General features: G+C 63.6%; 47 protein-coding genes, 1 tRNA gene and 1 pseudogene (1 of these 49 cut by a window edge). 34 read left to right on the top strand and 15 right to left on the bottom strand.

The genetic code is table 11. The annotated features are described in order from the left end of the window. From ugpC to IVB31_RS12345, 4 genes are all read right to left on the bottom strand, one after another. Positions 1 to 711, bottom strand: a 711-nt coding sequence (ugpC, locus tag IVB31_RS12360; protein WP_247322342.1) for a sn-glycerol-3-phosphate ABC transporter ATP-binding protein UgpC, incomplete at its 3' end; no start/stop codon positions are given. A gap of 20 nt (positions 712 to 731) precedes the next feature. Beyond that, positions 732 to 1,643, bottom strand: a complete 912-nt coding sequence (locus IVB31_RS12355) for a carbohydrate ABC transporter permease (RefSeq protein ID WP_247322341.1) — start codon at positions 1,641 to 1,643, stop codon at positions 732 to 734. Beyond that, positions 1,643 to 2,584, bottom strand: coding sequence for a sugar ABC transporter permease (locus tag IVB31_RS12350; RefSeq protein WP_247322340.1), 942 nt, complete (start codon positions 2,582 to 2,584; stop codon positions 1,643 to 1,645). The genes IVB31_RS12355 and IVB31_RS12350 overlap by 1 nt, the downstream gene beginning before the upstream one ends. A gap of 135 nt (positions 2,585 to 2,719) precedes the next feature. Continuing rightward, positions 2,720 to 4,060, bottom strand: a complete 1,341-nt coding sequence (locus IVB31_RS12345; protein ID WP_247322339.1) for an extracellular solute-binding protein — start codon at positions 4,058 to 4,060, stop codon at positions 2,720 to 2,722. Between the two features lie 462 nt (positions 4,061 to 4,522). Here IVB31_RS12345 and IVB31_RS12340 point away from each other — a divergent pair, with 462 nt between their 5' ends. Both IVB31_RS12340 and IVB31_RS12335 read left to right on the top strand, forming a co-directional pair. Further along, complete coding sequence (locus IVB31_RS12340) at positions 4,523 to 5,317, top strand: Spy/CpxP family protein refolding chaperone (protein ID WP_247322338.1); 795 nt, start codon at positions 4,523 to 4,525, stop codon at positions 5,315 to 5,317. 129 nt (positions 5,318 to 5,446) lie between these two features. Beyond that, complete coding sequence (locus tag IVB31_RS12335; RefSeq protein WP_247322337.1) at positions 5,447 to 5,824, top strand: response regulator; 378 nt, start codon at positions 5,447 to 5,449, stop codon at positions 5,822 to 5,824. Positions 5,825 to 5,905: 81 nt separating this feature from the next. On the opposite strand, the gene IVB31_RS12330 is transcribed toward IVB31_RS12335, so the two are convergent. From IVB31_RS12330 to glk, 3 genes are all read right to left on the bottom strand, one after another. Beyond that, positions 5,906 to 6,061, bottom strand: a complete 156-nt coding sequence (locus IVB31_RS12330; RefSeq protein WP_247322336.1) for a hypothetical protein — start codon at positions 6,059 to 6,061, stop codon at positions 5,906 to 5,908. Between the two features lie 143 nt (positions 6,062 to 6,204). Further along, complete coding sequence (locus IVB31_RS12325) at positions 6,205 to 6,408, bottom strand: hypothetical protein (RefSeq protein WP_247322335.1); 204 nt, start codon at positions 6,406 to 6,408, stop codon at positions 6,205 to 6,207. A 144-nt stretch (positions 6,409 to 6,552) separates the two neighbouring features. Continuing rightward, the gene (gene glk / locus IVB31_RS12320) at positions 6,553 to 7,524 is read right to left on the bottom strand and encodes a glucokinase (RefSeq protein ID WP_247322333.1); all 972 of its coding nucleotides are present in this window, start codon (positions 7,522 to 7,524) and stop codon (positions 6,553 to 6,555) included. 238 nt (positions 7,525 to 7,762) lie between these two features. Between glk and pncA the strand changes: the two genes are divergently transcribed. The 13 genes from pncA (at position 7,763) to IVB31_RS12255 (ending at position 22,990) form a co-directional block, all read left to right on the top strand. Beyond that, the gene (gene pncA, locus IVB31_RS12315) at positions 7,763 to 8,401 is read left to right on the top strand and encodes a bifunctional nicotinamidase/pyrazinamidase (RefSeq protein WP_247322331.1); all 639 of its coding nucleotides are present in this window, start codon (positions 7,763 to 7,765) and stop codon (positions 8,399 to 8,401) included. Between the two features lie 16 nt (positions 8,402 to 8,417). After that, positions 8,418 to 9,533, top strand: coding sequence for an alpha/beta fold hydrolase (locus IVB31_RS12310; protein WP_247322329.1), 1,116 nt, complete (start codon positions 8,418 to 8,420; stop codon positions 9,531 to 9,533). A gap of 146 nt (positions 9,534 to 9,679) precedes the next feature. Beyond that, positions 9,680 to 11,713 (top strand): NAD(+) synthase, encoded by a 2,034-nt coding sequence (locus IVB31_RS12305; RefSeq protein WP_247322327.1) that lies wholly within the window; start codon positions 9,680 to 9,682, stop codon positions 11,711 to 11,713. Positions 11,714 to 11,845: 132 nt separating this feature from the next. Continuing rightward, on the top strand, positions 11,846 to 13,114 hold the full coding sequence (locus IVB31_RS12300) for a DUF1236 domain-containing protein (RefSeq protein ID WP_247322324.1): 1,269 nt from the start codon (positions 11,846 to 11,848) through the stop codon (positions 13,112 to 13,114). A gap of 476 nt (positions 13,115 to 13,590) precedes the next feature. After that, complete coding sequence (locus tag IVB31_RS12295; RefSeq protein WP_247322322.1) at positions 13,591 to 14,406, top strand: sugar phosphate isomerase/epimerase family protein; 816 nt, start codon at positions 13,591 to 13,593, stop codon at positions 14,404 to 14,406. 31 nt (positions 14,407 to 14,437) lie between these two features. Continuing rightward, on the top strand, positions 14,438 to 16,075 hold the full coding sequence (locus IVB31_RS12290; protein WP_247322320.1) for an ABC transporter substrate-binding protein: 1,638 nt from the start codon (positions 14,438 to 14,440) through the stop codon (positions 16,073 to 16,075). A 3-nt stretch (positions 16,076 to 16,078) separates the two neighbouring features. Then, positions 16,079 to 17,062, top strand: coding sequence for an ABC transporter ATP-binding protein (locus tag IVB31_RS12285; RefSeq protein WP_247322318.1), 984 nt, complete (start codon positions 16,079 to 16,081; stop codon positions 17,060 to 17,062). Beyond that, positions 17,059 to 18,051 (top strand): ABC transporter ATP-binding protein, encoded by a 993-nt coding sequence (locus tag IVB31_RS12280; RefSeq protein WP_247322315.1) that lies wholly within the window; start codon positions 17,059 to 17,061, stop codon positions 18,049 to 18,051. The genes IVB31_RS12285 and IVB31_RS12280 overlap by 4 nt, the downstream gene beginning before the upstream one ends. Next, complete coding sequence (locus IVB31_RS12275) at positions 18,051 to 18,980, top strand: ABC transporter permease (protein WP_247322313.1); 930 nt, start codon at positions 18,051 to 18,053, stop codon at positions 18,978 to 18,980. The genes IVB31_RS12280 and IVB31_RS12275 overlap by 1 nt, the downstream gene beginning before the upstream one ends. After that, positions 18,977 to 19,900, top strand: a complete 924-nt coding sequence (locus IVB31_RS12270) for an ABC transporter permease (protein WP_247322312.1) — start codon at positions 18,977 to 18,979, stop codon at positions 19,898 to 19,900. Before IVB31_RS12275 ends, IVB31_RS12270 begins: the two co-directional genes overlap by 4 nt. Positions 19,901 to 20,228: 328 nt before the next feature. After that, positions 20,229 to 22,079, top strand: a complete 1,851-nt coding sequence (gene ilvD / locus IVB31_RS12265; protein WP_247322310.1) for a dihydroxy-acid dehydratase — start codon at positions 20,229 to 20,231, stop codon at positions 22,077 to 22,079. A 222-nt stretch (positions 22,080 to 22,301) separates the two neighbouring features. Next, a complete protein-coding gene (locus IVB31_RS12260) occupies positions 22,302 to 22,625 on the top strand; it encodes a hypothetical protein (protein WP_247322308.1) in 324 nt (107 codons plus the stop codon). A 275-nt stretch (positions 22,626 to 22,900) separates the two neighbouring features. Continuing rightward, a tRNA-Ser gene (locus tag IVB31_RS12255) sits at positions 22,901 to 22,990 on the top strand. 656 nt (positions 22,991 to 23,646) lie between these two features. Here IVB31_RS12255 and IVB31_RS12250 read toward each other — a convergent pair. The 4 genes from IVB31_RS12250 to fixL form a co-directional block, all read right to left on the bottom strand. Next, positions 23,647 to 24,345: a helix-turn-helix domain-containing protein gene (locus IVB31_RS12250; RefSeq protein WP_247322661.1), complete on the bottom strand. Its 699-nt coding sequence runs from the start codon at positions 24,343 to 24,345 to the stop codon at positions 23,647 to 23,649. An 84-nt stretch (positions 24,346 to 24,429) separates the two neighbouring features. After that, positions 24,430 to 24,897 carry a response regulator gene (locus tag IVB31_RS12245; protein ID WP_247322306.1) on the bottom strand — a complete coding sequence of 156 codons (468 nt, stop codon included), beginning with the start codon at positions 24,895 to 24,897 and terminating at the stop codon, positions 24,430 to 24,432. A 43-nt stretch (positions 24,898 to 24,940) separates the two neighbouring features. Continuing rightward, on the bottom strand, positions 24,941 to 25,558 hold the full coding sequence (gene fixJ, locus IVB31_RS12240; RefSeq protein WP_247322304.1) for a response regulator FixJ: 618 nt from the start codon (positions 25,556 to 25,558) through the stop codon (positions 24,941 to 24,943). Between the two features lie 3 nt (positions 25,559 to 25,561). Beyond that, positions 25,562 to 27,079, bottom strand: coding sequence for a sensor protein FixL (gene fixL, locus IVB31_RS12235; RefSeq protein WP_247322302.1), 1,518 nt, complete (start codon positions 27,077 to 27,079; stop codon positions 25,562 to 25,564). Positions 27,080 to 27,288: 209 nt separating this feature from the next. Between fixL and IVB31_RS12230 the strand changes: the two genes are divergently transcribed. From IVB31_RS12230 to IVB31_RS12180, 11 genes and pseudogenes are all read left to right on the top strand, one after another. Continuing rightward, entirely contained in the window at positions 27,289 to 28,122 is an 834-nt protein-coding gene (locus IVB31_RS12230) for a universal stress protein (protein ID WP_247322299.1), read from the top strand. A 38-nt stretch (positions 28,123 to 28,160) separates the two neighbouring features. Further along, positions 28,161 to 28,586: a CBS domain-containing protein gene (locus IVB31_RS12225; protein WP_247322297.1), complete on the top strand. Its 426-nt coding sequence runs from the start codon at positions 28,161 to 28,163 to the stop codon at positions 28,584 to 28,586. A 281-nt stretch (positions 28,587 to 28,867) separates the two neighbouring features. Further along, positions 28,868 to 30,517, top strand: a complete 1,650-nt coding sequence (ccoN, locus tag IVB31_RS12220; RefSeq protein ID WP_247322295.1) for a cytochrome-c oxidase, cbb3-type subunit I — start codon at positions 28,868 to 28,870, stop codon at positions 30,515 to 30,517. A gap of 10 nt (positions 30,518 to 30,527) precedes the next feature. Then, a complete protein-coding gene (gene ccoO / locus IVB31_RS12215; protein WP_247322293.1) occupies positions 30,528 to 31,262 on the top strand; it encodes a cytochrome-c oxidase, cbb3-type subunit II in 735 nt (244 codons plus the stop codon). Between the two features lie 13 nt (positions 31,263 to 31,275). Beyond that, positions 31,276 to 31,440 (top strand): cbb3-type cytochrome c oxidase subunit 3, encoded by a 165-nt coding sequence (locus IVB31_RS12210; protein WP_247322291.1) that lies wholly within the window; start codon positions 31,276 to 31,278, stop codon positions 31,438 to 31,440. A gap of 6 nt (positions 31,441 to 31,446) precedes the next feature. After that, positions 31,447 to 32,319, top strand: coding sequence for a cytochrome-c oxidase, cbb3-type subunit III (ccoP, locus tag IVB31_RS12205; protein ID WP_247322287.1), 873 nt, complete (start codon positions 31,447 to 31,449; stop codon positions 32,317 to 32,319). Positions 32,320 to 32,429: 110 nt separating this feature from the next. Then, positions 32,430 to 33,893 (top strand): cytochrome c oxidase accessory protein CcoG, encoded by a 1,464-nt coding sequence (ccoG, locus tag IVB31_RS12200; protein WP_247322283.1) that lies wholly within the window; start codon positions 32,430 to 32,432, stop codon positions 33,891 to 33,893. Positions 33,894 to 33,908: 15 nt separating this feature from the next. After that, the gene (locus IVB31_RS12195) at positions 33,909 to 34,394 is read left to right on the top strand and encodes a FixH family protein (RefSeq protein ID WP_247322281.1); all 486 of its coding nucleotides are present in this window, start codon (positions 33,909 to 33,911) and stop codon (positions 34,392 to 34,394) included. A 9-nt stretch (positions 34,395 to 34,403) separates the two neighbouring features. Then, positions 34,404 to 36,593, top strand: a complete 2,190-nt coding sequence (locus tag IVB31_RS12190; RefSeq protein ID WP_247322278.1) for a cation-translocating P-type ATPase — start codon at positions 34,404 to 34,406, stop codon at positions 36,591 to 36,593. After that, a pseudogene (ccoS, locus tag IVB31_RS12185) lies at positions 36,593 to 36,730 on the top strand (cbb3-type cytochrome oxidase assembly protein CcoS); the annotation flags it as partial. The gene IVB31_RS12190 and the pseudogene ccoS, both read left to right, overlap by 1 nt. Before the next feature lie 411 nt (positions 36,731 to 37,141). Next, the gene (locus IVB31_RS12180) at positions 37,142 to 37,801 is read left to right on the top strand and encodes a hypothetical protein (protein WP_247322275.1); all 660 of its coding nucleotides are present in this window, start codon (positions 37,142 to 37,144) and stop codon (positions 37,799 to 37,801) included. Positions 37,802 to 37,988: 187 nt separating this feature from the next. On the opposite strand, the gene IVB31_RS12175 is transcribed toward IVB31_RS12180, so the two are convergent. Further along, positions 37,989 to 38,924 carry a LysR family transcriptional regulator gene (locus IVB31_RS12175; protein ID WP_247322273.1) on the bottom strand — a complete coding sequence of 312 codons (936 nt, stop codon included), beginning with the start codon at positions 38,922 to 38,924 and terminating at the stop codon, positions 37,989 to 37,991. A 98-nt stretch (positions 38,925 to 39,022) separates the two neighbouring features. Here IVB31_RS12175 and IVB31_RS12170 point away from each other — a divergent pair, with 98 nt between their 5' ends. The 5 genes from IVB31_RS12170 to IVB31_RS12150 all read left to right on the top strand — a co-directional run bounded on the left by IVB31_RS12170 (position 39,023) and on the right by IVB31_RS12150 (position 43,597). Continuing rightward, complete coding sequence (locus IVB31_RS12170) at positions 39,023 to 40,003, top strand: tripartite tricarboxylate transporter substrate binding protein (RefSeq protein ID WP_247322270.1); 981 nt, start codon at positions 39,023 to 39,025, stop codon at positions 40,001 to 40,003. Between the two features lie 24 nt (positions 40,004 to 40,027). Continuing rightward, a complete protein-coding gene (locus tag IVB31_RS12165) occupies positions 40,028 to 40,921 on the top strand; it encodes an ABC transporter substrate-binding protein (RefSeq protein ID WP_247322268.1) in 894 nt (297 codons plus the stop codon). Between the two features lie 238 nt (positions 40,922 to 41,159). Beyond that, positions 41,160 to 41,675 (top strand): lipocalin-like domain-containing protein, encoded by a 516-nt coding sequence (locus tag IVB31_RS12160; RefSeq protein ID WP_247322265.1) that lies wholly within the window; start codon positions 41,160 to 41,162, stop codon positions 41,673 to 41,675. Between the two features lie 731 nt (positions 41,676 to 42,406). After that, positions 42,407 to 43,138 carry a DUF2786 domain-containing protein gene (locus IVB31_RS12155; protein WP_247322262.1) on the top strand — a complete coding sequence of 244 codons (732 nt, stop codon included), beginning with the start codon at positions 42,407 to 42,409 and terminating at the stop codon, positions 43,136 to 43,138. Positions 43,139 to 43,399: 261 nt separating this feature from the next. Next, entirely contained in the window at positions 43,400 to 43,597 is a 198-nt protein-coding gene (locus IVB31_RS12150) for a hypothetical protein (RefSeq protein WP_247322657.1), read from the top strand. Between the two features lie 39 nt (positions 43,598 to 43,636). On the opposite strand, the gene IVB31_RS12145 is transcribed toward IVB31_RS12150, so the two are convergent. Continuing rightward, positions 43,637 to 43,861, bottom strand: a complete 225-nt coding sequence (locus tag IVB31_RS12145; protein ID WP_247322260.1) for a hypothetical protein — start codon at positions 43,859 to 43,861, stop codon at positions 43,637 to 43,639. Positions 43,862 to 44,116: 255 nt separating this feature from the next. Between IVB31_RS12145 and IVB31_RS12140 the strand changes: the two genes are divergently transcribed. Further along, entirely contained in the window at positions 44,117 to 44,425 is a 309-nt protein-coding gene (locus IVB31_RS12140) for a DUF1476 domain-containing protein (protein WP_247322259.1), read from the top strand. 21 nt (positions 44,426 to 44,446) lie between these two features. Here IVB31_RS12140 and IVB31_RS12135 read toward each other — a convergent pair whose 3' ends face one another. Further along, entirely contained in the window at positions 44,447 to 45,037 is a 591-nt protein-coding gene (locus IVB31_RS12135; RefSeq protein ID WP_247322257.1) for a TIGR00645 family protein, read from the bottom strand. Between the two features lie 171 nt (positions 45,038 to 45,208). On the opposite strand from IVB31_RS12135, the gene IVB31_RS12130 reads away from it, so the two are divergent. Then, positions 45,209 to 45,499, top strand: a complete 291-nt coding sequence (locus IVB31_RS12130; RefSeq protein WP_247322655.1) for a hypothetical protein — start codon at positions 45,209 to 45,211, stop codon at positions 45,497 to 45,499. A gap of 29 nt (positions 45,500 to 45,528) precedes the next feature. Here IVB31_RS12130 and IVB31_RS33535 read toward each other — a convergent pair whose 3' ends face one another. Beyond that, positions 45,529 to 45,657 (bottom strand): hypothetical protein, encoded by a 129-nt coding sequence (locus IVB31_RS33535; protein ID WP_256464313.1) that lies wholly within the window; start codon positions 45,655 to 45,657, stop codon positions 45,529 to 45,531. Between the two features lie 801 nt (positions 45,658 to 46,458). On the opposite strand from IVB31_RS33535, the gene IVB31_RS12125 reads away from it, so the two are divergent. Beyond that, positions 46,459 to 46,911, top strand: partial view of a septal ring lytic transglycosylase RlpA family protein gene (locus IVB31_RS12125; protein ID WP_247322254.1) — the 5' portion only. It continues 483 nt past the right edge of the window; the window shows 453 of its 936 coding nt (coding positions 1–453); it begins with the start codon at positions 46,459 to 46,461; its stop codon lies off the right edge, out of view.

The following is a 46,911-nucleotide window of genomic DNA, read 5'->3' as shown; positions in this document are numbered from 1 at the left end:
GGGGGAGCCGATGAAGCCCGCGACGAAGCGCGTCGCCGGCTTGTGGTAGAGCTCGTTCGGCGTGCCGATCTGCTCGATGCGGCCCTTGTTCATCACCACCACGCGATCGGCCAGCGTCATCGCCTCGACCTGGTCGTGAGTGACGTAGACGGTCGTGGTGCGCACCTTCTGGTGCACCTTCTTGATCTCGATGCGCATCTGCACGCGCAGCTTGGCGTCGAGATTGGACAGCGGCTCGTCGAACAGGAAGACCTTTGGATTGCGCACGATGGCGCGCCCCATGGCGACGCGCTGGCGCTGGCCGCCGGAGAGCTGTTTCGGCTTGCGATTGATCAAATCGGTGATGTCGAGGAGGCGGGCCGCTTCCGTCACCCGCGCATTGATCTCGGCCTTGGGAAAGTGCTTCAGGCGCAGCCCGAACGACATGTTCTCCGCGACCGTCATGTGCGGGTAGAGCGCGTAATTCTGGAACACCATGGCGATGTCGCGGTCCTTCGGCGGCACGTCGTTGACGACATCGCCACCGATCATGATGTCGCCGTCGGTGATGTCCTCCAGACCTGCGATCATGCGCAGCGTCGTCGACTTGCCGCAGCCGGAGGGGCCGACCAGCACGATGAACTCATGGTCGGAGATGTCGAGATCGATACCGCGTACCGCCTCGACATCGTCGTAACGCTTGATCACCTTGCGCAGGGTAACGTCAGCCATGAAACTTCAACCTCTCCAGATCAGCCCTTTGTCGCGCCGGCGGTCAGGCCGGCAATGTAATAGTCCATCAGGAAGGCATAGATCACGAGCGGCGGCGCCGCGCCGAGCAGCGCGCCGGTCATGATCTGACCCCAGTTGAAGACGTCGCCCTTGATCAGCGTGGTGGTGATGCCGACGGGAAGCACGAGCTGATCGATGGATGTCGTGAACACCAGCGGATAGAGGAACTGCGCCCAGGACACCGTAAAGGCGAAGATGGTTGCCGCGATCAGTCCGGGCAGGGCGACCGGGATGAAGATCCGCGTCAGCGTCTGGAGCCAGGAGGCGCCGTCGATCAGGGCAGCCTCGTCCAGCTCCTTCGGAATCGAGGCGAAATAGCCGATCATGATCCAGGTGCAGAACGGCACGGTCAGCGTCGGATAGATGAAGACAAGCACGTACCAGCGGTTGAGAAGGGTGATGCCGGTAACGTCCTGGACCACCGCGAGCATCTTGAACAAGGGAATGAACAGGAGGCTGTCCGGGATCAAGTAGGTGAGAAAGACGCCGGTCGCGAGCGTCGCCGAGCCCCAGAACTTCATCCGCGCCAATGCAAATGCCGCCGGAATGCTGATCAGCATCGTCACGATCACGACCACGATCGAGATCATCGACGAATTCCAGAAGAACCGCAGAAACTGGTTGGAGGTCAATAGCTCGACATAGTTGGACAGCGTCGGATGAAAGACCCACCACGGATTGGTTGCGGCCGAAATCTCCGCGCTGCTCTTGAGCGACGTGATCACCATGTAAATCGGCGGCACCAGGAAGAAGATCGCAAACAGCACCAGGAAGAAGTAGGACCAGCGCAGTGCCCAGGTGCGGTCGCGGCTCATGCTGCGAAGCTTGACCTTGCGGCTGGGTCCGGCCTTGTCGATTGCGAGCGTGCTCATCAGGCTTCGTTCCCACGTTTGTTGACATCGCGCAGGATGAAGATCGCCGCGACGGCCAGGATCGGCACCATGAACAGCGAGACGCAGGCGCCGAGCGGAATGTCGCTGCTCTGGATGCCGACCTGGAACGCCCAGGTGGCGAACAGATGCGTCGTATCCAGCGGCCCGCCCGAGGTCAGGATGCGCACGATGTCGAAATTGGCGAAGGTGACGATCAGCGAGAACAGCGTGGTGATGGCGATGATGTTGCGCATCATCGGCAAGGTGATGTGCCAGATCTTCTGCCACCAATTGGCGCCGTCGATCGAAGCGGCTTCATAGAGCTGGTCAGGCACGGATTTCAGCGCGGCCAGATACATGATCAGGAAGAATGGCGCGCCGTACCAGACGTTGACGAGGATGACTGAGAAGCGCGCCCAGAAGGTGTCACCGAGCCAGGGGATCGGACCGACGCCGAAGAACGAGAGCGTATAGTTGAAGGCGCTGTAGGAGGGATCGAACAGCCACAGCCAGGCCAGCGTGCTCATTGCCGGCGGAATCACCCAGGGCACCAGCAGCATGCCGCGCCATTTGCGTTGCTTTTTGCCCGGAATGTTGTGGACGAAATGCGCGACGATGAAGCCGATCAGCGCCTTGAAGAACACGGCAGTGATCGCAAAAATGCATGACTGCCTCACCACCATCCAGAACGTCTCGCGCTTGAACAGGAAGGTGAAATTGCTGAAGCCGACGAATTTCGTCATCGCCTTGTTCAGCGTCGCCAAATAGACCGAATAAAAGGCGGGATAGAGCACGAGCAGGGCGATCAGGAGGATCAACGGCAGCGTCAGGAAGAACGCCACGGTTGATTTCCGCCCCAGCATATTGCGCAGGCTCGCACGTTTTCCGCGCGCGCTCACGGAACGAGCGAGGCGACCATGCTCAACGACGACATCGGCCATGGGTCAAGCTTTCTTAGGACGGGTTCAATGAAAGGCCGGCCGCATCGATCGTCCTCAATCGGAGGGGGACGGCGAGAGACGGAATGTCCCCGCGGTTCACGCGCGAAGCGTGAACCGCCTGGCACACATCCGGCATCAACTCCGCATGAACCCTTCACACTCGTTTTCAGCCCAAGCGAGCGCGGTATCCAGCTTCTCGCCCTTCGCATAACGCAGCGCGAGCTTGGTCAGCGTCGCCTGGAAGTAGATCTGTTGTGCAATCTTGGGCGGTGCAGGTGAGGCCGCGATCGAAAGCGTCTGACGGTGGTGCGGATCTGGATACTGGTAGAGCGTGCCTTTCGGCGGCCCTTCCTCTGCCCAGGTCTTCAGATTCGTCATGTTCGCATAGGCCGGGAGATCGTAGCCGCCACTGGCTGCCACGAACTTCTCGATCGCGGATGGCTGCGACAGGTGCGTAAGCAGGCTCTTGGCGGCTTCCTTGTTCTTGCCAAAGCTCCAGACGCCCCAGAAGTACGGCAAAAATGGCGCGTAGCGGCCTTTCGGACCCGCCGGCATGCCGTGCGTCCAGCACTGTTCGGCAATTTGTGGTGCATCGCGCTTGGCGACCGCCCAGGCGCTCGGCGGATTCAGGATCATCGCGCCACGACCAGAGATCAGCCATTTGTTGTTGGACGCGTCGTCCCAGGAGGGCGCGTCCGTCGGAAGCACGGCGATCAGCCTCTTGTAGTATTCGAGGGCCTCGCGAACCGCGTCGGTCTTCACGGTAATGTCGCCCTTGGCATTGACGAGCTCGGCGCCGTACGATTGGAAGATCGCGCCGGCCGTGTCGACGCTGTCGGTGGTCTCGCCGAGGCCGATCCCGAACGGGACGCCGGCCTTGTGACAGGCTTCGGCGGCCTTGAGAAAGGTCTCCATCGTCCAATTCTCATCCTTCGGCACGCTGCCGGCCGGATACATCTCCTGCACGTCGATGCCCGCGTGCTTCTTCATCAGATCGATGCGGGAGCAGGGGCCCTTGATCTGGCTTCCCGGCGTCGCTGGCACCGCCAGCCATTTGCCGCCCGACTGCCCGAGATATTTGACGGTGCCGTTCACCTCGCCGTTCTGCTTGATGAGCGGCTCCATGACGTCGTTGAGCGGCTCGAGGTTCTCGGAATAGGCGTGCGGCCACCAGCTCGGCATCTGGAGAATGTCGTGACCGGACTTGGCCTGGGCTTCGGCCGCTGCAGTCAATTCGATCTTCTTGTTGTTGCTGGTGATGTAGTCGATCGAGACTTCGACCTTCTCCTTCTCGCCCCATTCCTTGACGAGGGCGGTGGAGGCATCGTTGGCGCCGGGTACCCAATGGTCCCAGAAGCCGATCGAGAGCTTGCCGGCGGCGTAAGCGCCCCGGACATAGGGCGCCGTGATCAGCGCCGCGGAGGACATTGCAGTGGCAGCCACAAATTGACGTCGCGTCAGTGCCTTGCGTGACATCTCGTTTCCTCGCCTGGGTGTTTTATTGTTCTGGTGTTTCCTCTGAACTCTTCCGAGTTTTGCTTTTAAGTTTCTTGTTGCGAGTTTCTTGTTGAACGCTTTTCGCAAATTGGTAGCGCGATCACATCATGATTGACTGCGTCTGTCGAGAACATCGATCGGCTCGCATCTAGAACTAACGTTGTGTCCGGAAAGGTTGCATTGCCTGCTGGGTCGCGCGCCGGCCGTGAACGGCGGCCGGTCGTTTTGCGACGCACACTTTGCGCCGGCCCGCCAGAGCGACACGTGCGCAATTACGCCGCAGTTTCCAATGAGCCTGTATAAACGCCTCGCGCCAAACGCTTTTCGGGCGTGGATAGCAATTGTCAGCGCCTAGACCTCGAAGCGGTGAAAACGATAGAGTTGCAACTGACGGGTGGCTTCCACCCCCACAGGCCAATCAGATCGACCATGGAGACCAGAATGATCAACCCGGCGCCGCCCGCGCGGCTTTACCTGCGACGATGGTTCGCGCTGGGGGCCGTTGTCGTGTTGCTGCTCGGCGCAGCCGCGGTGGCGAATGCTCAAGGTCTGGTCAAGGGCGTTCAGGAAGGAGCGGCGGCCGGGAACAAGGCGGCAGGTCCGGTCGGCGGCGTGCTCGGCGGCGCGATCGGCGGTGTGGTCGGCGTCTTCACTGGCGTGCTCGGCGTTGGCAACAATGGCAATCAGCCGCCGGCCGCCAAGGACGCAAGCAAGGATGCAAGCAAGGACGCCAAGCAGCAGGGCGCCGGCAAGGACAAGGATTCCAAGAGCGCCAAGGAGAATGCCAAGGCGGGCAAGGGCGCCAAGGCGACCAAGGAGGCGAAGAACGCGCCTCAGGACAAGGATGTCACGGTCCTCACCCAGACGGGCGCGCCGCAGCTGACAGCCGACCAGATCGTCACCAACAGCGATTCCTATATCGAGCGGATCAAGACCGAACTGAATCTCACGCCCGATCAGGAGAAGCACTGGTACGGCTTCTCTAGCGCCATGCACTACCTCGGGCATAATGGCGCGGAGCGGCTCAACCTGCGGGTTGCGCGCGCCAAGCGGGATCCACCCGACGACATCGTCGAGCAGATGCGCAACGAGGCGCAGTTCCTGATCGACCGCGCCGCCGACCAGCGCAATGTCGCCGACGCCGCCGAGCCGCTCTATTCGAGCCTTGATGACAAGCAGAAGCAGGTCTTCATCCAGGAGATGGTGCGCCTCAGCCACGAACGAGGCCTGGATTGATCAAGAGGACTGGATTGATCAAGTTGAATCGGATCGGGCGCGTCTGAATTAACGGCAGCCGCCACGAATACGTGAATCCTCACCGCAACTCGGTTATGATTAGCTTCATAAGCTGATTGCGGGGTTGGTATGGCGGACGGACTCTCCGTTTTCCTGGTCGAAGACGAGGCACTGATCCGGATGATGGTCGCTGACATGGTGGTGGAACTTGGCCACCACGTCATCGCGGAAGCGGACAACGTGCGGGACGCCAGCGCATTTGCGATGACCGCGCAGTACGATATGGCGATCCTCGACATCAATCTGAAGGGTGTTTACGTCGATCCTGTCGCCGACCTCATCGAGCGCCGCGGGAAGCCGTTTCTGTTTGCCACGGGCTACGGGCCGGAGCTGCTGCCTTCCTTGCTCCGGCGCCGGCCGATCCTGCGCAAGCCGATTTCGATCGATCAGCTCAAGGCGATGATCGATTCGATGTTTCCGGACGCGGCGGCGAAGACGCCGCACTGAGCGAAGGCGGCGCGCTGAGATCGTCAACGAAAATAGCCGCCCATCAGGGGCGGCCATTTTGCGACGGAATTCGTCGCGGTCTCACATCAGTCCGGCACTGAGATCGATGCCATGCGCCATCAGGCCGAACGAGGCGACCAAGCCTGTGCAGCAGAACAGCAAGATGGTCTTGAACGCAGAATCGGCAATACGCGTTTCGACAGCGGCCGGCGTTGCGGCGAGCGAAATCATGCTCATGTTCATTCCCCCCTTTGTTGCCCCTGAATTGCATCAGGTGAGGGAACCCTAGAGCCAAAAGTTTGACGCGAGCTTTCGAGGGATCGTTAACGAAATCGCAATCGGTTCCCCGGTTTTCGCACGCCGTAACGGGACCACGAACCTCAGTTGCGTCCGTTCTTCAGCACCGTGGCGATGGTATGGGCTGTCATGGCCGCGCGGTCCGAAGCCCGCTGGGCGGCGAGCCGGTCGCGCGCCTTTTCCTCGATCAACAGCTCGATCAGGGCCTGTCGCTTGTCGTCGTCGTCCGCCTCGATCAGCAGGCGGTGATAGCGGTGATAGTCGAAACCCAGATCTTGTTTACGCATGTCACGCCCCCACAACTACGCCACACACAGGGCAGGATTGTTTCTCATCCGAAACATGCACGCAAGCACGATCCCGCATGGAACCGCGCGTGCGGTGCAATCAGCTGTGCATGACTGGAACTCGCGTGGAGGGAGGATTTGCGCTTAGGGCTGATTGTGCTCGGCAAACATCTTCAGGCCGACGAAACTCGCATCAGGTTTCGTGACCAGCCGGGTCGGGATGTTGCGCAGATAGTCCTGGAAGCGTCCCTTGGCCTCGAAGCGCGCCCGGAAGGCTGAGGCTGCAAGGAAGTCCGGGAAGCGCGGCACGATTCCGCCGGCGATATAGACGCCGCCACGGGCGCCGAAGGTCACTGCGAGATTGCCGGCGACCGAACCGAGGATGGCGCAAAACATCTCCAGCGTCGCGCGGCTGAGTTCGCAACTGCCCTCCAGGGCCGCCTTGGTAATGGCGGCAGCATCGCGATGCGGCACCTGGGCGGCATCGACCTCGGCCAGCGCCTCGTAAAGGCTTTGCAGGCCGGAACCGGACAGCGCACCGCGCTCGATGGAGACGTGGCCGAGACGCTTGCGCAGACACGCGATCACGCGTTCCTCGTGCTCGGTCTCCGCCGGCAGGGTCGCGTGTCCGGCTTCCGTGACGACAGCCAGCCGGGCACCATGCCGCTCGACCAGACAGGAGACGCCAAAGCCGGTTCCAGGCCCGACCACCAGCAGCGGCTCTCCGGGAAGGCCATCTTGTCCGCCGAGCGGGATCAGGTCGGCGGGCTGCAGGGCGGGCAGAGACCAGGCCACCACCTCGAAATCGTTGAGGACATGAACGCTGTCGAAGCCGAGGTCCGGCTGGAGCTCGTTGCCGTCGATGACCCACGGGCTGTTGGTCATGACGCAGCGATTGTTGGTCACCGGACCCGCCACGGCCAGCACCGCCCTTTGGGGCGGTTTGCCGCCGGACCGCCGCGCGAGAACATCGACGATGGCTTCCCGGACGGTCGGGAAGTCAGCCACCTTCACATAGTCGATCGGAGCGGTCTGATCGCCCTGGCTGAGCGCGAAGCGCGCATTGGTGCCGCCGATATCGGCGAGAAGAATCTGTCCTGTCTTGCCGATGCTCATGTCCATATGGCTGCCGCAGCCTCGGCTGCGGTAACCGCTTCCTCCGCTCTATCCGATCGCAAGGTGCGAACAGCTTCAGAATCCGTCCCCGCGTGGATCTAGTCAACACACACGAGGCCAAACCGTTGCATCTTAGGAATGACGGGGGCATCGCCGCGCGTTGTCGGTGGTTGCGAAGCAGCGCGAGAAGATCGACATTGGAGTGAGCGTTCGGCGCCAGTCGCGCGGGACGGCTGGAATGGATATCGCGATGAAGATTTCCGACCGCGACGTGCTGCTGGTCATCGACGTCCAGAACGATTTTTGCACCGGTGGGGCGCTCCCCGTTCCCGGCGGCGAGAAGGTCGTGCCCGCCATCAATCGAATCGCCCAAAAATTCGCCAATGTGGTTCTGACCCAGGACTGGCATCCCCGGGATCATGTCTCCTTTGCCCCGAACCACGCCGGCAAACAGCCGTTCCAGAGCATCGCGCTCGACTATGGCGCCCAGGTGCTCTGGCCCAGCCATTGCGTGCAGGGCACGGCGGGCGCCGAATTTCATCGCGACCTCGACGTCGTCAGCGCAAGCCTGGTGGTGCGGAAGGGGTTTCGGCGCGGCATCGATTCCTATTCGGCGCTGTTCGAGAACGACAAGAAAACGCCGACCGGCCTGCTCGGATATTTGCGCGAGCGCGAGTTGAAGACCGTGTTCGTCGCGGGGCTCGCGCTCGACTTCTGCGTCCGCTTCTCGGCGGAGGATGCCAGCGAGGCCGGGTTCGATGTTGCCGTCGTCGAGGACGCCTGCCGCGGGATCGATCTCGACGGCTCGGTGGCCGCCACCCATCAGAGTTTTCGGGAGCGCGGCATTTCCGTCGTCAGCCTCGAGGCGTTCCTGTGAGGATCGTGAGATAGAAATGGCGGAGAAGACCGGCAAACAGTGGCGCACACCGGGGCCGGCCCCGGATGACCCGCTGCTGTGGCCGTTCGCAGCGGCTCGGCTTGCCATGGACGCCTGTTTCTGGTGGTTGGAACGCGGTCCGCCGGGGCTGGACGACAGCTGCCTGGCCTGGAACACGCCCAACAGAGTGGCGCTGGAGCTTGCGACCATGCGCCTGCGCGATTGCACGCGGACGAAATCCGGCCGGCCGGCGCTGGTCTGCGCGCCCTATGCGCTGCATCGGGCCCTGATCGCCGACTTCGCCCCCGGCCACAGCGTGGTGCAGTCCCTGCAAAATGGCGGCATCGACCGGATCTATCTCACCGACTGGCGCTCGGCCACGCCTCACATGCGCTATCTGTCGATCGACAGCTATCTCGGCGATCTCAACGTCGCCATCGACGAGATCGGCGCGCCCGTCGATCTCGTCGGCCTGTGCCAGGGCGGCTGGCTGTCGCTGCTCTATGCGGCGCGCTATCCGGCCAAGGTGCGCCGGCTGGTCCTGGTCGGCGCACCGGTCGACCTCTCGATCGAGTCCTCGCTCTCCGAGCTTGTCCGCAACACGCCAGCGACTGTCTATGACCAGCTTGTCTCGCGCGGAGGCGGCAATGTCAGCGGCGAGGAAATGCTGCGTGTCTGGTCGAAGGCGCCGAGCCGCGACGACATCGCGACGGCGTTACAGACGGATCTTTCGGATGACGAGGGCGCAGCGCTGCTCGCGCGGTTCGAGCGCTGGAATTCAGAAACGCTCAATCTGCCCGGCGCCTATTACCTGGAGATCGTCAACGGGATATTCCGGGAGAACCGGATCGCGAGCGGCCAATTCACGGCACTTGGCCGCGCGATTGATCTGAAGGACGTCAAGGTGCCGCTCTTCCTGCTGGCCGGGCTCGATGACGACGTCGTGCCGGCCGCGCAGGCGCTCGCCACTGCGGGTCTCGTCGGCACGCCGCCGGCCTTCATTACGGCGGCTTCCGTGCCAAGCAACCATCTCGGTCTGTTCATGGGCGCGCGAACCCACGCCCATGCCTGGCCGCGGATCGCGGAGTGGCTGCGCGGCAATCTGTCCGGCATGCTGGCCCGCAGCGCCTAACTTCGCTGGGCACCGGGCGCGCGAACATGCAAATCCGTTATGCATGAGGGCGGATGGCCTGCACGGGGCCGGCTCGATGGGCTACATAGGGTGCAAAGCTGACGGCCGCGGTGGGCCGCAGAGAGATTTCAAAGGTACTGCGCTCGATGAGTTTTCACTCGATCTATGCCCACGGATTTGCGCGCGTGGCGGCCTGCGTCACCACTTCGCATGTGGCGGATCCCTCGGCCAACGCAAAGGCCATCATGGCGGCCGCTAAGGACTGCCACGATCAGTCGGTGGCGGTTGCCGTGTTTCCCGAGCTATGCCTGTCAGGCTATGCGATCGAAGACCTCGTCAAGCAGGACCCGTTGCTCGATGCGGTCGAGCGCGGACTTGCCGCGATCGTCGAGGCCACCTCGGCGCTGATGCCCGTGCTGATTGTCGGCGCACCGCTGCGCTTTGGCCATCGTATCTACAATTGCGCCGTCGTCATTCATCGCGGCAACGTGCTTGGCGTGGTACCCAAAAGCTACCTTCCGACCTATCGCGAATTCTACGAGGGCCGGCATTTCGCCTCGGGCACCGGCATCGCCGGGGAAACGATCGCCTTCGGCGGGCTGCATGCACCGTTCGGTGTCGACCTGCTGTTCGCGGCCGAGGACGTTCCGGGCCTGACGATTGGAGTCGAGATCTGCGAGGACATGTGGATCCCGGTCACGCCAGCTTCCGAACTTGCGCTGGCCGGCGCCAGCGTTCTCATCAATCTCTCGGGCAGCCCGATCACGATCGGCCGCGCGCGCTCGCGCGCGCTGCTGTGCCAGTCGACCTCGGCGCGCTGCCTCGCGGCTTACGTCTATTCCGCTGCAGGCGCGGGGGAATCGACCACCGATCTGGCCTGGGACGGCCAGACCTCGATCTACGAGAACGGCGTGCTGCTGGCGGAGGGCGAGCGGTTCCGCCAGGGCGGCCAGATCACGTATGCCGACGTCGATCTCGACCTACTCCGGCAGGAACGTGCCTTGATGGGCACGTTCGACGATAACCGCCGGCAGCGCGAGGGCTTCTACCGCAGAATCAGCTTCGCCTTGAAGCCGCCAGCCGCCGATATCGGCTTCCTGCGCAAGATCGAGCGTTTTCCGTTCGTGCCGAGCGACGAGAGCCTGCTCGAGCAGGACTGCTACGAGGCCTACAACATTCAGGTCGCGGGCCTCGTGCAGCGCATGCGCGCCACCGGCACCAAGCGGGTCGTGATCGGCGTGTCCGGTGGGCTCGATTCCACCCACGCCCTGATCGTCGCCGCCAAGGCGGTCGACCTGCTCGGTCTGCCGCGTGAAAACATCCTCGCCTACACCATGCCGGGCTTTGCCACCGGGAGCGAGAGCAAGACCAATGCGCTGGCACTGATGACGGCGTTGCAGACGAATTGGCAGGAACTCGACATTCGCACCACGGCGACGCAGATGCTGAAGGACATCGGCCATCCCTTCGGCAAGGGCGAGAAGGTCTACGACGTCACCTTCGAGAACGTGCAGGCGGGCCTGCGCACGGATTACCTGTTCCGGCTCGCCAACCATCACGGCGGCATGGTCATCGGCACCGGCGATCTCTCGGAGCTCGCGCTGGGCTGGTGCACCTATGGCGTCGGCGACCAGATGGCGCACTATAACGTCAACGCCGGGGTGCCGAAGACTCTGATCCAGCATCTGATCCGCTGGGTGATCGCCTCGAAGCAATTCAGCGACGACGTCAACGGGACGCTAGCCTCGATCCTGTCGGCCGAGATCTCGCCCGAGCTGGTTCCGGTCCAGCCCGGAGAGAAGCCGCAGAGCACGGAAGCCTCCGTCGGTCCGTACGAGCTGCAGGATTTCAACCTGTTCTACACGCTGCGGTTCGGCATGCGGCCGTCCAAGATTGCCTTCATGGCGCTCCAGGCCTGGAAGGATGTCGCCGGCGGCGAGTGGCCGCCGGCGTTTCCGAATGATCGGCGCAAGGCCTATGATCTCAAGGAGATCCGCCACTGGCTGGAGGTGTTCCTGCGCCGCTTCTTCGCCTTCAGCCAGTTCAAGCGCTCGGCCATGCCGAACGGGCCGAAGGTCTCAGCCGGCGGCTCGCTGTCGCCGCGTGGCGACTGGCGCGCGCCGTCGGATTCGAGCGCGGCGGCGTGGCTTGAAGATCTCGAACGCAATGTGCCGAACTGATCGGTCAGGCCGATAGCGAATATCGGTGGTCCTCCCGAAGCGCCGAGCGCTCGCCTCCTCGTTCCCGCACAGGAACCTTCGCCCTTTAAGCACGTTCGCGTCTGTCGTTGCGAATTGGCGAGGAGAGGGACCATGCGTAAGCACTTGATGTTATCGACTGCAGCTATCGGACTGATGCTCGCGTCCGGTTTGGCCTATGCCCAGGCGCCGGGCGAGCGGAGAGATGAGCCGAAGCGAACAGAGGAACCGGCGAAAGGCGCCGCGCCGCAGCACGGTGGATCGGTTCAGGAGCGCGCGCAGGGCGCCCAGGAGAAGCTGCAGGGAGCCGGCCGCGAGGAGAAGGGCGGCGCTGCCAAGCATGAAGCCAATGACGAGAAGAGACAGCCGGCGGCGGCTGCCGAGCACGATCAGCCGAAGGCGAAGGAACAGGCCCAAGAATCCCGCGAGCCCGCGCGCGATCGCAACCGGGAAGCCGACACCGCGAAGCAAGGTCACGAAAGCGGCAAGAGCAGCGCGGAGACCAAGCAGGAAAAGCAGGACAAGTCCGCGCCGCAGAAATCGACGGCCGAGTCCGAAAAATCCAAGACCGGCCCGGCTGGCCAGCACAACGAGCGCACGGGAGCCACCGCGAACCAGAACGACCGCAACCAGAACCAGCCTCCGCACAACGCAGCGGAGCAGCAGCCGCCGGCGCAACAGGGTAACCGGCCGGCAACGGCGACCGACACCAACCGGACACCGCCGACCAACAACGCACAGACCGCGCCATCCCAAACGGGCACGCAGACCAATCAGGCCAATCAAACAACCCAGACCAACACGCAGGTCAGTCAGCAGACCCGTGTGAGCTCCGAGAAGCAGGTGCAAATCTCGGAACGCCTGAGCCGTGAGCGCCTGGCGCAGCCGGAGCGCAACCTGAACATTTCGATCCGGGTCGGCGAGGCCATCCCGTCGCACGTGCATCTCTATCGGCTGCCGCCGGAGATCGTCTCGATCGAGCCCGAATATCGGGACTACGAGTATTTCGCCACAGATGACGACGTGGTCATTGTGGAGCCGCGGACGCATCGCATCGTCAGTCAGGTGCCCCGCGATCCGTCGCGAGCCCGTGCGCAAATGGGCGGTGGTACCTCGTCGAGCATGGCCGCCGCCGGCGGCAGCAACGCGAGCAACAATGTGAATTGCCGCATCATGCGGCGTGACGCCTCGGGTAACGTGGTCGAAGCAGAACCATCGACCGTCGGCTCGAGCGCCCGCAGCGATTCGCTGACCGTGACTGTTCAGTTACCCGGCGGCGGCTCGTCCGCACCGGTTTCCCTTGGCGCCAACGCTGGCGACATCGTGGTCGCAACGCAAGGGCAGGGTGATTGCACGATCACGCTCGAGCCGCAGACGCGCTAGGCGCCCGTGTCGGCATAACGACGCCAAAACGACTTCGCGCCGCACGGCTGATCAAGCCGGCGGCGCGAAATCACGTTCAATCTAGAAAGTCCCGAGGTCCGGAGTGCCTAGGAGTCCGGACCTCGTAACCTTGCCCCAGCCTTTGATCCCCCCGCCCCATGTGGTCCCCCAACCCCGTGGTGCGCGATCAGAGGGTGATGCCCTTGGAAGGCCGCCGATCGATGCCCCGCGATGTACGCGACATCAGAATAGGATTCCATTCCGGATCACTACGGATACGAACGTATCGGATGCTGCAGGCATATGCGTTCGTCCGCATTCGGTTCGATCGTACTGCCTGAATTCGATGCACGCGTGATGCACGCGCTCTCGAGATGTCCACATCTCCTCAGCGCTTCGGAACCTGCATTCACCGGCCTGTCATTGAACTGGTCTAGCGCTGCTCCCGTCATCGTTGACGGCCAAGGGAGCAAGCCATGTCGAAGCCGGTGTTGGGTGCCGCACTGTCCATCAGATCAATCCCCACCCACCGCGACTGGCTTCTGGAACGGCAGCGTGATCTCGAAATCCAGGATTTCTTCCGCGCCGACCTGCTCGATAGCGACTGGCGCAGCACGGCCGCCGAGATCAAGCAGATGCTCTCAGGCCATACCGGCCGGCTCGGCATCCACGGCCCGTTCTGGGGTTTCAAGATCGACAGCCATGATCCGATGATCCGCCAGGTCGTGACGAAGCGCCTGCTTCAGGGCCTCGAAGCAGCGGAATTCCTCGGCGCAACGCAGATGGTGATCCATTCGCCGTTCACGACCTGGGACCACAACAATCTCGATCTCTATCCGGACACCCGTGGCAATCTCGTCGAACGCGTCAAGGCGACACTCGCCGAGGTGATCATGCGCGCTGAAACCATCGGCTGCGAGATCGTCATCGAGAACATCGAGGACAAGGATCCACGCGATCGCGTGCGCCTCGCCAAGGCGCTCGAAAGCAGCAAGGTGCGCGTCTCCCTCGACACTGGCCACGCCAATTACGCGCACATCTCCACCGGCGCGCCGCCGGTCGACTACTACGTCGAAACCGCCGGCGACATGCTGACGCACGTCCATCTGCAGGACACCGACGGCTTTGCCGACCGGCACTGGGCCCCGGGCGAGGGCAATATCCCGTGGGTCGCATTGTTCCGCGCGCTGGGCCGGCTGAATTCCAACCCGCGGCTGATCCTCGAACTGCGCAATCACGACGACGTCCGCGCTGGTGCTGCGCATCTCACCGCGCTCGGTCTCGCTGAATAATCGACATCACACAGGGCAGGGGATTATCGTCATGAGCAAGCTTACCCGTCGCAGCATCCTGAAATCCGGCGGCGCTGCTGCCGGCACCTTTTTGCTGCCGCGCTTTGCCATCGGACAGGCCGACAACCGTCCGTCGGTGACGATCGCCGTGCAGAAGGTCACGAACTCCAACGTGCTCGACGTGCTGCGCGAGCAGTCCAATGTTGGCGAGCGCGTGTTCTTCTCCTCGATCTGGGAAGGCCTGATCTCCAAGAACTGGCGTGGCAGCCTCGAGGCCGTCCCGGGGCTTGCGACCGAGTGGCGTCGCATCGACGACCAGACCGTCGAGGTGAAACTGCGCCAGGGCGTGAAGTTCCACAATGGCGACGAACTCACGGCCGAAGACGTCGTCTTCACCTTCAGCCGCGAGCGCATGTTCGGCGAGACCGAGGCCAAGAGCCGCTCCACCATCCAGGCGTTTGAGAAGATCCCGATGCCGAAGCCCGGCAAGGAGCTGCCGCCTGATGTGCCGGCCGTTGCCCGCCGCATCTGGCCGGATCTCGTTCGCGTCGATGCCGTCGACAAGTACACGGTGCGCTTCTACAACGCGACGCCCGACGTCACCATCGAGGGCCGGCTGTCGCGTTATGGCTCCGACATCGCCAACCGCCGCGCCTGGGCCGAATCCGCGAGCTATCTGGATTGGGCGCGCAAGCCTGTTACGACCGGCCCCTACAAGGTCGTCGAGCTCAAGCCCGACGTGTCGCTGACGCTGGAAGCGCATGACGAATATTGGGGAGGTCGGCCGCCGCTCAAGCGCATCCGCTTCCTCGAAGTGCCCGAGGTCGCGAGCCGCATCAACGGGCTGCTGTCGGGTGAATACCAGTTCGCCTGCGACATCCCGCCGGACCAGATCGCCGGCATCGAGAAGAACGCCGCGTTCGAAGTGCAGGGCGGCACCATCCTCAATCACCGCCTGACCGTGTTCGATAAGAACCACGCCCAGCTCGCCAATCCGCTTGTAAGACGCGCCTTCACCCATTCGATCGACCGCCAGGCCATCGTCGACAGTCTGTGGGCCGGCCGCACCCGCGTCCCGAAGGGCCTTCAGTGGGAATTCTATGGCGACATGTTCAATGCCGACTGGAACGTGCCGGCCTATGATCCCAAGGTTGCGCAGGACCTGCTGAAGCAGGCCAACTACAAGGGCGATCCCATTCCCTATCGCCTGCTCAACAATTACTACACCAACCAGGTCGCGACCGCGCAGGTGCTGGTCGAGATGTGGAAGTCGGTCGGGCTCAACGTGCAGATCGAGACCAAGGAGAACTGGTCGCAGATCATGGAGCGGGCACCGACCCGCGCGGTGCGCGACTGGTCGAACTCTGCGGCCTTCAACGATCCGGTCTCGTCGCTGGTGGCCCAGCACGGCCCGAATGGCCAGCAGCAGCAGATCGGCGAGTGGAGCAATGCCGAGCTGAACACGCTCTCTGAGTTTCTGGAGACCTCGATCGACCGTGCCGCCCGCAAGAAGGCGTTCCGCCGCATGCTGGAGATCGCCGAGCGCGAAGACCCCGCCTACACGGTGCTGCACCAAAACGCGACCTTCACCGCCAAGCCGAAGTCGATCAAGTGGAAGGCGGCCCCCGCGTTCGCGATGGATTTCCGCGCCGGCAATTTCGAGGCCTGATCGGTGATGCCGCTGGTCAGCATCCGGGACCTGAGCGTCGCCTTCAACGGCGTGCCCGTGTTGCGCGGCGTCGCTCTCAGCTTGCAGAAGGGCGAGGCCCTCGGCCTCGTCGGCGAATCCGGCTCCGGCAAGTCGGTGACGTGGCTCGCTGCGCTGGGCCTGTTGCCAAGGCACGCGAAGATCTCTGGCTCGGTGCTGCTTGACGGGCGTGAAATCCTCGCCGCGCCGGCTTCCGAGCTCGACCATGTCAGGGGCGGGCGCGTCGCCATGATTTTTCAGGACCCCGCGAGCGCGCTCAATCCGGTGCTGAGCATCCGCAAGCAGCTCTGCGAGGCGCTGGCGTTGCATCGCGATCTCACGGGCGACGCGGTGAAGGCGGAAGCGCGGCGGCTGCTCGATCTCGTCGGCATTCCCGATGCGGCGCGGCGGCTGTCCGCCTATCCGCATGAATTCTCCGGCGGTCAGGTTCAGCGCATCATGATCGCGATGGCGCTCGCCGGGAATCCCGACCTGTTGATCGCGGACGAGCCGACCACCGCGCTGGACGCGACCATTCAGGCGCAGATCCTGGAGCTGCTCTCTTCGATCCGCCGCGAGACGGGCATGGCGATGGTGCTGATCAGCCACGATCTCGGGGTCGTCGCGGAAAACTGCGACCGCGTTGCCGTGATGTATGCCGGCCGCATCGTCGAGGAGGCGCCGGCCCACCAGCTGTTCGCCGATCCCGTCCATCCCTATGCGCAGGGCCTGATCGGCGCGCTGCCGCCACTCGACGGGCCGAGGCGTCGCCTGACCGCTATTCCCGGAACGGTGCCCGATCCCGCCAGCATGCCTGATGGATGCGCCTTCGCGCCGCGTTGCGAGCTGGCGGCGGAGCCGTGCCGTCTCGCGACCCCGACGCTGGCGCCTATCGCGGACGACCGCTCCGTCGCGTGCATCCGCGCCGAGGCTTCGCGCCGCGCGCTGCTTGGGATCGCCGCCGAATGAACAGTCCGCTCGTCGAGGTGTCCTCGATTTCGCGCAGCTACAGCATGCGCTCCGGAATGTTTGGCCGCAGCACCGCCGTTCATGCGGTCGATGGCGTGTCGCTGATGATTCCCAGGGGCGAAACGCTGGGCCTCGTCGGCGAGTCCGGCTCGGGAAAGTCGACCACCGGCCGTATCGTGCTCGGCCTCGAGCCACCTGACAGCGGCGAGGTGCGGTTCGACGGCAAGCCGATGGCCACGCTCGCAACGCCTGCATGGCGTGCGCAACGCGCGCGCATGCAGATGATCTTTCAGGACCCGCTGGGGGCGCTGGACCGGCGGTTGCCGGTCGCAGCCCAAATCCGCGAACCCCTGGACATTCACGGTCTCGGTACGCCCCCCGAGCGCGAGGACCGTGTCCGCGAATTGCTGCGCGCGGTCGAGCTGTCACCCGCGCATGGCGGGCGCTATCCGGGCGCGCTCTCCGGCGGACAGCGCCAGCGCATCGTGCTGGCGCGGGCGCTGGCGACCAAACCCGATTTCCTCGTCTGCGACGAGCCGGTCAGCGCGCTTGACGTCTCGATCCAGGCGCAGGTGGTGAATTTGCTCAGCGATCTCCAGGCCCAGCTCGGATTGACGCTTCTGTTCATCAGCCACGATTTGCGCGTTGTCCGCCAGATCAGCAACGTGGTCGCCGTGATGTATCTCGGCCGCATCGTCGAGATCGGCGGCGCCGATGATCTATTCGCGCGGCCCGAACATCCCTATACGCAGGCGCTGGTCTCGGCGTCGCCGGCACCTGGCCGCCGCAGCGCCGGCCGCATCGTGCTGGCGGGCGATCCGCCGAACCCGGCTGCGCGGCCCCAGGGATGCGCCTTTCATCCGCGTTGCCCGGGCGCGATCGCGCGCTGTGCGACGGAGACACCGATCCTCTCAGCTGTGGGAAGTAATAGACAGGTTGCCTGCCACCTCGTGACTGGGCCGCAGGCCGAGACGCGGGACGCGGCGTGATGGGGCGCTATTTCGCCATTCGGATCGGACGCGCGGCCCTGACGATCGTGCTCGTCGTCACCTTTGCCTTCGTGGTGCTGCGTCTCTCCGGCGATCCCGCGCTGATGATTTTGGGACCGGAAGCGCCGCCGGAAGTCCTCGCCGCCTTCCGCAAGGCCTGGGGCCTCGATGATCCCATCTGGTTTCAGTATCTCGATTACTTCGGCGCCATCGCCAAGGGCGAACTCGGCCGCTCCATGCGTGACGGGCGGCCTGCGATCGAGCTGGTGCTGGAGCGAATCCCGGCAACGCTGGCGCTGACCTTGCCGGCCTTCGCGTTCAAGGTCGCACTCGGCATTCCCGCCGGGATCTATGCGGCCCTGCACCGGGGTTCGGGAATCGATCGGGCCGTGATGATGACGGCGGTGGCCGGCTTCACCGTGCCGAGCTTCGTCCTTGCGCTGCTGCTTGTGCTGGTTTTCGCCGTGCAGCTCGGCTGGCTGCCGTCGGGCGGGCAGGACAGCTGGCGTCACGCCATCCTGCCCATCGTGACCCTCAGCCTCGGCGGCGCCGCGGTGCTGGCGCGCTTCACCCGCAGCGCCATGCTCGAGGTGCTGGGCCAGCCCTATATCCGCACCGCCTCGGCCAAGGGCGTGCCCTGGCGAAAAGTCGTGACGTCGCACGCGCTGCCGAACGCGGCGATCCCGACCGTCACCATTTTGGGCTTCATGGTGGGCACGCTGATTGCGGGTGCGGTCGTGGTCGAGAGCGTGTTTGCCTGGCCGGGAGTAGGGCGCCTGCTTGTGGTCGCCGTCGCCAACCGCGACCTCGCCGTCGTGCAATGCATTTTGCTGCTGGTCGCGATGACCATGGTCACGTCCAATCTGGTTGTCGATTTCCTCTACGGCTTCCTCGACCCGCGCCTGCGCGCCAAAGGAGCGCATGCATGACCGACGCAACGCTGAAGGACGCCAAAGCGTTTTCAAGCGAAGTGGATTCCGGTTCGCGTAAAGAAAACGCGTTAAAACTAGAATCTAGCGCCCGCCGCCGCATCAGCTTTCCGGCCGTTCCGGTCTCGGTCGTGCTCGCGATGACGTGGATCGTCGCGATGCTGGTGATCGCGGCCTTCGCCGAGAAGATCGCGCCCTACGCCTTCACCCAACTTGATCTGCGCAACCGGCTGTCGGCGCCCGGCAATGTCGCGCATTGGCTCGGCACCGACGAGCTCGGCCGGGACGTGCTTTCAAGGCTGCTCGTCTCCATCCGCATCTCGCTCCTGATCGCGTTCGGCGCGACCGCGATCTCAGCCATCGTCGGCACTACGCTCGGCTTCCTCGCCGCGCATTTTCGCGGGTTCGTCGAGCAATTCGTGCTGATGCTGTCCGATTTTCAGGCCAGCATGCCCTTCCTGATCATGGCGCTCGCGGTGCTCGCCTTCTTCGGCAACTCGCTGCCGCTGCTGATCGGCCTGATGGGATTTTTTGGCTGGGAGCGATATGCCCGCATTGCGCGCGGGCTTGCCATCTCCGCCAATGCGCAGGGCTACGCGGCTGCGGTCCGCCAGCTCGGCGCGAGCCCGGCGCGGATTTATCTGCGCCACATCCTCCCCAACATTGCCTCGACGCTGATCGTCTCGACCACGCTGGTCTTCCCCGAGGTGATCCTGATGGAATCAGGCCTGTCCTTCCTCGGCCTCGGCGTGCAGCCGCCGATGACCAGCCTCGGCAACATGGTCGGCTACGGCCGCGAGTATCTGACCCGGGCGCCCTGGATCATGCTGGCGCCGGCGGCCACGATCGTCGTGACCACGCTGGCGGTGTCCGTGATCGGCGACTGGCTGCGCGACCGCCTCGATCCGACCCTGCAATAGGCCCTCAGATCTCGTGTCCCGGACAAGCGCGCCCTGAGCGCGCGGCGATCCGGGACCGATGTCGCCTCAACTTCTGGAGCTCGGTTCTGCAGCGCCATAGCGTGTCGAAGACGCGCGTAAACGCGCTTATGGCACGCTGCGCTGCGTGCGGGGAACGCTCGCGATAGACCGCGCCGGGAGCAGGGGAGGCCTGCGCAGGGCCGATCCGGCCCTGTCAGACCCAAGTTCCCGTTGCACGCGCCCATTCCGTGCGCTATCCGGCCACAAAGGCCTGAGGCGGCTTCGCAATTTTGCCGCCCGACCCGCCAAACCGAGGACGGAAACCGCCATGCCAGCCTATCGCTCCCGTACCACCACCCACGGCCGCAACATGGCGGGCGCTCGCGGCCTCTGGCGCGCGACGGGCATGAAGGACGGCGATTTTGGCAAGCCGATCATCGCGGTCGTCAATTCCTTCACCCAGTTCGTGCCCGGCCACGTCCATCTCAAGGACCTCGGCCAGCTCGTCGCACGCGAGATCGAGCAGGCCGGCGGCGTCGCCAAGGAATTCAACACCATCGCGGTCGACGACGGCATCGCCATGGGCCATGACGGCATGCTCTACAGCCTGCCGTCGCGCGAGCTGATCGCCGACAGCGTCGAGTACATGGTCAACGCCCATTGCGCCGACGGCATGGTCTGCATCTCCAACTGCGACAAGATCACGCCCGGCATGCTGATGGCCGCGTTGCGGCTCAACATCCCCGCGGTATTCGTCTCGGGCGGGCCGATGGAGGCCGGCAAGGTGACGCTGCAGGGCAAGACCAAGGCCGTCGACCTCATCGATGCCATGGTCGCGGCCGCCGACTCCAAGGTCAGCGACGAGGACGTCAAGGTGATCGAGCGCTCGGCGTGCCCGACCTGCGGCTCTTGCTCGGGCATGTTCACCGCCAATTCGATGAACTGCCTGACCGAGGCGCTCGGCCTGGCGCTGCCCGGCAATGGCACCGTGGTCGCAACCCACGCCGACCGCAAGCGCCTGTTCGTCGAGGCCGGCCACACCATCGTCGATATCGTGCGACGGCACTATGAGCAGGACGATGCGAGCGTGCTGCCGCGCAATGTCGCGAACTTCAAGGCGTTCGAGAACGCGATGACGCTGGATATCGCCATGGGCGGCTCCACCAACACCGTGCTGCATCTGCTCGCGGCCGCCCATGAAGGGCAGGTCGCCTTCACCATGCAGGACATCGATCGCCTCTCGCGCCGCGTGCCCGTGCTGTGCAAGGTCGCGCCTTCGGTCGCCGACGTCCATGTCGAGGACGTGCATCGCGCCGGCGGCATCATGGGCATCCTGGGTGAGCTCGACCGCGCCGGCCTGATCGACACGTCGGTCTCGACCGTGCATGCGCCGACCATGCACGACGCGCTGGAGCGCTGGGACATCAAGCGCTCGAAGAGCGAGTCCGTCCGCACCTTCTTCCGCGCCTCGCCCGGCGGCATCCCCACCCAGGTCGCCTTCAGCCAGGAGCGCCGCTACGACGAGCTCGATGCCGATCGCGAGAAGGGCGTCGTGCGCAATCTCGAGCACGCCTTCAGCAAGGACGGTGGGCTTGCCGTGCTCTACGGCAACCTCGCGCAGGACGGCTGCATCGTGAAGACCGCCGGCGTCGACGCCTCGATCCTGAAGTTCTCCGGCCCGGCGCGCGTGTTCGAAAGCCAGGACGCGGCGGTGGAAGGCATCTTGGGCGGCAAGGTCGTCGCCGGCGAGATCGTCGTCATCATCTACGAAGGCCCGCGCGGCGGCCCCGGCATGCAGGAGATGCTGTATCCGACGAGCTATCTGAAATCGATGGGCCTCGGCAAAGCCTGTGCGCTCGTCACCGACGGTCGCTTCTCCGGCGGCTCGTCCGGCCTGTCGATCGGCCATCTGTCGCCGGAAGCGGCCGAAGGCGGCAACATCGGTCTGGTGCGGACCGGCGACCGCATCGCCATCGACATCCCGAACCGCAGCATCAGCCTGGAGGTCTCCGACGAGGAGCTTGCCAATCGTCGCGCCGCGGAAGAGGCCAAGGGCGATGCAGCCTGGCAGCCCGCTGCGCGCAAGCGCAACGTCTCGACCGCGCTGCAGGCTTACGCCGCGCTCACCACCAGCGCCGCACGCGGTGCGGTGCGCGAGGTGAAGCGTCGCGGGAAGTGAGCGCTGCTGCGTCCGCACCACGCGCGCATGGTCAACAAGTTCTGAACGGCCGGCGAAAGCCGGCCGTTCGCATTAAGGATGCCCCGACGAACTTCGGCAAGGCAAGGTTTTGCGGCGTATACTGCTTGCGACCTTCGCAAATCCATTTCGGGCAACTGGGGCACCATCACAATGTCTCGTACTCTTGCTGTCGTTTTCTCGACCGCCGTCGCTGCGATTTCCATGACGAGTGCTGCCTCCGCCGGCTGCTACAATTGCTACACGCCGCCGCCGTGCACGACCTGCTACCAGCAGCAATATGTGCAGCCGCAATACCGCACCGTCGACGAGACCGTGATGGTTTCGCCGGGCGCCGTCGTGGCGCACCGCGCGCCCGCGCAGTACCGCACCGTGATGGTGCCGCAGACCGTGATGGTGGCGCCGCCGTCCGTCCAGTACGAACGCATCCCGCCGCAATACGCCACGCGCCAGCGCACCGAGATGGTCCAGCCGGGCTATTCCTATTACGCCCCGGTGCAGATGGGCTGCGCGTCCTGCGGGTATTGAGCCAACGCAGCTTGAACAATTCCATGCGGCGCTCCTCACGGGGCGCCGTTTTGCTATTGAGGGTAGCAAGCGAGGCCCCGGACGGAGGTGACTCCAGACGGGGCCTCGCAACCGGCGACGCCCTGGCGATGTCGTCAGTGTCGGCTGAGGCGTCCAAGCTAAGGGGAACAGGCTGACGCTCGCCTGACAGATCGGGTGCCGGGGAAGGGGGGCGGGCGCCAACTACGCGTTGCCTTGGGCCGTCGACTGCGTTAAGCGACAGCCATTCCGGGCTTGGAAGGGTGGCCGAGTGGTTTAAGGCACCGGTCTTGAAAACCGGCGTACCTGCAAGGGTACCGTGGGTTCGAATCCCACCCCTTCCGCCACCTCATTGTTTTTAATCCATTTTTACCCCTGCTTAGTAAAATTTTCCGCCGGCTTTATTGTCGCGTTCGCGGTGCGTCCTTTTTCCGTTCTACGCCCGTAGCTTAGTCACGTTTCCGGCGACTGCGATCTGCTCGTCGTGAAGCTGCTGTCGATACATCGCATCGCGCAGGTTCTGTGCGCCACGCGCCAACAGTAACTGGCTGGCCTGCGCACGGCAGGTCTGCACCTACTTCATCGTGGAGTGCCCGAGCACGGCGGCGATCTGAGGATCGGATGCGCCAGCATGCGCAAGCTCGATACCGCAGAGATGTCGCAGGCCGTGCGGCGAGCAGAAGCGAGGCTTGGCCCTTGCTGTCGGTGGTCCGGAAGCCGAGGCCGCGTGTCGTTGCGATCATCTCGCCGGTGATGGTGCGAGCGCGTCGAACTCGGTCGCCGCGATCTTTGATGACTTGCAGCGGAAGGGCATCATCGGTCCATCGAGTTGAGAGTTGAGCATCATGAAGACCTCCGTTTGCTTGGGTTACTGCCGATGATGGCCGCAGCCCTGTCGGCATGCGCCTCTCAAACCGCTCCGCCGTCAGTGGGCGCGGGCGCGCCTGCAGGGAACCGCTTTGGTCTCGGTCAAACGCAGTTTGCTCCATTTGGTCAGTCAGACTCAGACATGCATATCGAGCAGGCTCTGGCGGTTGCGTAATACGATCTGGCGGGCGCCGGAGAAGCCGAGAATGCCGTGAGCCTGAAGCTGCGATAGCGCACGCGACACGGTCTCCAGCGTGAGGCCAAGATAGTCGCCAATATCGCGGCGGCACATCGGCAGCGCCATCATGCCGGCGACCGCGAGGCGGCGGTCCATTTCGAGCAGGAAAGTCGCGACGCGCTCCATGGCAGTTTTGCGGCCCAGAAGCAGCATGTGGTCCTCGGCATGGCGCAGTTCGGAAGCCGTTATGGCCCAGAGCTTGCGAGCGACCAGGACATCGGCGCCTGCGGCCTGCTCGAGGCTCGCGCGCTTCACCAGGCGCACGGTGGTATCGATGATGGCTTCAGCTGCCAGACGGTGAGTGGGGCCGGATTCGAGGCCGAATACGTCGCCGGCAAGGTGGAAGGCGCCGATCTGGCGGCGGCCGTCGGAGAGAAGCTTGTAGCTCCGCACCGCGCCCGAGACGACCTGATAGACGTACTCAGACGGTTCGTCCTCGCCGTAGATCTCTTCCTCCTTGCAGTAGGAAAACTCGGTCGCGACCAGGCCAACATGGCCGGCGATCGCACCGAACCGGTCGGCGACGGGATGGGCAGGGGCGATCTTGCCACCGATTTGGGTATTGATCGGCTGGGTGTTGAGCGTCTGGGTCAGCATCTGCGCCATCTCCGTTGTGATGGCGCATTGCTACGCGGTATCGGGGGCTTCGAAAATTTCGGGCGATATCCTAAGGAGGCCTACCTAGGTAGAATCCCGTATGTCAGTTGCCGCGCCGTCCCGGATGGCGCGGCGGATGCGCTTGACCAGATTTTCATCCAGAAGCGGCTTCTCAACCACATCCTTGACGCCTGCCGCGGCTGCGCGAGCAATAATATTGCCGTCAGGGTAACCGGTCATCAAGATCACCGGAGTGTCGCCGTAGGATCGACGGAGGCGGCCGGCCAACTCAATGCCGTCAATGGCGGGCATCTTGTAGTCGATCACATAACAGTCCGCACCGGTCGCACCGGTCGCGCTGGTCGCGCTGGTCGCGCTGGTCGCGTTGAGGAGCGCCGTGGCATTTCTGAAGGTCCGCACGGCGAAGCCGTCAGTTTCCAACAGGAATCGCAGGGATACCAGCACGGCGTCGTCATCATCGACCACGTAGACAGTAGGCTTAGCGGGTGACGACATTGGAAGCCGCTCATGGTCCGTGCTGAACTCAATCATGGCGCCTGGTTAGCACATGGCGGGGAAAGCGGCTTGACCTGCCTCAATCCTCAAGCATGCCGGCGCGCATCGCGAGCCGGACCAGCTCCGAGAGGCTGTTGGCCTGCATCTTGGTCATGACGTTGGCCCGGTACACCTCGATTGTCCGCGGGCTGATGTCGTATTCGCGGGCGATCAGCTTGTTGGAGAGGCCCGATATCAAGCCTTCCATCACCTGACGTTCGCGCGGGCTCAAGGAGGCGACGCGGGCGGCGACGTCCTGTGCGATGGCATCGTTCTTGGCGGCCGGCACGGCCTCGCGAATCGCCAGTTCGATCATGCCGGTGAGACGATCGTCCTCGAACGGTTTTTCCAGGAAGTCGACCGCGCCGAGCTTCATCGCCTCGACCGCGAGCGGTACGTCGCCATGACCGGTCATGATCAGGATCGGAAATGGGCTGTGCTCAGCTTTCATCCGCTTCAGAAGCTCGATCCCGTCGAGGCCCGGCATGCGCACGTCGGAGACGACGCAGCCGAAGGCGAGGCCGGGCAGGGCGTCAATGAAGCTCTGCGCGTTGTCGTACAGCGTGACGCCGAAGCCGGCGGCATCCAGCAGGAAGTTCAACGAGTCCCGCATCGCGGCGTCATCGTCGATGACGTAGACATGTCCCTTGGTCGTCATCGGTTAGTTCTCGTCGGTTGCCGGCAAGGTGAAGCGGAAGGTCGCGCCGCCCGATTCGTTGCTCTCGGCCCACATGCGGCCGCCGTGAGCTTCGATGATCGAGCGGCTGATGGACAGTCCCACGCCCATGCCGGTTTCCTTGGTCGTGAAGAAAGTTTGAAACAGATTGGGCACGACGTCGTCCTGGAAACCGGAGCCGGTGTCGGACACCTCGACCTCGATCATGTCGTCCGCCATGCGGGTGTTGGCGACGACGAGCTCGCGCCGCGGCGACTGTGCCATCGCCTCCAGCGCATTGCGGAACAGATTGACCAGCACCTGCTGGATCTGCACCCGGTCGGCGAGCACGAGATCGGCGTTGGGATCGAGGCTGAAGCGGAGCTGCACGTTCTGTTCGCGCGCGCCGGCAAGCCCGAGCGCACCGGCCTCCTCGATCAGCTTGGACAGGCTCTCGACCCGCTTCTCGGACTCGCCGCGGGAGACGAAGTCGCGCAGGCGCCGGATGATCTGGCCGGCGCGCACGGCCTGCTCCGAGGCGCGGTCCAGCGCACTTTCGATCTTTTGCGTGTTCGGATCGGTGCTGCCGGCAAGCAGCCGCTGCGACCCCTTCATGTAATTGCTGATCGCCGCCAGCGGCTGGTTGATCTCGTGGGCGAGCGCGGAGGCCATTTCACCCATCGCGGTCAGCCGCGAGACATGGACGAGCTCGGACTGCAATTCCTGGAGGCGGGCCTGGGTCTGCTGGTGCTCGGTGAGGTCACGGACGAAGCCGGTGAAATAGGGCTCGCCGCCGGACAGCATCTCGCCGATCGACAGATGCATCGGAAAAGTCGTGCCGTCGCGGCGCTTGCCGGTCACGATGCGGCCGATGCCGATGATGTGCGGAACGCTGGTGGTGCGATAGCGCGCAATGTAGCTGTCGTGGCGGGTGCGGTCCGGCTCCGGCATCAGGATGCGGACGTTCTGGCCGATCGCCTCCTGCTCCGACCAGCCGAACAGGCGCTCGGCCGCCGTGCTGAACAGCTGCATGATGCCGCGACCGTCGATGACGATCATGGCGTCCGGAATGGTGTGCAGGATGGAGCGGAGATGAGTCTCGCGAGTGCGCAGGGCTTCCTCGACCTGCTTCTCCGCGTCGATGTCGAGAAAGATGCCGCTGAGATGACGGGCGAGCCCGGCCTCGTCCCGAATGAGCCCGGCGCGGGCGCGGATCCACTGCCCGTTGCCGGAGGCGGCTGCGACCCGGAAGGACAGGTCGAAGGCGCCCCCGCCGTCGGACACGCGCCTGATTGCGCTCTCCACACGCTCGCGATCCCTGGGCTCGAGGCGTGACATGAACAGGTCGTAGCTCGGTGGTTGATCCTGTTCGATACCGAGCAGGCTCCTGGCGGTATCCGACCAGTCCAATTCCTGCGTCGTGAGGTCGAGATCCCAGGTGCCGACGCCGAATCCTTCGATCCGAACCCGGAAATGCTCACCCCGACCGTCGTCCGGCGGATGCGTTACACGGGTCGGCGACACGCGATGACTCCCATTATCCTGCGGCTTGCCGGTGCCGCGAACATGGCGGCAATTTCGCCCAAGGCCGGGCCGGAGGCAAGTTCGGATGTCTGATTCCATTGGTGGATGTCTTACGGGTCCGGTACCCGGCGATTTGATCTATCTCATCCTCCCCCGCGCCGGGATGGCTAGATTTCGCGCCAGTTCATGGCGCTCTTGGAGAATCCCCGATGACATACGCGACCGTGATGGTCTGCCTGGCGCTCGACCAGTCCAATGAGGCGCGCCTTCAGGTCGCGGGCGAACTCGCCGAGCGATTCGAGGCGGCTATCGTCGGGGTTGCCGCGGCACAGTTTGCGCCGCCGCTCTATTTCACCGACGGCACCCAGGCGCAAGTGCTGATCGACGAGGGTGAAGCTTCCGTCAAGCGGCGGCTTGCCGATCTCGAGGCACAATTTCGCGCCGCCATGAAGACGCGCGGCGGACACGCCGAGTGGCGCAGCGCCATGGATTTCCCGGCGCGATTCGTTTTGGCGCAGGCGCGCTGCGCCGACATCATCGTCAGCGGCGGGCCGAGCCCGGCTTTCTCCGACGCGTTCGCGCTCGCAAGCCCCAAGGACCTGGTGATGCAGGCCGGCCGTCCGCTTCTCGTCGTCCCCGACCGGACCAACTGGCTCGACCTGCGCAGTGTCATGGTGGCGTGGAAAGACACGCCGGAGGCACGGCGGGCGGTGGCCGCCGCGCTGCCGATGCTGCGCAAGGCGAGAGACGTCACCATTGTCGAAATCCTGGAGCGCGATGACGATCGTCCGGCCGCGATGGCCGGCGTTACCGACGTTGCGGCCTGGCTCGCCCGTCACGGCGTCACCGCGGTTCCGCGCGTCCCGGAGTCCGTGGAAGGCGAAACCGCTGCCGCGCAACTGGAGAAAATCGCCGGTAGGGCTGGCGCCGGCCTGATCGTTGCGGGCGCCTATGGTCATTCGCGGTTTCGCGAACTGATCCTGGGAGGCGTCACCCAGCATCTGGTCGCGCAATCCGCTCTCAGCGTGCTGCTGTCGCACTGAGGGCCGGCCGGCGAAAAGCTATTCGAGGAGGGCGCGCCATGTACAAATTTCTTGAACAGACCGTCGATGGCTACATGACGCGTAGCGTGAGGACGGTGCGGCGCGATCACGATCTGCTCGAGCTCAGCACGATGTTCGAAACCGACGATTTCAATTCCTACCCCGTCGAGGATGACGGGCAAGTCGTCGGGATCGTCACCAAATTCGACATCCTGAAATGCTTCGCCTTCACGCCGAGCCAGATTCTGCCGCGCTATCGGGACCTGATGAGCCGCAAGATCCGCGACGTCATGACGCCCGAGTTCATCTATGTCAGCCCCGACACGCGGCTGACGCGCGTGCTCCAAATTATGGTCGAGCATCGCATCAGAAGCATCATCGTGCTCGACGGCGCCGAGAAGCTGGTCGGAATCATCACCCGCGAGGACGTCGTCGCCGCGCTCAAGGCGACGGCAAGGGACTGACGCCGCGATGTCTTCCCGTCTCCCCTTGTGGGCGAAGGTGGCGCCAAGCGCCGGACGAGGGGTCTCTCTCCGCGGAGAGACTTTCGATACGGAACCAACCCCTCGCCCAAGCGGGTTTGCGGTGCCGTCGTCGCCGCCCTTTCCCGCAACGGCAGAGGGCAATTCAACTGGCTGTGCATCTGATCCGCATTAACAGAAATCCATCCATCTTGATTTCAATCAATTCCCCGCGCGGGTGGATGTGGTTTCTGGCTCCGTGTTCTTTCAAAAGAGAATCCGCGATGCACCAGCCCTCCATCTCCAAGTCGATGACATCAGGTGAAGCCGGCCTTGCTGTCGGATTCGCAGTCACCGCCTTCTTCTGCGCGATCGCCTCGGCCAAGGCGCTCGATGCGCCCTTCGCCTTTCATGCCGCACTCAGCGCGGCGGCGAGCCTGGCCGCGGTGTTCGTCATCATCAACCGTTACTACGACCGTCCGGCGGCGCTGCCGCCGGCGGAGATCGACGGCCGCGCCAACTACAATCTGGGCCCGATCAAGTTCACCTGCTTCATGGCGATGTTCTGGGGCATCGCGGGCTTCCTCGTCGGCCTGATCATCGCGTCGCAGCTGGCCTGGCCGGCGCTGAACTTCGACTTGCCCTGGACCAGCTTCGGCCGCTTGCGGCCGCTGCACACCTCCGCCGTGATCTTCGCCTTTGGCGGCAATGTGCTCATCGGCACGTCCTTCTACGTCCTGCAGAAGTCCTGCCGCGTGCGTCTTGTGGGCGATCTCGCGCCCTGGTTCGTCGTGCTCGGCTACAACTATTTCATCCTCATCGCGGGCACGGGCTATCTGCTCGGCGTCACCCAGTCCAAGGAATATGCCGAGCCGGAATGGTACGCCGATCTCTGGCTGACTATCGTCTGGGTCACCTATCTGATCGTCTTCCTTGGCACCGTCATCAAGCGCAAGGAGCCGCACATCTTCGTCGCGAACTGGTTCTATCTCGCCTTCATCGTGACGATCGCGGTCCTGCATCTCGGCAACAACCCCGCGCTGCCCGTGTCGTTCTTCGGCTCCAAATCCTACATCGCCTGGGGCGGCATCCAGGACGCCATGTTCCAGTGGTGGTATGGCCATAACGCGGTCGGCTTCTTCCTGACCGCCGGCTTCCTCGCCATCATGTACTACTTCATTCCAAAGCGCGCCGAGCGGCCGATTTATTCCTACCGGCTTTCGATCATTCACTTCTGGGCGCTGATCTTCCTCTACATCTGGGCGGGCCCGCACCATCTGCACTACACGGCGCTGCCGGACTGGACGCAGACGCTCGGCATGACCTTCTCGATCATGCTGTGGATGCCCTCCTGGGGCGGCATGATCAACGGCCTGATGACGCTGTCGGGCGCCTGGGACAAGCTGCGCACCGATCCCGTGCTGCGCATGCTCGTGGTCTCCGTCGCCTTCTACGGCATGTCGACCTTCGAAGGCCCGATGATGTCGATCAAGGTGGTCAATTCGCTTAGCCACTACACCGACTGGACCATCGGTCACGTGCATTCCGGCGCGCTCGGCTGGGTCGGCTTCGTCTCCTTCGGCGCGCTGTACTGCCTGGTCCCGTGGATCTGGAATCGCAAGGAGCTCTATAGCGTCAAGCTCGTCAACTGGCACTTCTGGATCGCCACCCTCGGCATCGTTCTCTACATCTCGGCGATGTGGGTGTCCGGCATCCTCCAGGGCCTGATGTGGCGCGCCTACACCTCGCTCGGCTTCCTGGAATATTCCTTCATCGAGACCGTCGAGGCGATGCATCCCTTCTACGTCATCCGTGCCGCCGGCGGCGCGCTGTTCCTGATCGGCGCTTTGATCATGGCCTATAATCTCTGGATGACCGTTCGCGTCGGCGAGCAGGAAGTCCAGATGCCCGTCGCTCTTCAGCCGGCGGAATGAGGAGCATCCCATGTCGTTCTGGACACGCCACCAAATCTTCGAAAAGAATTCGATCATCCTGGTGGCCGGCATTTTGCTGGTGATTGCGATCGGCGGGCTCGTCGAGATCACGCCGCTGTTCTACCTCAAGAGCACGATCGAGGTGGTCGACGGCATCAGGCCCTACACGCCGCTGGAGCTCGCAGGCCGCAACATCTATGTCCGCGAAGGCTGCTATCTCTGCCATTCGCAGATGATCCGCCCCTTGCGCGACGAGGTCGAGCGCTACGGCCACTTCTCGCTCGCCGCCGAGAGCATGTACGACCATCCGTTCCAGTGGGGCTCGAAGCGCACCGGTCCTGACCTTGCCCGCGTCGGCGCCAAATATTCCGACGACTGGCACGTCACTCATCTGACCAATCCGCGCGCGATCGTGCCGCAATCGGTGATGCCGGGCTATCCCTTTCTCAGCTCGACCGAGGTCGATCCGGACACGATCGCAGACCACATGCGCACGCTGCGGACCGTCGGCACGCCCTACACCGACGACCAGATCGCCAATGCGGGCGCCGACATGAAGGCCCAGGCCGATCCTGACAATGCCGGCTCGGACGCTTTCACCAAGCGCTACGCCAAGGCCGTGGTGCGCAACTTCGACGGCAAGGCCGGCGCGCCGACCGAGATGGACGCGCTGATCGCCTATCTGCAGATGCTCGGCACGCTGGTCGACTTCAAGATCTACAACGAGAAAGCCAATCTTCGCTGAGAAGGCACCAACGATGAAAGCCATCCTGACACTCGACAATCTTGCGTCCGCTCTCGTGACCACGATCTGGACGCCGGTGTTCATCGCGATCTTTCTCGCGATCATCGCCTACGCGTTCTGGCCCCGGAACAAGGTCGGGTTCGACGAAGCGGCCAGCCTGCCCTTGCGGGAGGAGTGAGACATCATGACCGATCATAGTGAAATCGACTCCGTCACCGGCAGGGCCACGACCGGACATGAATGGGACGGCATCAAGGAGCTCAACACGCCGCTGCCGCGCTGGTGGGTGATTACGTTCTACCTCACGATCGTCTGGGCGATCGGCTACTGGATCGTCTATCCGGCCTGGCCGCTGATCTCGGGCAATACGCGCGGCGTGATGGGTTACTCCTCGCGCGCCGACGTCGCGGTCGAGCTTGCCAATCTCGACAAGATACGGGGTGACAAGATGGTGGTGCTGGGCGCGGCCTCGCTCGCCGACATCGAGGAGAATCCGGCCTTGCTGGCGCTCGCGCGCGCCAAGGGCAAGACGGTATTCGGCGACAATTGCGCGCCGTGCCACGGCTCCGGCGCTGCCGGCGCGAAGGGCTATCCAAACCTGAATGACGACGATTGGCTGTGGGGCGGCACGCTCGACCAGATCATGCAAACGATCCAGTTCGGCGCACGCTCCGGCCATGCCAAGACGCATGAGGGCCAGATGCTCGCTTTCGGCAAGGACGGCGTGCTGAAGCCGGATGAGATCGTCACGGTGGCCAATTATGTGCGCTCACTGTCGGGCCTCCCGACCCGAAAGGGTTTTGACGCCACCAAGGGCGAGAAGATTTTTGCCGACAATTGCGTCGCCTGCCACGGCGACGGCGGCAAGGGCAACCAGGAGCTCGGCGCGCCCAATTTGACCGACAAGATCTGGCTCTACGGCTCGGACGAGGCGGTCCTGATCGAAACCATCAGCAATGGCCGCGCTGGCGTCATGCCGGCCTGGGACGGGCGGCTCGATCCCTCGACCATCAAGGCGCTGGCCGTCTACGTCCACTCGTTGGGCGGTGGAAAATAGCCAAAGATCAACAAGCGGGGGCGAACAAAACTGCCTCCGCTTGAGCTGGATCAATCGACGCGGCCGAGCCGGGTCTAGATTTAATCGCACCTTTCGAGACATTCCAGGCGATGAACAAGCCCGTGAATCCGAACGAACTCACATCGGACGACGACGGGCCGCTTTATGTGGCCCAAAAGAAGGTGTATCCCCAGAGCGTCTCCGGCACCTTCCGCCGGATCAAATGGGGCCTGATGGCGTTCTGCCTCGGCGTCTATTACTTCCTGCCCTTCGTGCGCTGGAATCGCGGCCTTGGCGCCCCCAGCCAGGCGGTGCTGATCGATCTTCCGAACAGCCGCTTCTACTTCTTCTTCATCGAGCTGTGGCCGCAGGAGGTCTATTACTTCACCGGCCTTTTGATCGTGGCCGCGGTGGCGCTGTTCCTGATGAACTCGGTCGGCGGCCGCATCTGGTGCGGCTATCTTTGCCCGCAGACGGTCTGGACGGATCTGTTCTACGCCGTCGAGCGCTTCGTTGAAGGCGACCGCCGCGAGCGCATGCGCAAGGACAAGTCGGGCGGCACGCTGACGCTCAGGCGTGTCTCCGAGATCGCACTCAAGCATTCGATCTGGCTGATGATCGCGTGGTGGACCGGCGGCGCCTGGGTGCTCTATTTCAACGACGCCCCGACCCTGGTGAAGGAGCTCCTGACCTTCCAGGCGCCGATGATCGCCTATATCTGGATCGGCATCCTGACGGCGACGACTTATGTGCTCGCCGGCTTCATGCGCGAGCAGGTCTGCACCTATATGTGCCCGTGGCCGCGGATCCAGGCCGCGCTCACCGACGAATGGGCGCTCAACGTCACCTACCGCTACGACCGCGGCGAGAAGCGCACCTCGGTGAAAAAGGCCGCCGAGCTGCGCGCGCTCGGCGAGCAGGTCGGCGACTGCGTCGACTGCTACCAATGCGTTGCGGTCTGCCCGACCGGCATCGACATCCGCAACGGGCCGCAGCTCGAATGCATCCAGTGCGGGCTCTGCATCGACGCCTGCGACAACGTCATGACCAGGATCGGCCGGCCGAAGCGGCTGATCGGCTACGATAACGACATCAACATCCAGCGCCGCCAGGAGGGCAGGGCTCCGGTCTATCGCATCGTCCGGGCCCGCACCGTCGCCTACAGCGCGATCATCGCGGCGGTCGGCGGCATCATGCTCTACGTGCTCGCGACGCGTACTCTGCTCGACGTCAACGTGCTGCACGACCGCAACCCGCTCGCAGTCAGGCTCAGCGACGGCTCGATCCGCAACGCCTACACGGTGCGGCTGCTCAACAAGAGCGGCTACGACCGCGTCGTCGCGATCGACGCAGACGGGCCGATCAATTCCACGATCCACGTCGTCGGTACCGATTCGGTGACGCCGGACCGGCCGATGATCGTGATCCCGCGCGACTCCACCAGCGAGCTGCGATTGCTCGTCACCGCGCCGGCCGACGGCAATCCGGAGAAGTCGGTCCCGGTCCGCTTCCACGTCACCGATATCGGGCTCGGCGAAGTCGCCAGCGCCACCGACAATTTCGTCGCGCCGTAAGATCAGGAGACCGCCATGGCATCCAAGCCGCTGACCGGCCCAAAAGTGTTCCTGATGCTGGTCGCCTTCTTTGGCGTCGTCATCAGCGTCAACGTCACCATGATGAAGCTCGCGATCGCGACGCTGCCCGGCACCGACGTCGACAGCCCCTATGCCGCGGGCCTCACCTACGACCGCGAGATATCGGCGGCGCAGGATCAGGCCGGGCGCAAATGGCGGGTCAACGCCCATATCGAGCGCCGCACCGATGGCGGCGCCACGCTCCAGGTCGAGGCACGCGATGCAAATGGTCAGCCGGTGACCGGATTGAAATTCGGCGGCCGCCTGGAGCGGCCGACCGACAAGCGCGCTGACCTTGCGGTCGAGCTTGCGGAGGCCGGTATGGGTATCTATCGCGGCAATGCCGCGTCCGTCGCGCCCGGCCAGTGGGATCTCGTCATCGAGGGCGATGCGAAGGGCGAGCGCCTGTTCCTGTCGCGCAACCGCGTGATCCTGAACTGAGGCCTCGCCATGCAGGTGACCCGCGATTTCTCTCACTACGTCCGCGCCGCGGGCGCGGGCCTGCAGCACGTCGATCTCGCGGTCGAGGGCGTTCACTGCGCCGGCTGCATGGCCAAGATCGAGCGCGGGCTTTCCGCCATACCTGACGTCACGCTGGCGCGCGTGAACCTCACCGACCGGCGCGTCGCGTTGGAGTGGAAAGAAGGCACGCTCGATCCCACCAGTTTCATCGATCGCCTCGCAGAGCTCGGCTACAAGGCCTATCCATACGAGACCAAGAGCGCGGAGGCGACCGAGGTCGCGGAATCGCGCTTCCTGCTGCGCTGCCTCGGCGTTGCTGCCTTCGCCACCATGAACGTGATGATGCTGTCGATCCCGGTCTGGTCGGGCAATGTCTCGGACATGCTGCCCGAGCAGCGCGACTTTTTCCACTGGCTGTCGGCGCTGATCGCGCTGCCGGCGGCGGCCTATGCCGGCCAACCGTTCTTCCGCTCGGCTTGGCGCGCGCTGTCGAACAAGACCACGAACATGGACGTGCCGATCTCGATCGGCGTGTGTCTTGCGTTGGGCATGTCCGTGGTCGAGATCATCAACCACGCCGAGCACGCCTATTTCGACGCGGCGATCATGCTGCTCACCTTCCTGCTGGTCGGTCGCTTCCTCGACCAGAACATGCGGCGGCGGACCCGCGCAGTCGCCGGCAATCTCGCCGCGCTCAAGGCAGAGACCGCGGCGAAATTCGTCGGGCCCGACGAAATCTCGCAGGTGCCGCTCGCCGCGATCCATCCCGGCGACATCGTGCTCTTGCGACCGGGCGAGCGCTGCGCGGTCGACGGCGCCGTGATCGAGGGACGCTCCGAGATCGACCAGAGCCTGATCACCGGCGAGACGCTCTACGTCACGGCGGAGCAGGGGACGCCGGTCTATGCGGGTTCCATGAACATCTCCGGCACGCTAAGGGTGCGGGTCTCGGCCGCCGCGGAGGCGACGCTGCTCGCCGAGATCACGCGGCTCCTGGACAATGCGCTCCAGGCACGCTCGCGCTACATGCGGCTGTCTGACCGCGCCTCACGGCTCTATGCGCCGGTGGTGCATGCGACGGCACTTCTCACGATCTTCGGCTGGGTCATCGCCGGCGCAAGCTGGCATGATGCGATTGTCACCGGCGTTGCTGTGCTCATCATCACCTGTCCCTGCGCGCTCGGCCTTGCCATTCCGACCGTGCAGACGATCGCCTCGGGCAGGATGTTCAAATCCGGCGTGCTGCTCAATTCCGGCGATGCGATTGAACGCCTGGCCGAAGTCGACCATGTCATCTTCGACAAGACCGGCACGCTGACGCTGCCCGATCTCGACGTGACGAATGCTGCAGACATTCCCACCGACATCTTCCAGCTTGCCGGCCGGCTCGCGCTGTCGAGCCATCACCCTGTGGCGGCAGCAGTAGCTCGGGCAGCCGGAGCAAACTCGCCGATCGTCGGCGTGGTCGAGGAGGCCGGGCAGGGCGTCCGCGCTGTGGTGGATGGGGTCGAAATCCGTCTCGGCCGACCGTCCTTCTGCGGCGCCGAGGCATTGATCCGCAGCGCGATGCTCGATCCCGAAGCCTCCATCGTGGTCTTCGGCAAGGGGGCCGAAAAATTCATCCTCTCGGTGCGCCAGGGTCTGCGCCCGGACGCGCAGGCCGTGATCGCGGCGCTGAGGGCGCGCAACATCGGCATCGAGATCCTCTCCGGCGACCGCGAACCCGCGGTGATTGCGGCAGCTTACGCGCTCGGCATTGCCGAATGGCGCGCCGGTGTGACGCCGGCCGACAAGATCGCGCGGATCGAGGAGCTGAAGCGGCGCGGCGTGAAAGTTCTGATGGTCGGCGACGGCATGAACGATGCGCCATCGCTGGCGGCGGCCCATGTCTCGATGTCGCCGATCTCCGCGGCGCATCTGAGCCAGGCGACCGCCGATCTCGTCTTCCTCGGCCGGCCGCTGGCGCCGGTCGTCACGGCCATCGATTCCGCGCGCAAGGCGCTGCGTCTGATGCGGCAAAACCTCTGGCTTGCGATCGGTTACAATGTCTTGGCCGTGCCGGTCGCGATCGGCGGCGTCGTGACACCTCTGATCGCCGCGGCAGCCATGAGCGGATCGTCGATCCTCGTCATGCTGAATTCGGTGCGGGCGCGCAGCGCGTCACGGGAGATTTCATGATGGAGATCCTGGTCATCCTGGTCCCACTCGCGCTGGCGCTCGGACTTGCAGGCCTCATCGCATTCCTGTGGTCGCTTAAAAGTGGCCAATATGAGGATCTCGAGGGTGCCGCCTGGCGGGCGATCGCCGATGATGACGCGGGGCCGGCAGCGGCGCGCCAGCCCGAGAGCAAGCGCGGGCTCGTAAGCGCCCTCCAGCAGATCGTCGTTGAGGTTGATCTGGCCCAAAGCAGCGGCCCTTGCCGCGACGATACTGGGACCACTCAAACGCGTCTCGCGACCAAACGCTCGTTGTCCGCGGACGACAAGGTGCGGATGAACTGGCAAGGCTGCTCAAGGCGCTCGGCGTCGACAAGATGATTGTTGCGCGCAAGGAGCTGGGTAGCGGAATTTCGCCTTGTGACCCACAACGGACGTCGGCCGACATCTCATATCGCAGTGGCAATATCGGTTTCAGCGCGCGAACGAAGGGCGGGAACACCTTTTCGCTCGTTGACTGTACGAAATCTGCTAGACTCTGCGTGGACGCATATTTCGCGAGAGGCGGCAATGCGGATTTTGTTATGGGCTATCTTGGCTGTGATGGCGCTGCCAACATTCGCGTTCGCAGCCGAGCATGAAATGGGGACTCGCTGCAGGCCGATCAGCGAGCGCGTTGGCGCCGATCCCGGATGCTGGATCATTGCAAACCAGCCGGTTGGAAACCTAACCAAACCGGAGACATTCTGGCACCTCGACACTTATCCTACCCGGGCCCTTGCGGAAGGGGCAAAGGGCGCGCATGGGGCCGTTGTCGAATCCCTGGGTAAACACTGGCTGCTCAGTATCGAAGATGCTGGATGGCGCGGGCCTGCGGGCGGACAACGCATTGCCGAGATCGGACCGCTCCCGGTTCAGACGGGTCAGGCCTATACCGCGCAGTACATGGAAGCGGTGTTTAACCCCGGCATGACCGCGCCCGCCCATGTGCATTCGGGTCCGGAAGCTTGGTATACGGTGACCGGAGAAACCTGCCTCGAGACGCCTGACGGAATTCAGGTTGGCCGCGCAGGCGGTCAATTCGTCATCGTCCCGGGCGGTCCCCCGATGCATCTGACTGCGACGGGGAAGGAGCAGCGGCAAGCGTTAGTCCTCATCCTTCATGACTCGACTAAGCCTGCGACGACATTGGTCAGCGACTGGACCCCAAAGGGCTTGTGCAAGAACTAAAGTCACTGTCATCGGATGACGTCTCGACTTCTTTTCGTGGCACGAAACGGACCAACCGACCCGGGCGTTTGATGTCTGTTGATCGGGGCAAAACGGAAGTCGCGTTTTGGGGGCAGTCAGGGCAGCTTTTAAAGCCGACGTTGTCGCCGCGAGCCAAGTTGATCGGCTCCTGCCCCTTAGCGGATCTTTAAGTCGTGCCGATCTTTTCGGGTTCGCCGCGAAAATTCCGTGCTGCTCGACGCACCAGGCTCACGAAGTTGCGAACCACCGGCGACGGTTCGCCGCGGCGCGATGCGAGGTTCAGGACGGCTTTCGGTTGAGCGTTACCTTTGAGCCGCCGGTACGCGATGCCATCCATCGTCATACGCTGCATGCACGCCGGAACCAGCGAAATCCCTAGCCCGACGGCAACCAGGCTCAGGGCCGACGTAATTCGGGGCGCTTCCTGGCCAAGGCGCGGGCTGAACCCCGCCTTGAGGCAGGCGGCCATCGTCGCCTCATAAAACGCGGGCCCGAGTTGACGCGCGTAGACGATGAATGTTTCGTTGGCGAGGTCCTTCAATGAAAGAGCCCCGCCGGCGCGATCGCTCTGCGCCAGCGCGTGATCGCTCGGCAACGCGACCACCATCGGTTCTACCAGCAATGGATTGACGACGAGGCTCTGTGGTTCGACGGGTGCGCGCAGAAACGCAACGTCCATCCGTTCATCGCGCAGGCGTTCGAGCGCCTCCTTCCCGAGGCACTCGTCGAGCGTTAGCAACACGAGCGGGAAGGCCGCGCGAAACGCCCGAACTGCGCCTGGCACGAAGGGATGAAACGGGGTGGTCGGCACCACGCCCACGCAGAGGCGGCCCTGCTCGCCCCGCGCAGCACTGCGTGTGGCTTCGAATGCGCCATCGTATTGCGCAAGGGTCGCGCGCGCTCGATCGAGGAATACCCGCCCCGCTTCGGTCAGTTCGACCCCGCGCGCCTTGCGCCGAAACAGCTGAACATCGAGCTCGGTTTCGATCGCCTTAATCCGCTGACTAAGCGGTGGCTGCTGCATACCGAGCCGCTCGGCTGCCCGCGTGATGTGTCCCTCTTCGGCGACGACGACGAAGTGCCTAAGATGCCGCAGCTCCATTGCCATATCCATTTCAATATGATTTTTGCCCGATCCATATAATAGCTCAACTACTGTGCAAGCGATAGACAGGCCTTTGTCCGACTGAGGAGATGGTCATGACGCTGTTGCGCCGGCAATTTCTGCAACTGACGGCAGGCTCGATCGTCGCGCCCGCGCTGTCGTCCTTGGCGCTTGCGCAGACCTACCCGGCCCGGCCGGTGCGCCTGCTGGTGCCGTATGCGCCCGCCGGCCCAGCCGACATCCTCGCCCGCCTTGCCGCTCAGAAGCTCTCCGAACAGCTCGGAAACCAGTTCTATGTCGAGAATGTCGGCGGCGCCGGCGGCAATATCGGAATGGGTCAAGGCGCGAGAGCCGTGGCCGATGGTTATACCGTTCTCGTCGTGCCGCCGAACATCGTCGTCAATCCCGCGATGTACGACAAGGTGCCGTACGATCCCTACAAGGATTTTGAGCCGGTGACGGTGGCAGTGAGTGCGCCCACGGTGGTGACAATCCATCCTTCGGTCGCGGCCAGGACTCTGAGCGAGCTGGTCGCGCTTATCAAGGCGGGCGGAACGAAATACAGCTTTGCGTCACCCGGCACCGGCACGCCGCCACATCTCATCGGCGAGTTGTTTCGACTGTCGTTGGGGCTCGACCTTGTGCATGTCCCTTTCAACAGTGCGGGCCAGGCGGTCGGCTCGACGTTGGCGGGTCACACTCCGATCGCGTTCACGTCTTTACCGCCCGCAGTACCGCAAATCCATGAAGGAAAACTACGTGCGCTCGCCGTCACCAGCAAGACGCGATCGCCGGCACTGCCTGAAGTGCCGGACACGGCCGAAGCCGGATATCCGGAGATTCAGGGCGAGGGTTGGTTTGCGTTTGTCGTTCCGGCTGGGACGCCCAAGGAGGTCATCGCGCTGCTCAATCGCGAGATCATTCGCGCCATGGCTCTCCCCGACATCAAAGAGAAAATGGCAGCGCTCGGGTTCACGGTGGTCGGTAGCACTCCGGAGGAATCCGCGACGCTGTTTCGTGCCGAAAGCGTGAAATGGTCCAAGGTCATCCGCGAGGCAGCCATCAAGACAAACTGACGCGATCAACCGAAGGATATCGTGATGCGCGACCGTGTGCATGTTGTGGGTATCATGGCAGCCGGTGGGGCTCCACCGGTGGCGCGATTCAGGGATGGCATGCGCGAGCGGGGCCTGGTCGAGGGCAAGAACGTCGTGTTCCACGAGCGGATCGCTCATGGTGATGCGACAAGACTCGCCGGATTCGCGCAGGACATGGCTCGCCTCCGTGTTGATCTGATCGCGGCGGTCGGCGCGGTGACCGCGCGCGCAGCGAGAGCTGCCTCGACTGAGGTTCCGATTGTCTATTCGGTGGTCGTGGAGCCGGCCGGTGATGACCTTGCGAGTCTTTCGGGCGATCCCCTGCCGAACATGACTGGCGTCACGACCTTTGACGACGGCCAGGCGGCAGCTCAGATCGCGATGCTGCGCGCGGTCAAGCCTGACCTAACGAGGATCGCCTATCTGGCCGACGCAGCCGTCTCCGATTGTCTTCGCAGCGCCAGCATGCGCGCCGCGCAGGAAGCCGGTCTGCACGCAATCGTCCTGCGTGTCGTCGGGCCTAAGCCCGATCTGCAGATGGCTTTCGCCAAGATGCGGGAAGATGGCACGCAGGCGCTTGTGGCGCTGGAAAACCCGATCATCGGAGTACATGCCTCACAGATTGCAGAGCGTGCCCTCTCGCAGAATCTACCGGCCCTGTTTGCGCTGGAGCAAGCCGGCGCCGGCGGCCTTCTGAGCTACGGAACATCGCTCGGGCAAGCCGCTCACCGGATGGCGTGGCAAGCCAGTCGGCTCCTTGATGGCGATGCCGCAACCGAGTTGCCGATCGAGACCCTGCGTTGTCCAGACCTTGTGGTGGACATGCGCACTGCGTGCCGCCTGGGCCTAACTATCCCGCCCGAAGTTCTGCGGCGCGCGGGCCGAGTTATTCGGTAGCTCGAAGTGTCCGTCCAGTCGCCTCATGGCACAAAGCGTGAGTTTGCGCGGTACAAGGCCATGTCCGGAGTTGGGGTAAAGCCGACCTGCCGGTTGAACGCCAGGACTTCTCAGTTTGACCCAACTCAGACATCGGGTCGCTCGACATACTGCAATAGCGAAGTCGCTATAGGGCTACCAAGTTCTGGCTGGGGCCGTTAGGACTTACGATGACTTTGCGCATTGAAAGGGATGCAGCATGAGAAAATCCACGGTGTTCAATCTGTTCGTGGTCGCCATACTGGGGCTGGTGTTGCCGGACCGCGCCTTCGGTCAGCAAAAGCCGCTCAAGGACTTGCTGGTCGGCACATGGCTTCAGGTTTCCGTCGATGTCGTGTCTACCGATGGCACCAGGCGAGCGCTGTACGGCGACAATCCAAAAGGCATCGTCATCTACACCAACGACGGGTACTTCTCCCTCATGCAGGCCCGCGCTGACCTGCCCAAACTGGCCTCCGGTCGCCCTGCAACAGCAACCATTGACGAAGCCAAGGCGGTCGTCGCCGGCTCCATCGCATACTTTGGAAAGTATTCGCTCGACGAAGGGAGCAAGGTTCTCAGCGCGGACATCCAGGCCAGCACGTTCGCCAATCAAGTTGGCGACGCGACAGAAAAACGCACTATAACCTCGCTAACCGACAGCGAACTCAGGTTTACTAGACCCGGAGTCGTTCCCGGCACGACGCTTGACGTCCTCTTCAAGCGAGCGAAATGACGGGTCAGCAAGACCACATTTTTCATAGCCGGAAAGTCTGCTGTTGGCCCCACGCGGACATGTCCAATTGCGCCTCCCATGTTCGCTTCCGACCGCAAAGCGGACCTCGCCGCTTACGAGAGTTTATGAGTACACGCCCTAGTTCATCAGTCGATGGGCCCTGGCCGGCTTCCGGTGCGGCATCACCTCCGGCGCATCCCGGCGTTCAGAGCGCGCCGTATGCCGATGACAGCAAAGGCGACGGGCCGCCGCCGTCGGTCACCAGCAGCACCGCCTCGGCCGGTGCTGGCTATTCTGGCCGATCATGCACGGCTTTGGGCAAGCCGGAAATGTATTGGCCGGCATCCCGCAACGTGGCCAGATCGCGGCCCTCCGCAAGGATGATCGGGTCGTCAAAAGGCCGATGTCGATCTGTAGGGGCTCCTTAGTGGCGGCGAGGTACTGCTGGTCGTGGATGTGGAAAATTGACCGCAGCTCCAGCGCCGTTGTGGGCGCGCTGGGTTGCCGAGGCTGCCACCGACAGGTAGATCAGCTAGGTCTTTGTTGGGGGCGAGATCGTGAGGGCGGAGAAGGGCGCATCATCTTCTACGGTCGGATGCGGAGCTCGGCAGCAAATGGTTTTACTAACTTCCGCTAGAAGCCAAGCAATATCAACGTCAGGTCACATCCCACCCCTTCCGCCAGTCTATCCGTCCGGAGTCCGTCGGTCGGGCTTCCCCAGCAGGTGATCGGTGAATCAAACGTTCAATCCGGCCGGGCTCGACAAGCTCAAGCTCCGCATTCAGGCGTTGCGCGCCAAGACGATCGCCAATGGCTGCACTGAGGACGAGGCGCTGTCGGCCGCCGCCAAGGTCGCCGAGCTGCTGGATCGCCACGATCTGTCGCTCTCCGACGTCGAGCTGCGCGCGTCGGCATGCGAACGGAGGGTCTACGAGACCCATCGCAAGAAGCGCATTCCTCTGGACGACTGCATCGGCGCGATCGCGCATTTCTGCGATTGCCGGGTCTGGCGCGAGAAGAACGCAGGCAGCGAGAACAGCTATGTGTTCTTCGGTCTGGCTGCGGATATCGAGGTCGCGCATTATCTGGCTGAATTGGTCGACGGCGCCGTGCGCGCTGAACTTGGCCGCTTCAAGACTTCTGTCGACTACAGCAGGTTCCGGCACCAGGAGCGGCATCTGGCCAATGCCTCCTTCGCGCTCGGGATGGTGGCGTCGATCGCGGACAAGCTGGTTGCGATCAAGGCCGGTCGCGATCAGGTCAACGAGAGCACCGGCCGCGGGCTGGTGGTCCTCAAGACCTCGGTGGTCGATGCGGAATTCGACAAGCTCGACCTCAAGCTCCGGACCCAGCGCAGCACCGGCCGGATGGTGTCGATGACGGCGTATGAAGCTGGCGGCGCCGCCGGAGCGTCGCTGGCCATCAATCCCGGCCTCGGCGGGACCACTCCCAAGGGAAGCTGACCCCGCGCGATCGATTTCGGAATAATGGCATTATGCCCCTGTTTTGCCCGACGAGTCAAATCGGTCTTTGCAAGACATGCAAGCTCTTGATCCGAAACGCATCGGCTACTGTGCATGGGGTTGTTTTCGATATTTTGGCAGGGCGCATGTCCGGAGCCCGATGAGAAACCCTCGGATGATCTGGCACGGCCTTTTAATCGGCAGCGCCGTTCGCTTGGCTCGTCTTCTGGAACCTTTTTGCCGCGTCCCCGTTATCTGGCCATGACTGAAGACCTTTCCTACCGACGCAAACCCTTGACCCCGGAACAGCGCCAGGCTCGCGATGCGGCACGCCGTATCGAGGCTGAGAAAGCCATGCGCGATCACGAAGAGGCCCAAAAGGCATTTTACGCCAATCGGGAGCGGCTCCGAACCGAACGTCTTGCGCGGGAAGCGACGACGGCGAAGGCTGACCAGTAGTCCCGTCGCCGCGCCGCGAATTTTGACCGATTTCGCCGCTTAGTGCCGGCTGGGGACGCGCGTCGCGCTTAAAGCCTGCTTCAGGGCCTGAACGGCGCCCGCAAAAGGCCCTCGGGGCGATTGGGCCTCGATCGCTTCGGCTGCCATGCGACAATCGTTTGCGACCTTGAGCAACCCGCCTCGCGCGAGGTCCATGGTGGAGAGGGCGGCCTGCTCCAGGCAGACCCGTTCAAGCCGTCGAAATTCCCGCAGCTCTTTGTTCATGCGTCAGCTCTCGATGCCTCTACGCCATGCGGCGCTGAGTCTGCTTAACGAATGGTAAACATCTGCCTAGCCGAGCTGGCTGGCGTAGAGCTGGTCCGTGCCGTGCACTCGCCCGGGCTGCGGCGTCGCCGGGCGGGCTTGACGGCACTTGCCTTCCGCCGGAAGCTTCAAATGATCCTAAACTGACGAGAACCACGGAGACGTTCGCTCCCAGCCAGTCCGATCCCATCAGCGAAAACGAGAATGGAGCTGACCATGACCACGTTCGACAAGCGCGAGCAGGGCTTTGAAGCCAAATTCGCCCACGACGAGGAGCTCGTATTCAAGGCCACAGCCCGGTCCAACAAGCTGCTCGGGCTCTGGGCCGCGGCACAGCTCGGGCTCGGCGGCGATGCCGCGGCGAGTTACGCGACGGCGTTGGTGACGGACAGCCAGACGATCGACGACGTCATGGGCAAGGTGTCAGGCGATCTCGCCGCCAGGGGCGTATCGCGCGAGCAGGTCGCGCAGAAGCTTCAGGAATGCCTGCACCAGGCCATGCAGCAGCTCGAGGCGGACAAGTGATCGAAAGCCGCCGCCTGAGCCTCACTCCGCATGCTTGCGCATCCCGGATTCGCTCAGTCGGTCGACATAGGCAATGCCGATCGCCGAGACGATGAAGGTGAGGTGGATCAGCACCTGCCACATCACCCCGTTCTCGGTGTAGCTGGCGCGGTTCGAGCCGAGGTTGCCGGCCTCGATGAAGGTGCGCAGCAGCGCGATCGAGGAGATGCCGATGATGGCCATGGCGAGCTTGATCTTCAGGACGCTCGCATTGACGTGGCCGAGCCATTCCGGCTCGTCGGGGTGGCCCTGCAGGTCGAGCCGCGAGACAAACGTCTCGTAACCACCGACGATCACCATCACGAGCAGATTGGAGATCATCACGACGTCGATCAGCGCCAGCACGCTCATCATGATCTGCTGCTCGGTGAGGTCGATCGCGTGCCAGGAGAGGTGCCAGAGCTCTTTGAGGAACAGAACGATATAGACGCATTGCGCCACGATCAGCCCGAGATAGAGCGGCAGTTGCAGCCAGCGCGAGCCGAAGATGACCATCGGGAGAAAGCCGAGGCGCGGCAAGGGCAAGCGGGGTTCGGTGCGGAGTTCGGATTTGGATCCAGGCTCAACCGACATTCAGGCAGCATCCTCGCACCGAGATCATCTCGCTTTCATGTAACCCGGCAAGATGGCCGGCGGAAGACGCGACGCCTGTCGCCTTCCTGGGACCGTGCCGTTTCGTGCTACCCTGCCGAGGGGCCATCGTACGACGGTCAGGATCGGGAGGCGGGGAGTGTATTTGTGGTAGTGTCCTGGAGCGGCTTGGGCAAAAGCCCCGGCGCGATCGCGATCGCTGCCGCGATCCTGATCGGCTGCAGCGGCGATGAGGTGTCGGCGACGCCGCTGACGCCGTTCCGCTACGAGGCGCAGGCACAGCGTCATTGCCCGCACGACCAGGTGGTCTGGCTCGATTTCAGCAAAGGCGTCTACTACGGCAAGGGCCAGAAGCGGTACCGCCAGGGTGCTGACGGCAGCTTCGTCTGCCTGAACGAGGCCCGCGATAGCTTCTATCGCCGCTCGCTGCTTGGGCTGCGCTAAGGGTAGCTGCGGACCGTGGGGCGAGCCGGCTAGGTCTGGCCCGGCAGCTTCATCGGGACGTGCGGGGAAGTGCTGATGACCCGGGGGCTTCCGTCCGCATAAAAGCGGTCGCCGCGGATCAGCGATTCCAGAACCAGGAAAAATTTCTCAGCAAGCATTTGCGTCACCCTCGTTGGTGATGGCCTCCTGAAATTGAGTCGAGGCACTGAATGCGGAAATTCAATCAACTAACCGGGAGCAGGGCAATCCAAAACGGATCGCATGCTGCATCGCGGTGTAGTTGTGGTTAGAAATAAGGAAAGTCGTGGTGGTGCTCAGCCGAAGGCCAGTGCCACGAGGCTCGAGCAGAGGAGAACCAAGCCGCCGGCAGTCAGTGCCAGGAAGCCGTCGGATACGAGGTCATGGTTGCGCATGGGACACCTGCCGCTCTCGTCTTCGATGCTCGGTCGGATCGATTAAAATTGTCCGAACGTGCCGTCTTGAAAGAGGTGATGCTTGCCGCCCGCGCGAGTGCCTCAGGCCCTCGTGCGGTAACCTTCAAACGCATGGGCCAGGAAGATCCCCGCGCTTACCAAACCCATCAGTGCCGAAACCGTCTCGATCATCGTCTCATTCCATTCCGCCCTGCACGCGAGAAAGCGCGTGCGGCCTTGCACAGTCAAAAGAATTCCAGTGAGCGGCGCGACAATGGGGGTGGAGTGAGGATTCGGCGCAACAGAATGTCGGGCCCCGGCACGGAGCAGGGCACCCGTCCTCCGTAGATCAACGGGGACAAGCGAACGCCCCGTTTACCATCCCGGCGGGATAGCTGTGGGCTCCCCATTTCCGCCGTGTTCCGGTTGCGTTATCGTTACCACTTCCGACGCGGTGGTGGGCCGCCTCGGAGCAAAGGACCGGACAGCGCTCCCCGTAGCCAAAGCGGGTTGGGTACGCCTCCGGCGAAATGGTATTTGGGGCGAATGGGGATCCGACGGTCAGATTCGGTTTTGCGGGCCGCGCGCGGTGTTGCGGCGGCCGCGACCTGCCTCGCGCTCGCCAATTGCGCCTCCTCCAACAAATTCGCCAGCCGAGTCGATCCGAAATACGGCGTGTCCTCGAGCCCCCGGGTCGTGGCTTTGGGTGATCCGGTCCCGAAGGGCGGCGGCACCTACCGCGTCGGCAAGCCCTATATGGTGGGCGGCCGGACCTACGTGCCCGAGGAGGACGTCAATTATCGCGCCGAGGGCATGGCGTCCTGGTACGGTGACGATTTCCATGGCCGCCTGACCGCCAATGGCGAAGTGTTCGACATGGGCTCTCTGACCGCGGCGCATCCGACCCTGCCGATGCCGTCCTATGCGCGGGTGACCAATGTATCGAACGGCAAGTCGCTGATCGTGCGCGTCAACGATCGCGGGCCCTATCACGGCAAC

The organism is Bradyrhizobium sp. 21 (assembly GCF_023073335.1).
Classification (GTDB): domain Bacteria; phylum Pseudomonadota; class Alphaproteobacteria; order Rhizobiales; family Xanthobacteraceae; genus Bradyrhizobium.
The sequence above is the reverse complement of the archived record's forward strand: the minus strand, read 5'-3'. Positions and strand labels throughout refer to the sequence as shown.

Bases quoted from the DNA above. Each gene is read 5' to 3' on its own strand.
- IVB31_RS12355 (WP_247322341.1), bottom strand. From the start codon at position 1,643: ATGAGCACGCTCGCAATCGACAAGGCCGGACCCAGCCGCAAGGTCAAG.
- IVB31_RS12350 (WP_247322340.1), bottom strand. From the start codon at position 2,584: ATGGCCGATGTCGTCGTTGAGCATGGTCGCCTCGCTCGTTCCGTGAGC.
- IVB31_RS12345 (WP_247322339.1), bottom strand. From the start codon at position 4,060: ATGTCACGCAAGGCACTGACGCGACGTCAATTTGTGGCTGCCACTGCA.
- IVB31_RS12340 (WP_247322338.1), top strand. From the start codon at position 4,523: ATGATCAACCCGGCGCCGCCCGCGCGGCTTTACCTGCGACGATGGTTC.
- IVB31_RS12335 (WP_247322337.1), top strand. From the start codon at position 5,447: ATGGCGGACGGACTCTCCGTTTTCCTGGTCGAAGACGAGGCACTGATC.
- IVB31_RS12330 (WP_247322336.1), bottom strand. From the start codon at position 6,061: ATGAGCATGATTTCGCTCGCCGCAACGCCGGCCGCTGTCGAAACGCGT.
- IVB31_RS12325 (WP_247322335.1), bottom strand. From the start codon at position 6,408: ATGCGTAAACAAGATCTGGGTTTCGACTATCACCGCTATCACCGCCTG.
- glk (WP_247322333.1), bottom strand. From the start codon at position 7,524: ATGAGCATCGGCAAGACAGGACAGATTCTTCTCGCCGATATCGGCGGC.
- pncA (WP_247322331.1), top strand. From the start codon at position 7,763: ATGGATATCGCGATGAAGATTTCCGACCGCGACGTGCTGCTGGTCATC.
- IVB31_RS12310 (WP_247322329.1), top strand. From the start codon at position 8,418: ATGGCGGAGAAGACCGGCAAACAGTGGCGCACACCGGGGCCGGCCCCG.
- IVB31_RS12305 (WP_247322327.1), top strand. From the start codon at position 9,680: ATGAGTTTTCACTCGATCTATGCCCACGGATTTGCGCGCGTGGCGGCC.
- IVB31_RS12300 (WP_247322324.1), top strand. From the start codon at position 11,846: ATGCGTAAGCACTTGATGTTATCGACTGCAGCTATCGGACTGATGCTC.
- IVB31_RS12295 (WP_247322322.1), top strand. From the start codon at position 13,591: ATGTCGAAGCCGGTGTTGGGTGCCGCACTGTCCATCAGATCAATCCCC.
- IVB31_RS12290 (WP_247322320.1), top strand. From the start codon at position 14,438: ATGAGCAAGCTTACCCGTCGCAGCATCCTGAAATCCGGCGGCGCTGCT.
- IVB31_RS12280 (WP_247322315.1), top strand. From the start codon at position 17,059: ATGAACAGTCCGCTCGTCGAGGTGTCCTCGATTTCGCGCAGCTACAGC.
- IVB31_RS12275 (WP_247322313.1), top strand. From the start codon at position 18,051: ATGGGGCGCTATTTCGCCATTCGGATCGGACGCGCGGCCCTGACGATC.
- IVB31_RS12270 (WP_247322312.1), top strand. From the start codon at position 18,977: ATGACCGACGCAACGCTGAAGGACGCCAAAGCGTTTTCAAGCGAAGTG.
- ilvD (WP_247322310.1), top strand. From the start codon at position 20,229: ATGCCAGCCTATCGCTCCCGTACCACCACCCACGGCCGCAACATGGCG.
- IVB31_RS12260 (WP_247322308.1), top strand. From the start codon at position 22,302: ATGACGAGTGCTGCCTCCGCCGGCTGCTACAATTGCTACACGCCGCCG.
- IVB31_RS12250 (WP_247322661.1), bottom strand. From the start codon at position 24,345: ATGCTGACCCAGACGCTCAACACCCAGCCGATCAATACCCAAATCGGT.
- IVB31_RS12245 (WP_247322306.1), bottom strand. From the start codon at position 24,897: ATGATTGAGTTCAGCACGGACCATGAGCGGCTTCCAATGTCGTCACCC.
- fixJ (WP_247322304.1), bottom strand. From the start codon at position 25,558: ATGACGACCAAGGGACATGTCTACGTCATCGACGATGACGCCGCGATG.
- IVB31_RS12230 (WP_247322299.1), top strand. From the start codon at position 27,289: ATGACATACGCGACCGTGATGGTCTGCCTGGCGCTCGACCAGTCCAAT.
- IVB31_RS12225 (WP_247322297.1), top strand. From the start codon at position 28,161: ATGTACAAATTTCTTGAACAGACCGTCGATGGCTACATGACGCGTAGC.
- ccoN (WP_247322295.1), top strand. From the start codon at position 28,868: ATGCACCAGCCCTCCATCTCCAAGTCGATGACATCAGGTGAAGCCGGC.
- ccoO (WP_247322293.1), top strand. From the start codon at position 30,528: ATGTCGTTCTGGACACGCCACCAAATCTTCGAAAAGAATTCGATCATC.
- IVB31_RS12210 (WP_247322291.1), top strand. From the start codon at position 31,276: ATGAAAGCCATCCTGACACTCGACAATCTTGCGTCCGCTCTCGTGACC.
- ccoP (WP_247322287.1), top strand. From the start codon at position 31,447: ATGACCGATCATAGTGAAATCGACTCCGTCACCGGCAGGGCCACGACC.
- ccoG (WP_247322283.1), top strand. From the start codon at position 32,430: ATGAACAAGCCCGTGAATCCGAACGAACTCACATCGGACGACGACGGG.
- IVB31_RS12195 (WP_247322281.1), top strand. From the start codon at position 33,909: ATGGCATCCAAGCCGCTGACCGGCCCAAAAGTGTTCCTGATGCTGGTC.
- IVB31_RS12190 (WP_247322278.1), top strand. From the start codon at position 34,404: ATGCAGGTGACCCGCGATTTCTCTCACTACGTCCGCGCCGCGGGCGCG.
- IVB31_RS12180 (WP_247322275.1), top strand. From the start codon at position 37,142: ATGCGGATTTTGTTATGGGCTATCTTGGCTGTGATGGCGCTGCCAACA.
- IVB31_RS12175 (WP_247322273.1), bottom strand. From the start codon at position 38,924: ATGGAGCTGCGGCATCTTAGGCACTTCGTCGTCGTCGCCGAAGAGGGA.
- IVB31_RS12170 (WP_247322270.1), top strand. From the start codon at position 39,023: ATGACGCTGTTGCGCCGGCAATTTCTGCAACTGACGGCAGGCTCGATC.
- IVB31_RS12165 (WP_247322268.1), top strand. From the start codon at position 40,028: ATGCGCGACCGTGTGCATGTTGTGGGTATCATGGCAGCCGGTGGGGCT.
- IVB31_RS12160 (WP_247322265.1), top strand. From the start codon at position 41,160: ATGAGAAAATCCACGGTGTTCAATCTGTTCGTGGTCGCCATACTGGGG.
- IVB31_RS12150 (WP_247322657.1), top strand. From the start codon at position 43,400: ATGACTGAAGACCTTTCCTACCGACGCAAACCCTTGACCCCGGAACAG.
- IVB31_RS12145 (WP_247322260.1), bottom strand. From the start codon at position 43,861: ATGAACAAAGAGCTGCGGGAATTTCGACGGCTTGAACGGGTCTGCCTG.
- IVB31_RS12140 (WP_247322259.1), top strand. From the start codon at position 44,117: ATGACCACGTTCGACAAGCGCGAGCAGGGCTTTGAAGCCAAATTCGCC.
- IVB31_RS12135 (WP_247322257.1), bottom strand. From the start codon at position 45,037: ATGTCGGTTGAGCCTGGATCCAAATCCGAACTCCGCACCGAACCCCGC.
- IVB31_RS33535 (WP_256464313.1), bottom strand. From the start codon at position 45,657: ATGCTTGCTGAGAAATTTTTCCTGGTTCTGGAATCGCTGATCCGCGGC.